Source organism: Pseudomonas sp. PD9R, from assembly GCF_019200975.1.
Lineage (GTDB): Bacteria > Pseudomonadota > Gammaproteobacteria > Pseudomonadales > Pseudomonadaceae > Aquipseudomonas.
This window is the reverse complement of sequence record NZ_JAHTMR010000009.1, coordinates 115,344-173,014: the sequence shown is the minus strand read 5'-3', so window position 1 is coordinate 173,014 and position 57,671 is coordinate 115,344. Positions and strand designations below refer to the sequence as shown.

The window sequence follows — 57,671 nt, the reverse complement described above, 5'->3', positions numbered from 1 at the left end:
GGGAAAATGTAGTAATAACCACAACATTTTCGCAAAATACAGATTCCAAGTGGTGGTCAGTCGGAGCCATCAGTAGGATAGGCCACCGTTACGGGCCGCATCAAAGGCCCTTTTTGCATTAGCCGCGCGCTTATCGGCGCCGGTGAATCAAGGAAACTCATATGGACCGCGTGCGAAATTTACTGGAACAGATCCAGAGTCGCCTTGAAGAGCTGAACAAGGCCGAACGCAAAGTCGCCGAAGTGATCCTGCTCAATCCACAGCAGGCCACTCGCTTCAGCATCGCCGCCCTCGCGCAGGCCGCTTCGGTCAGTGAACCGACGGTCAACCGTTTCTGCCGTTCATTCGGCGTCAGTGGCTACCCGGAACTCAAGTTGCAACTGGCGCAAAGCCTGGCCAGCGGCGCGGCGTATGTCAGCCGCGCGGTCGAAGCCGACGATAATCCGGAAGCCTATACCAAGAAGATTTTCGGCAGCGCCATCGCCTCGCTGGACAGTGCGTTGCAGGCACTGGACCCGAACCTGATCAGCCGCGCCGTCGACCTGTTGATCCAGGCCCGGCAGATCCACTTCTTCGGCCTCGGTGCCTCGGCCCCGGTGGCCCTGGATGCACAACACAAATTCTTCCGTTTCAACCTGGCCGTGACCGCCCATGCCGATGTGCTGATGCAGCGCATGATCGCTTCGGTAGCGCACACCGGCGAATTGTTCGTGATCATTTCCTACACCGGGCGCACCCGCGAACTGGTGGAAGTGGCGCGCATCGCTCGGGAAAATGGCGCATCGGTACTCGGTCTGACCGCCGAAAACTCACCGTTGGCCAAGGCCAGTACCCTGAGCCTGAATATTCCGCTGCCGGAAGACACCGACATCTACATGCCGATGACCTCGCGGATCATTCAATTGACCGTGCTGGACGTGCTCGCCACCGGCATGACCTTGCGCCGGGGCGTGGATTTCCAGCCGCATTTGCGCAAGATCAAAGAGAGCTTGAATGCCAGCCGGTATCCGGTTGGGGATGAGTTTAATTAAGTTGTTTTGCTGAAAAGATCGCAGCCTCGTTGCACTCGACAGCTCCTACAGGTGAACGCTATCCCGTGTAGGAGCTGTCGAGTGCAACGAGGCTGCGATCTCTTGATCTTCAATCAAACGCCAACCCGCGCCTGCAAACTCAAATGCGCCTTCTGCCCCGGCGCCAGGCTCAAACTGTCCGTGCCGCCACTCGCCGCTTCCACACAGACAAACTCGTTCACCTCATTCCAGGTTACGCCCAACAACGGCCGCGAACCGGGATGCCAGACCACCGTGTCCGCCGTGTCGCCGGTATCAATACACAACGCCCGCTGCCAGGCGTGGTCATTGAGCTGCAATTCGCCATCATGCTGGAACACCCGCTGACAGCCGCCATCCACACGCAACTCGCCCTCCTGCTGACAAATTTTCCGGTTCAACTGGTCGTAACCTTGCGCGCCTTCGAGCCCAGACAGCGCTACCTCAGCAACGTCACCAATACGCCAGTAAGCGTGCAACGCCTGGCTCAATTGGCAGGGCAGGCTGTCCTGATGCTCGGTGCTCAGGCGCAAATCCATACGTTCACCGAGGTGCGCATGCAGGTCCACTTGCCAGTCACACAGCTGCAGTTGCCAGTGCAACCGCACGCCGTCGTCATCGCTGCTGCTGTCGATCAGTTTCCAGTCGAGCAAACGTGCCCAGCCATGGGATGGCCAGGCATTTTCGCTCGGATGCCGGCCATACCACGGCCAGCACACCGGCACGCCGCCACGAATCGCCCCCACCTGCGGCCACTTCGCCGCGCACCATAGCCATGGTTTCTGGCCTTGGGGCTGGAAGTGCAGCAACTGCGCGCCTTGACGACTGAACACCGCCTGACACAGCGGATGATCGATCACCAACACGTCGCGCTTCTGATAGCGCTCCCATGCAAACACAGGTCGCTCGCGCAAGGATTTGAAGAAGCGTTGTAGCGGATGCTCAAGCATGTGCCACGGTCCTGAAAATCATGGGGGTACTCATCAATCCAAACAGTTTGCGCAGTCTTCATTTTGTGGCGATGGAGCTTGCTCCCTCGCCACAAAAGCGCCCGGCAATGATCCACTTCGCTCGCCCCAAAAAAAAGCGGACAGCCTTGGCTGTCCGCAAATATGCGCACATAGAGAGGAGCTTATCGCAGTCGCGTTAGAACACCGACTGAATTTTCAGGCCGGCCACCAGCGCGTTGTCGACTTCATCAACACCACCTGGGTGAGTGACGTATTGCAGGTTAGGACGCACGGTCAGCCAGTTGGTAACGTGGAAGCCGTAGTTGAGCTCGTAGTTGTATTCAGTGGTACGCAGCGGCGAGAACAATGGATCTTCGTACTCGGTAACACCATTGGCAGCGTTGACCGCCTCGGCGTTTTTCTTCACGTCATCGTTGACATGGATACGAGCAAAACCGATACCGACGTCATCTTTCGGACGCGCGTCGAACGGCCCTTTGTACACAAACATCAACGACTGGTAGTTGTCGACGACGTTGGTGTCCTTGTCGTGGAAAGTGGCGTTGGCAGCGATGTTCAGGCCGCGAGTAGCGTCACCGTTATGGCTGGTGAGTTGCTGTTGCGCGACGAACCAGTAGCCGTGCTTGCTGTTGTGGCTACGGTAGGCGTTGCCGGTGGTTGCCGCATCGTTGCCGTTGTCGTCTTTCAACACGTCATTGGCGTCGGCGGTGCTTTTGTAATAACCGACACGGTATTCGCCCGGCAGGTTGTTAGGGTTAGGCAACCAGACCAACTCGACCGGCAACACGGTGCCAGCCGTACCACTGCCGCTAAGCTTGAAGCCGTTGCCGTGTTCCAGTTGCGACGGGTTCTGGTTGTAAGCGCCGATCTGCGCATACCACTCAGGCGAGATGTTGTACTTCACGCGGATCGCGGCCTGGCTGATTGGCCAGTTGTACCAGATGTTGGTCGCCCAGTTACCCACTTGGGAACCGCAGAATGCCAGGTTCTGGAACTCGCAAGGGAAGGTGTTGAAGTCTTCGCCTTCGCCGAAGTAACCGGCCTTGACGTCGAGTTTATTGTCGAAGAACTGATGCTTGATCCACAGCTGGGTCAGACGGACCATGTGGCCACGACCGTAGACTTCCTGGGAAGAACTCAAGGTGCCGGCACGCGGGTCGCCGACGCGATCATTGGAGATGTTCTCACCGTTACGGTTGGTGAGCTGGATCTTGGCCTGGGTGTTATCCCAGCCGAGCAATTTTTGCAGGTCCAGCGCCGCCCCCAGGCCGAACTGGTCTGCGTAACGTGCAGTCTTGTCATCGTTGAAGCCGCCGTGGAGGTTGCCGCCCACTTCACCGACGTAGTCCATCTTGATGTCGATGCCTTGCTCGATCAGCTTGGTCCGCTCGCCGCCCCAATCCCCGGTCATCCACTCGGAATCGGCGCTGAACGCGTCAGCCGCGTGCACACTACCGGCCAGCATCATTGCCGCAATGGCTGATAGCTGGCAGATAAGCTGAGCGTTGTTGTTCTTCTTCATCCCTACATCCTCGTTTTATTGTTATTAACTTCTATGCCTAACGCGGTTACAGCGGTTGTGGCGGGCGACAGGCCGTCCGTCACGGATTCCCCCTTGCAGGAGCGAGCCTGCTCGCGATGGTGTATCAGCCACGTCGGTTTCAACTGACACTCCATCGCAAGCAGGCTCGCTCCTACAGTTTTTGATCTTTAGCGGCCCTTGAATTGCGCTACGTTGGCAGCGTGAGCTTCAGTTTGTGGTCGGCCGGCAGCCCCCAGGCGTTCACCGGTCTTGGCGTCGAACAACAGCACTTTTGACGGATCGAATTGCAGCGTCAGGGTCTCGCCCACGGCCGGTGCGACATCCGGTGCCAGGCGGCAGCAGACTTTGGTGTCGTTGAGATTGACGAATACCAAGGTGTCCGGCCCGGTCGGTTCCGTGACCTGGACTTCGGCGCGTATGCTCGGCAAACCGTTGGCTTCGCCGTTCGCCAGAACGATCTGCTCCGGACGCATGCCGAGGATCACTTCGCGGTCTTCCAGACCGGCGTCCTGCATGCCCAGCGGCAATTCGCAACGGGCCTGGCCGCTGTCGAGCAGCGCCAGCAGACGCCCCTCTTTGCGCTGTAGACGCAGCGGGATGAAGTTCATCGGCGGCGAGCCGATGAAGCTCGCCACGAACAGGTTGGCCGGGTCGTTGTAGATCTGTTTCGGCGTACCGAATTGTTGAATGATCCCGTCCTTCATCACCGCCACTTTGTCGCCCAGGGTCATCGCTTCGATCTGGTCGTGGGTCACGTAGACCGTGGTGGTTTTCAGGCGCTGGTGCATCAGTTTCATTTCGGTGCGCATCTCGACCCGCAGCTTGGCGTCGAGGTTGGACAGCGGTTCGTCGAACAGGTAAATCTTCGGCCGCCGCGCCAACGCACGGCCCATTGCCACGCGCTGTTGCTGACCGCCAGAAAGCTGGCCGGGTTTGCGGTTGAGCAGGTGTTCGATCTGCAACAGCTTGGCGACGCGAGCGACTTCTTCGTCGATTTCGGCAGCCGGCATTTTGCGAATCTTCAAGCCGAACGCGATGTTCTCGCGCACGCTCATGGTCGGGTACAGCGCGTAGGACTGGAACACCATGGCGATGTCGCGATCTTTCGGGCTCATGCCGCTGACGTCCTGGTCATCGATCATGATCGCGCCGCCAGTGATGGTTTCCAGGCCGGCGATGCAGTTCATCAGGGTCGATTTGCCGCAACCCGAAGGTCCGACAAGAATCAGGAACTCACCGTCTTTGATCGACAGATCGATGTCCTTGAGGGTGTCCGGCAGGCCTGGGCCGTAGGTCTTGTTTACGTTACGAATTTCGAGCGTTGCCATGATTACCCCTTGACTGCGCCGGCCGTCAGCCCGCGCACGAAATACTTGCCTGCGACCACATAGACCAGCAGGGTCGGCAGCCCGGCGATCATCGCCGCCGCCATATCAACGTTGTATTCCTTGGCCCCGGTACTGGTGTTGACCAAGTTGTTCAGCGCCACGGTGATGGGTTGCGAATCACCGCTGGAGAACACCACGCCGAACAGAAAGTCGTTCCAGATCTGGGTGAACTGCCAGATCAGGCAGACCATGATGATCGGGGTGGACATCGGCAGGATGATCAAGCGGAAGATGGTGAAGAAACCTGCGCCATCCAGCCGCGCCGCTTTCACCAGTGCATCGGGAAAGCTGACGTAGTAGTTGCGGAAAAACAGCGTGGTAAACGCCAGGCCGTAGACCACGTGCACGAATACCAAGCCCGTGGTGGTGCTGGCCAGGCCCATCTTGCCGAGCGTGAACGAGGCCGGCAGCAGGACGGTCTGGAACGGCAGGAAGCAACCGAACAGCAGCAGGCCGAAGAACAATTGCGACCCGCGAAAGCGCCACATCGACAGCACATAGCCGTTCAGTGCACCGATGGCAGTGGAAATCAGCACCGCCGGGACGGTGATCTTGATCGAGTTCCAGAAATACCCGTCGACCGTGGCCCAGGCCTTGATCCAGCCAATGCCGCTGACCACGGTTGGCCAACTCAGCAGGTTGCCGGTATTGATGTCTTCCGGCGTCTTGAAGCTGGTCAACAGCATGACCACCAGCGGTATCAGGTAAAGAAATACGGCGAGGATCAGTACGGCGTAGATCGCGATGCGACTCAGGCTGATGGAAGGTTTGGCAGCGAAACTAGTCATGGCGCTTGGTCCTCAGCTCGGAGTACAGGTAAGGCACGATGATTGCGAGAATCGCACCGAGCATCAGAATCGCACTGGCCGAGCCCATGCCCATCTGGCCGCGACTGAAGGTGAAGGAATACATGAACATCGCAGGCAGGTCGGAGGAATAACCCGGGCCACCGGCAGTCATTGCCGCCACCAGGTCGAAACTCTTGATCGCGATGTGGGCGAGGATCATTACCGCGCTGAAGAACACTGGGCGCAGGCTCGGCAACACCACTTTCAGATAGATCCGCGGCATGCTCGCGCCATCGATCTGCGCGGCACGGATGATCGATTGATCAACACCACGCAGGCCGGCGAGGAACATCGCCATGATGAAGCCCGAGGCTTGCCATACGGCAGCGATGACCAGGCAATACACCACGCGATCCGGGTCGATCAGCCAGTCCAGGCGAAAGCCTTCCCAACCCCAGTCACGCAGCAATTTGTCCAGGCCCATGCCTGGGTTGAGCAACCATTTCCAGGCGGTACCGGTGACGATCATCGAGAGCGCCATCGGGTACAGGTAAATGGTGCGAATGAAACCTTCGCGACGAATGCGCTGATCAAGAAACACTGCCAACAGCACACCGATCACCAGGGTGATACCGATAAACATGCCGCCGAAAACCGCCAGGTTCTTGCTCGCCACCCACCAACGGTCGTTGTCGAACAGCCGCTCGTATTGCGCCAGCCCCGCCCATTTGTAAGTCGGGAGAAAGGTCGACGTGGTGAACGACAGGACAAATGTCCAGAGGATATAGCCATAGAAGCCCACCAGAACGATGAACATGCTCGGCGCCAGCACCAGTTTTGGGAGCCAGCGTTGCAATGCATCGAACGGCGAGGCCTTGCTGAACACAGCAACAGAACTCATGGGGAAATCCAGTACGAGAGAAAAGGACTACTTTGGAAATGCTTCCCTTGTAGGAGTGAGCCTGCTCGCGATAGCGGTGTGTCGGTCACCAAATCATTAACTGACAGATTGCTATCGCGAGCAGGCTCGCTCCTACAGGGGCCAGGCATTACTTGGCCGACTTGACCGCTGCGCCGAGTTTCTTGGCGGCATCGGCAGGATCGGCTTTCGGGTCGTTGATGTAGTTGGTCACGACATCAAAGAACGCACCCTGTACCGCCAGCGTGGTCGCCATGTTGTGCGCCATGCTCGGCTGCAGGCCGCCGGACTTGGCGTCCGCCAGGAAGTCCTTGGCAGCGGTCTGGGCGCAGGAGTCGAAGCCGTATTTGCCCATGTCGCTCAGCATGTCGATTCGAACCGGAATCGAGCCTTTGTTGATGCTGAAGACTTTCTGGAAGTTCTCACCCAGCACGACCTTGGCAATGTCCTGCTGTGCGGCAGCAGTGCCCTTGTCTTTCTGCTTGAACACCGCCAGGGAGTCGATGTTGTAGGTGAAGGCCTTGTCGGTGCCCGGGAAGGCTACGCACTGGTAGTCCGTGCCCGCGACTTTCTTGGCCGCAGTCCACTCGCTCTTGGCCCAGTCACCCATGATCTGCATGCCGGCCTTGCCGTTGATGACCTTGGCCGCTTCCAGGTTCCAGTCCTGGCCTTTGCCGTCGACGTCCATGTAGGTCGCGACTTTCTTCAGCTCGGTCAGCGCCTTGACCATTTCAGGACCGGTCAGTGCAGCGTTGTCCAGATCAACCAGGGCTTTTTTGTAACCGTCGACGCCCATGACCGAAAGCACTACCGCTTCGAACACAGTGCTGTCCTGCCAAGGCTGGCCGCCGTGAGCAAGCGCAATGAAGCCCGCCGCCTTGAGTTTGTCACCGGCCGCGTAGAACTCTTCAAGGGTGGTTGGTGCTTTTTCGATGCCGGCTTTCTTGAAGACTTCCGGGTTGATCCACAGCCAGTTGACGCGGTGAATGTTCACCGGCACGGCCACGTAATCACCGTCGTACTTCACGGTATCGGAGACTTTCTTGTCGAGCAGGCTGTCCCACTTCTCTGATTTGGAAACGTCTTTCAAGACGTCGGTGTCGAGCAGGCCGGTAGACGCCCATTCCTGGATGTCCGGACCTTTGATCTGCGCAACGCCCGGCGGGTTACCCGCTACGGCGCGGCTTTTGAGTACGGTCATGGCCGTGGCACCGCCACCACCGGCGACTGCGCCGTCCTTCCAGGTGAAGCCGTCTTTTTCGACTTGAGCCTTGAGGACATCGACCGCTGCTTTTTCACCACCAGACGTCCACCAGTGAACGACTTCCACCGTACCTTTGGAATCGGCGGCAAGTGCACTTAGCGGGAACGCGGACAGAGGAACCAGGGAGGCGAGAGAAATGACAGTAGCGAGGCGAGAAATCGCATTCATCTAGTAGTACCTTTCTTGTTGTTATGCATGCAAGTCTGGTGCTTGCGCTGCATAGGATTTTAAACAGGAGTTATCCCTTCGCAGGTAACGAAGGGACGCTTGAATGTCACCACATGGTTACACAGGAGCGCTCTGGGACAACTGCGCGAGAGCCGTCGTCATGCTTGGCGCCAGTGGCAGGCGCGGGATCAGCAACGCTTGCCAGGCATGATAAAGGTCGGGTTTTCCGGCCCAGATATCGGCACTTGGACGGTTCAGCGGATCGAGTTCGTGGTGCCAGCTACCGTCACAGCGGTCGATAAAATGGCTGTCACAGAATTCCCAGAATAGTCGGTACCAACGCTCGTATTGCTCGTCGCCGGTACGTTTGAGCAGTGCGCTGGCGGCGGCACTGGCTTCGCAGTGGGTCCAGTGCAGGCGATGACGGACTACCGCGCGATTGTCCCAGTCGAGGGTGTAGACAATGCCCGGCGCACCATCGATGTCCCAGCCGTGACGGCAGTTGTGGTCGAAAAGTTTCTGCGCGTCGGTGGCCATCCAGCCCGGCGTAAGCATTCCGGCCTGGACCCGCGCAGCCTCAAGGTGCAACAACAACCGCGCCCATTCGAAACCATGGCCCGGCGTGGTGCCGTAAGGGCGAAAACCGTCGGCCGGGTTGTCGTGGTTGTACTCGCGAAGCGGCTGCCAGTCGCGATCGAAATGCTCGACCACCAGATAATCATTGGCCGCCGCATGACCATGGATCACCCGCTCGACAATACGTTGGGCGCGGCACAGCCAGCGGTTGTCATCGGTGACATCGGCCAGGGCGAGGAAGGCTTCGGTGGCGTGCATGTTGCTGTTGGCACCGCGATAGGCCTCCTCTTCACTCCAGTCGCGGTTGAAGGATTCGCGCATGGCGCCCTCCTCCTCGCTCCAGAAATAGCTGTCGATGATGTCGATGGCATCATCGAGCAAGGCTTGCGCGCCGGGACGTTGTGCAACCACGGCGGAACTGGCGGCCAACGACACGAAAGCATGCAGGTAGGCGTTCTTGCCGGTGTTACCGTCGCGATGCTCGGCGGTGGCGAACCAGCCACCATGAACCGCATCACGCAACGGCCCGCGAAGCGCGGCGATGCCGTGATCCACCAGCTCGGCAAAACCCGGCAGGCCCTGAATGTGGGCCATGGCAAAACTGTGGGTCATGCGTGCGGTGTTCATGGTTTCGGCTTGGGCGTTGGCCGGGAGGCGGCCTTTTTCGTCGAGATTGCCGAAGCCCTCGGGAAGCCTGGACGCCTTGGCGAATGCCAGCAAACGCAGGCCTTCAGTGGCGAGCCATTGCTGATGGACAGGTGCGTTCAGCCAACTGCTGAAGGCAGGTTGGAAGCTGTGCATGGGGGACCTTTTTTGTTGTTATGACTGTTAAGCAGTCTAAACAACGGGCGGGGGCGGGCTTGTAACGAAGGGGGCGCGTTATGTCACCGAGTTGTGACATTTGCCAAGAGGTGCGGTGAATCGACTGGCGCCATCGCGAGCAAGCCCGCTCCCACATTGGATTTGTGTACGACGAAAAACCCTGTGGGAGCGAGCTTGCTCGCGAAGAACGATAACGCGGTCTAACTAATCAACGCTGCGCGGCAACTGCAAGGTCACCCGCAACCCGCCCTCGCGCAAGTTCTGCAAACTCACTTCACCGCCATGACTGTGCGCAATGTTGCGCGCAATCCCCAACCCCAACCCGTAACCCTGCTGCTGTCCGGCCAGGCGGAAGTGCGGCTCGAACACTTGCTCCAGCCGCTGCTCGGGAACCCCAGGCCCCTCGTCATCAACATGCAGGACAAACGCACTGTCGTCGTCATCAATGTGCAAGTGCGCGTTCTGTCCGTATTTCAAAGCGTTGTCGATCAGGTTGCCAATGCAGCGCTTGAGCGCCAGCGGTTTACCCGGATACGCAGCCAGTGCCCGCCCCTGTTGGGTCACACGACCATTTCCGATCGGTGCCAGGTACGGTTCCACCAGACAGTCGAGTACGTGATTGAGATCCACCGGCTCGATGTTTTCGTGGATGTCGGTGTCTTTCACGCATTGCAGCGCGCCCTTGACCAGCAGCTCCAGCTCGTCCAGATCGCGGCCGAATTTGGCTTGCAGCTTCTCGTCTTCGAGCAGCTCGACCCGCAGCCGCAAGCGGGTAATCGGTGTGCGCAGGTCATGGGAAATCGCGCTGAATAATTGGCTGCGCTCGGTCAGATAACGGCTGATGCGCTCGCGCATGGTGTTGAAGGCGCGACCGACTTCGACCACTTCACTGCCGCCACCTTCGGCCACCGGCTCGACATCGGCACCCAGCGACAAATCCCGCGCCGCTCGCGCCAGACGCTTGAGCGGCCGGCTCTGCCAGTGCACCAAAAGACCGATGAACAACAACAAAAATCCGCTGGTGAGCACGATAAACCATACCTGCTGCGCCGGCAGGCCTTGTTCTTCAAGACTGGTGTAGGGCTCGGGCAACAGCGAGGCGATGTACAGCCATTCGCCCGGCGCCATCTGAATTTGCGTGACCAGCACTGGCGGATTCACCGGTTCCAGGGTCAACGCATAATGCGCCCAGGAGCGTGGCAGCTCATCGAGTTTCAACCCGCTATTGAAGATTCGGAGGTCCTCGGGGCTGACAAACGTCACCGAGATATCGGTGTCATGCCCTAGGGATTGACGCAGCACTTCGTCCACCGCTTTGAGCACCGCCGCCTTACGCGGGGTGACCGGCAAAACTTCCATGCCCAGGGGTTTGTCGTTGAGCGTCACCACGAACCGCGTGCCGCCCATGCTGCGCAACTGGTCGAGCACCAGCGGCCGAAACGCCACCGGCAACGAGCGGAAGTAACTGACACTGGCAGTCATCGAATGCGCAAGGCTGCGGGCGCTGGTGACCAGGCCTTCAAGCTGAGTGGCGCGCAGTTGCGACACCCAGATTACGCTCGACAACGTCTGCGCGAATAACACCGCCAGCAGAGTCAGCAGCAACATGCGCCCCAGCAACGAACGCGGCATAGGCGCCTGCGCCGCCAGCTTGCGCAAAAACTCAGTGGCCATTGCTGGCAATCACACTGGCGGCCAATTGATAACCGCTTCCGCGTACGGTTCGGATCAGACGCGGCGGCTTTTCCGTGTCGCGCAGACGCTGACGCAAACGGCTGACCGCCATGTCGACGATACGATCGAGCGGCATCAGATCACGTCCACGCGTGGCATTACCGATGGTGTCGCGGTCGAGGATTTGCTGAGGGTGATCAAGGAACAGTTTCAGCAAAGCGAAATCGGCGCCCGAGAGAATCACTTCTTCGCCGTCGGTGTGGAACAGCCGGTGGCTGACCATGTCCAGACGCCAGTCGTCGAAGGCCAGCACTTCACCGCCGTTACGCTCCTGACCGAACTGCGCGCGGCGCAACAGGGCTTTGATGCGCGCCTGCAATTCACGGGGACTGAAGGGCTTGCCAAGGTAGTCGTCTGCACCCAACTCCAGGCCAATGACCCGGTCGGCTTCGTCGGAGCTGGCGGTGAGCATGATGATTGGCACCTGGGCCCGCTTCGGGTGCTGCCGAATCCAGCGGCACAAACTGAAACCGTCTTCGTCCGGCAGCATCACATCGAGGATCACCAGATCGCTCGGCTCATCGTTGAGGGCTTGGCGAAATCCCGCACCGTCGGGCGTGGTACGCACCTGAAACCCGGCACGGGTCAGGTAGGTGTCCAGCAACTCGCGTATCTCTTGATCGTCATCGACCAACAAAATCGACTTGTTGACTGAGCTCACGGGGCGGCGTCCTTGTTGTTTGAATTGGGCGGATTATGCCTTAAGCACCGATTTTACAAACACCACAAAACCACTGTAGGAGCGAGCCTGCTCGCGATTGCGGTTTCAAATTCAACATTTCTGTCGACTGACACACCGTCATCGCGAGCAGGCTCACTCCTACATTTTGATCGCATTTCAAACGGGGATGGATTGCTCCAGCGCCACCCCTGCACCCATCAACCCGGAATACGGTGCCGTCACCAACCACACCGGAATCCCCTTGAAGTAATCGCTCATGCAACCCTTGTCGGCAAAGCAACGGGCGAATCCGCTTTCAAGGAAGAAATCGGCAAACCGCGGAATCACCCCGCCAACGATGTACACGCCACCGCGTCCACCGGTGGTCAGCACGTTGTTGCCGGCCACGCGGCCGAGCCAGCAGCAAAATTGTTCAAGCACTTCCAGGGCAATCGGGTCGCCAGCCAGGCCGGCAGCGGTAATCGCTTCCGGCGTGTCGAGCACTGGCGCGTGGCCGTCCACCGCACAAATCGCCCGATAGACCCGCGGCAAGCCGCCGCCACTCAACGCCGTTTCCGCGCTGACATGGCCGATCTCGTTGAAGATGTGTTGCCACAACTGAGTTTCTCGCGGGCTGCTCAGCGGCAAATCGACGTGACCGCCCTCACCCGGCAATGCGGCGAAACGCCCTTCGCCCAGATCCAGCAAAGTGCCGACGCCAAGACCAGTGCCCGGACCGATCACTACGGCCGGGCGCAACGGTTCCGGCGTGCCTTCGCAGACCACGCGAAATTCGCCCGGCTGCAAACGGGTCATGCCCAACGCCATCGCCGAGAAGTCGTTGACCAGCAATAGCTGATCCACTTGCAAGGTCTGACAGAAACCCTTGCGGCTCAGGCGCCAGTGATTATTGGTGAATTTGAATTCGTCACCGCTCACGGGGCCTGCCACCGACAGGCACACCGAACCGATCGAACCTGGGGCCAGACCCAACCCGCTCAGATAAAGGCTGATCGCCTCTTCCGGGCTGGCGTGGTCTGCCGTCGCCAGCACCTGGACCGATTCCAGTTGCTGGTTTTTCCACAACGCGAAACGTGCGTTGGTCCCACCGATGTCACCGACCAAAGCCAGTTTCAATTAAGCGTCTCCAGGGCAGAAGTAAAGGCGCTGGCGCCCTGCTCTGCGGAGCTGAAGGCCATGCGCATGAAACCAAACAGTTCGCGACCGGTGCCGATGTTGTTGCCCAACAGGCCTTTGGCCGGCGTGCGCGCTGCGAATTCTTCGGCGTCCACCTTAAGCTCCAGGGTGCCTTTGACGCCATCGACGCGGATGATATCGCCCTCTTGCACCCGCGCCAAAGCGCCGCCCACATACGCTTCGGGGCTGACGTGAATGGCCGCCGGGATTTTCCCCGATGCGCCGGACATGCGCCCGTCAGTCACCAGGGCGACTTTGAAGCCGCGATCCTGCAGCACACCGAGAAACGGCGTCATCTTGTGCAGCTCCGGCATGCCGTTGGAGCGAGGGCCCTGGAAGCGCATGACCGCGACGAAATCCTTCTCCAGCAAACCGGCCTTGAAGGCATCGGCCAGGTCCTGCTGATCCTGGAACACCATGGCCGGCGCTTCGACGATCTGGTTTTCCAGGGCCACGGCCGAGACTTTCATCACGCCGCGTCCGAGGTTGCCTTCCATCACCCGCAAGCCGCCCTCTGGCGAGAACGCGCGAGCGACCGGGCGCAGGATGGTTTCGTCGAGGCTTTCGGTCACGCCTTCGCGCCAGACCAGTTCGCCGTTGTCGAGGAACGGTTCCATGGTGTAGCGACTCAAGCCGTGGCCCAGCACGGTGTTGACGTTTTCGTGGAGCAACCCGGCGTCCAGCAGTTCGCGGATCAGGAACGACATACCGCCCGCCGCCTGGAAGTGGTTGATGTCGGCTTTGCCGTTCGGGTAGACGTGGCTCAGGGTCGGCACCACCTCGGAGAGGTCGGCCATGTCCTGCCAGGTCAACTGAATACCCGCTGCCATGGCAATGGCCGGCATGTGCAACGTGTGGTTGGTCGAGCCGCCCGTGGCGTTCAGCGCGACGATGGAGTTGACCAGCGAACGCTCGTCGACGATTTCGCCGATCGGCATGTAGTCGCCATTTTGCTTGGTCAGGCGCGTCACCTGATGCGCCGCTTCGCGGGTCAGGGCGTCACGCAACGGCGTGTTCGGATTGACGAAGGACGCGCCCGGCAAGTGCAGGCCCATGACTTCCATCAGCAACTGGTTGGTATTGGCGGTGCCGTAGAAGGTGCAGGTGCCAGGGCTGTGGTAGGAATTCATTTCCGATTCCAGCAGCTCTTCGCGACTGGCCTTGCCTTCGGCATAACGCTGGCGCACGTCGGCTTTCTGCTTGTTGGAAATACCCGACACCATCGGCCCACCCGGCACGAAAATCATCGGCAGATGACCGAAACGCAACGCGCCCATCATCAAGCCCGGGACGATTTTGTCGCAGATGCCAAGCATCAGGGCGCCATCGAACATGTTGTGGGACAACGCCACGGCGGTGGACAGCGCGATCACCTCGCGGCTCGGCAGGCTCAGCTCCATGCCTGGCTCGCCTTGGGTCACGCCATCGCACATGGCTGGGGTGCCACCGGCGAACTGGCCGACGGAGCCGATTTCACGCAGGGCTTTTTTGATCTGTTCAGGAAAGACTTCATACGGCTGGTGCGCCGAGAGCATGTCGTTATAGGACGAAACAATCGCGATGTTGGCGGAGTTCATCATCCGCAAGCTGTTCTTGTCGTCGCTGCCGCACCCGGCCACGCCGTGGGCGAAGTTGGCGCATTGCAGCTTGCCGCGCATCGGACCGTCGCTGGCGGCACCGCGAATCAGTGCAAGGTAAGCCTCACGCGTGGCGCGGCTGCGGGCAATAAGCCGTTCGGTGACCTCAAGGACGCGGGGATGCATGTGTAGAACTCCAGGCTAACGGATGTGGCGACCTGATTGTCTATGCTGAACAAGAGCCGTTGTTGCCGGGATGACAAACGGTTTTCTTGATCAATCGGACCAGTTGATTCAGGTCACTCGTTGTAGATTGAACAAAATATTGCCACTAAAAAGGCTTGTTTTCTATTTTTTTGCGAATAATCTTGTAATTCCAACAACAAAACGACGGCGGCGCTGATAAATGACTCTTCGAATCGCGATCAATGGTTTTGGCCGTATTGGCCGTAATGTACTGCGCGCACTCTATACCCAAGGCTATCGCCAGGATTTGCAGATCGTCGCCATCAACGACCTGGGTGACAGCTCGATCAACGCGCATTTGCTCAAATACGACACCGTTCACGGCACGTTCGATGCCGATGTCCAACACGATCAAGAAAGTCTGACGGTCAACGGCGACCGAATTTCGGTCAGCGCCATTCGCAACCCGGCCGACCTGCCCTGGGCCGCAGAAAAAATTGATGTGGTGTTCGAATGCACCGGCCTGTTCACCGACCGCGCCAAAGCCGCCGCGCATATTACGGCCGGTGCCCGCAAAGTGATTATCTCGGCTCCGGCCAAAGGTGCCGATGCCACCGTGGTTTACGGGGTTAACCACGACATTCTGCGTCAGTCGCACCAGATTATTTCCAACGCTTCGTGCACCACCAACTGCCTGGCCCCGGTGGCTCAGGTGCTGCATCGCGAACTGGGCATCGAAAGCGGCTTGATGACCACCATCCACGCCTACACCAATGACCAGAACCTGACTGACGTCTACCACACCGATCCATACCGCGCCCGTTCGGCGACGCAGAACATGATCCCAAGCAAAACCGGCGCCGCTGAAGCGGTCGGCCTGGTGCTGCCGGAACTGGCAGGCAAACTGACCGGCATGGCGGTGCGTGTACCGGTGATCAACGTTTCCCTGGTGGACCTGACCGTACAGCTCAAACGCGAAGCGTCGGCCGACGAGGTCAATGCGCTGCTCAAAGAAGCGAGCCAGCATTCGAAAATCCTCGGCTACAACACGCTGCCGCTGGTCTCCAGCGATTTCAACCACAACCCGCTGTCGTCGATCTTCGACGCCAACCACACCAAGTCCAGCGGCAAGCTGCTCAAGGTGCTGGCCTGGTACGACAACGAATGGGGCTTCTCCAACCGCATGCTCGATAACTGCCTGGCGCTGTGTAACGCCGAATAAACCGCATCCACCTGTAGGAGCTGCCGAAGGCTGCGATCTTTGATCTTGATTTTCAGCGATTCAGAGAGGATCAAGCTCAAAAGATCGCAGCCTTCGGCAGCGCCTACATGGGGGCGCGTCAAATGTTGCGTCGCTGGCGCAATCACGTTTGGAGCAGCATTGCATGATCGGTATCAGCTTCACGCAAAAAACCATGGCCGCGCGCAAGCGTATCGCCCTGGTCGCCCATGACCACTGCAAAGTGTTTTTGCTGGACTGGGCCGAGCGACACAAAGACAAGCTCGCCCAGCATGAACTCGTCGCTACCGGCACCACAGGGTTGTTGTTGCAACAACGCCTCGATTTGCCGGTGGAAAGCATGATCAGCGGCCCACTGGGTGGCGACCAACAACTTGGCGCTCGAATCGCCGAGCAGCGGGTCGATATGCTGGTGTTCTTCTGGGACCCGTTCGAACCGCAGCCACACGATCCGGATATCAAGGCGTTGCTGCGGGTCGCCGCCGTCTGGAACATCCCGGTGGCGACCAACGAATGCAGCGCCGATTACCTGCTCAGCAGCCCGTTGATGGATCAGGCGCATGAGCACCGGATTCCGGATTACGCAATGTATTTGAAAGGTCGTGCGTAACCTTAACAAATCTGTACTTGACCATCCGAGCGGATGATAAGCATTATCATTCGCTCAAAATGGATCAGGTCCTCCCGTGAGTCAATCGCGCTTCAACGACGTCTTCATCACCCAGCGAATATCTCTGCTGCGTACGCTGGAGCGGATGGTCAACAATCACAGTACCGCCGAAGATCTCCTGCAGGAGACCTACCTGCGAGTGACCCGAGCGCTCAGTGAGCGGGCCATCGACCACCTTGAACCCTTTGTTTTCCAGACCGCCCGCAACCTGGCGCTGGACCATTTGCGCGCGCGGCGCATCCACTCACGCACCATGGTCGACGACGTGCCGCTGGAAGTGGTGCAAAGCGTCGCCGCCCCTGCCAGCAGTGCCGAGGATGCCGCCCATGCCGAACAATTGCTTGAGCGTTTGAACGTGCGCCTCAGTGAACTCAGCTCCCGCCAGCAACAGATTTTTATCCTCAGTCGCCTGCACGGGCACAGCTATCTGGAGATCGCCGAGAAGCTTGGCGTGTCGCAGAGTACCGTGCAAAAGGAGTTGAAGCTGATCATGACGATCTGTATGGGTGTGGCAGAGACGCAGCCTCAAGTTCCAAGCTACAAGTCGCAAGCCAAAGACGGCAAGTCAAACGCCTAACTGAACTTGCAGCTTGCAGCTCGTAGCTTGAAACTGCTCCTCAAACGCCCCTGCCGAGGAAACACCGTGACGGACACCCACCGCTCTCCTTCGCCCTCGCCGGCGCAGGCCTCCGCAGACGCGATGGACCAGGCCCTGGACTGGTTGATCGTGCTGGACAGCCCGAGCGAAGAACAGACTCGCCAGTTTCACCAATGGCTGGCGGCGGACCCGGCGCATGCCGATGCGTTCGCCAAGGCCCAGGCGATCTGGAACGGCCCGCAAATTACTCTGTGCGCACAAAGCCTGGCGTCGCGGCCTGCGAAGGTCACGGTCCTGTCGCGCCTGCGTCCGCACTGGAAACCCCTGGCCACTGCCGCCGTGCTAATCCTCGGCCTGTTCAGTTTCAGCAATCTGCCGATGCGCTTGCAGGCTGATCATCTGACCGTGGTCGGTGAACGCCAGCGCTTGCAACTGGAAGACGGTTCGAAGGTTTTGCTCAATACCAACTCGGCGTTTTCCAGCACGATCAACGATCAACAGCGCGTTGCCCGGTTGTACCAGGGTGAAGCGTTTTTCGAAGTCCAGCCCCATCGCGGCCAGCCTCTGGAACTCGACGCAGGGCTAGTCACGGCAAGTGTTCGGGATACGGCGTTTGCGGTGCGTTATCTGGATGGCGTGACGCAGGTCCAGGTGCAACGCGGGGATGTCGATTTGCGTGCCACCCGTGACGACGCGCGGGTTCGTCTGACTGCCGGGGAAAGCATCCGCATCGGCCCCAACGGTTTCGACCGCCCTGCCAAACTGGATGCGGCTACCGATCTGGCCTGGGTCCAGGGTCGACTGGTGTTCGAAAACTGCCCGCTGAACCAGGTGCTGGCAGAACTGCGTCGTTACTACCCGGGCTGGATCATCAACAACAACGAGCAACTGGCCGATGTCGCGGTGACGGGCAATTACCGCCTCGATCAGCCGCTGGACGTGGTCCGCTCCCTCGCCCACATCACCTCTGCCAAGCTCCAGGAATTCCCGGCGCTGGTGATTTTGAACTGAATGAGAATTATTTTTACTCGATAGCCAATCCTCGTACGTCTCGTTATAGCCAATGCAATTGATTCGCATCTCTAAAATGCCAATCAGCACCTATAAAGATTCGTGCGACACGGAGCGCTATCGATGTCCTCTCGCCTTACCCGCCAGTCCTCTTCACCTTCCCGCGTGCTGTCGCTACTGACCGCTGCCATCCTGATGGCCGGCGCTGCGCCGCTGATGGCGGCCACGCCAGCCGAGCAGCCGAGCCGCAACATGGCCGACTACTCGTTCGCCATTCCCCAGCAATCGCTGGTGTCGGCACTCAATGCATTCACCACCGTGACAGGCTGGCAGGTCGGCTTCGCGGCCGAACTGGCGCAAGGTATGAACTCACCGGGCGTACGCGGTTCGTTGTCGCCAGAAAAAGCCCTGGAGCGCCTGTTGGTGGGGACCAACCTGAGCTATCGCAAACTGGGCACCAACAACATCATTCTGGAGCCACGCAATAATTCCGGCACACTCAACCTGCAGCAAGTGACCATCAGCGCCACCCGCCAGGAACAAGACATCAGCAGCGTGCCGAGTACCGTCACTGTTCACACTCGCGAAGACCTTGATCGCAACAACGTCAATAGCATCAAGGATCTGGTGCGGTATGAACCGAACGTTTCGGTAGGCGGAACCGGCACCCGTGCGGGCCTTTCCGGCTACAACATTCGCGGCATCGATGGTGACCGCGTATTGACCCAGGTCGACGGCGTGCAAGTGCCCGACGGCTTCTTCAATGGCCCGTATGCCCAGACCAACCGCAACTATGTCGATCCGGAAATCGTCAAGCGCGTGGAGATTCTGCGCGGCCCGGCATCAGTGTTGTACGGCAGCAACGCCATTGGTGGCGCCGTCAGCTACTACACGCTGGACCCGGATGACATCATCAAGCCAGGCCAGGACGTCGGCGCACGCCTGAAGACTGGCTATAGCTCGGCCGATGAAAGCTGGCTGACTTCCGGTACTGTCGCCGGGCGCACCGGCGACTTCGACGGCCTGTTGCACCTGAGCCAGCGCAATGGCCACGAAACGGAATCCTACGGCGAGACCGGAGGCACCGGCCTGAACCGCACCGAAGCGAACCCTGAGGATGTGCGCACCACCAACGTCCTCGCCAAATTGGGCTGGGACTACGCCGACGACGCGCGCTTCGGATTGACCTACGAGCACTACAAAGACGACCGCGACACCCATCAGCTGAGCGCGGTGGGCGGTCCGTTCAACGCAGGACGCGGTTTCGGCTTCTACAAATCGCGTACCGGCAATGACACCATCACCCGCGAACGCTTCGGTCTCGATCACCGCTTTGCCCTGGACAGCCCCCTGGCTGACAACATCAAGTGGACGCTGAACTACCAGATCGCCAAGACCGACCAGAGCACCGAAGAAATCTACGCGCCGTCGCGCACAGTACTGCGCGATCGCAATACCAACTACAAGGACCGCCAATGGGTATTCGATGCCCAGGCTGACAAGGCGTTTGCCATCGCCGACACCGACCACGTCGTCACCTATGGCACCACCATCAAGCAGGATAAAGTCACCGGCCTGCGCACCGGTACCGGCACCTGCCTGACCGTGGCTGGCGCTTGCCGCGTCATCGGCGCTGCCAGCCCTGCCGACACGCTTGTCCCGGCCAGCGACTTCCCGGATCCGACGATCAATACCTACAGCCTGTTCGCGCAGGATCAGATCGCCTGGAACAACTGGACCTTTGTGCCCGGCCTGCGCTACGACTACACCCAGCTCAAACCGCACGTGACGGATGAGTTCCTGGCCACTGCGGACCAAAGCCGCAACGGCGTGGTGAACGATGACGAAAAGACCTGGCATCGACTGTCGCCAAAGTTCGGCACTACTTACAGCTTTAATGATAATTACACCTGGTATGGCCAGTACGCCGAAGGCTTCCGTACGCCGACCGCCAAGGCCCTTTATGGTCGCTTCGAAAACCTCGCTGGCGGTTATCGGGTCGCGCCGAACCCCGACCTCGAACCGGAAAAGAGCAAGAGCTATGAAACCGGCCTTCGCGGCCAGTTCGAAGCCGGCACCTTCGATGTCGCATTGTTCTACAACAAATATCGCGATTTCATCGACGAGAATGCCATCACCCCCGGCTATACCGAGACCACGTTCCAGAGCAACAACATCCAGCACGCCACCATCAAAGGCCTCGAACTCAAGGGTCGCTTGAACCTGGATTCGTTCGGTGCACCAAGTGGCCTCTACACCCAAGGCTCGGTGGCCTACCTGTATGGTCGCAACGATGACAGCGGCGAGCCGCTGAACAGCATCAACCCACTGACCGGCGTGTTCGGCCTGGGTTATGACCAGGACAAATACGGCACCTTGCTGAGCTGGACCCTGGTCAAACGCAAGACCCGCGTCGACAGCACCAACTTCAACACCCCGGACGGCACCAGCACCCAGTTCAAGACACCGGGTTATGGCGTGCTCGACCTGGCGGGCTTCTACAAGGTGACCGACGACGTGACCGTCAATGCCGGCTTGTACAACCTGACCAATAAAAAGTACTGGCAGTGGGATGACGTACGCGGCTACGACAGCGTCGGCGAAGCCTCGGTGACGCAACCGGCGAACCTCGACCGCCTGACTCAGCCCGGACGCAATTTCGCGATCAATCTGGTCTGGGATATCTGACCCTGCCCCCTTCGTTGCGCGGTGGCCCAAAAGTCGCGCAATGAAGTTTTTTTACTGTACGGCGCTTTCCTATTCGTCTCGTTAGCAAGCGCCTCTTTTCCTTAAGGACATCTCATGACTTCTCAGGACACCGCACAACGCCAGGCTTTACGTTCGCAACGCTTGAACCAGGTCACCCACGAACCCCACACCAAACTCGACGCTTTGGTCAAAGCCCACGCACCGTTCGAAACCCAGGCCAACTTTGCCCGTTTTGTGGTGGCGCAGTACCTGTTCCAGTCGGAGCTGATGTCGCTGTACAACGATGCAGAACTGACCGCCATCGTCCCTGACCTGCCAGTCCGTTGCCGTGCCGAAGCCGCCAAGGCTGACCTGGCAGATCTGGAAACCGAAGTGCCTGCTGCAGTCGCTGGTGCCATACACAACCCGAGTAAAGCGCAAGCGCTGGGCTGGCTCTTTGTCTCCGAAGGCTCGAAGCTCGGCGCGGCGTTTCTGATCAAACGCGCCGTAGGCCTTGGCCTGAGCGAAACCTTCGGTGCCCGTCACCTCGGCGAACCGGCCGGTGGCCGCGCAGAAGGCTGGAAAAGCTTCGTCCGAACCCTTGATGGGCTAGAGCTCAGCGTCCAGGAAGAAGCCGAACTGGACAAAGGCGCCATCGACGCGTTCAACCGCTTTACCGTATTGCTCGAACAGGCATACTCCAGCACCCCGGAATTCGCCTGACACGATCGAAATCCCCTTGTAGGAGCCGCCGCAGGCTGCGATCTTTTGATCTTGTTTTTACGAATTCAAGACGATCAGGATCAAAAGATCGCAGCCTGCGGCAGCTCCTACATTGATCTGAACAAGCCAGCAGACTATGCCAACCTCTTCCAAAATCACCCGCCTCCTCTTCGGCCTGCTCGCTTATATCAGCCTGGGCATCGGCCTGATCGCCATCGTCATACCCGGCCTGCCCACCACCGAGTTCATCCTGCTGGCCGCCTGGGCCGCAACCAAAAGCTCACCACGCTTGAGTGCCTGGCTGGAAAATCATCGGCTGTTCGGCCCCATTCTCAATAACTGGCGCAACGGCAAAATCATCGCGCGCCGGGCCAAGGTCAGTGCCACCGTCAGCATGTTGCTGTGTGCCACGTTGATGCTGGTAATGCTTGATCATGGATGGCCGATTTATCTGGCTATTGGCGGCATGAGCCTGGGCAACTTATGGATCTGGTCTCGCCCCGAATCATTGGCGCAAGTTTCCTGAAACCTCTCTGCAACAGCCTGTAAGGGCACACTTGAAAATACCTACTTCCTGTTCGGATTTCTCCTACGTGTTTATCAGGTCATCCATTACCGGGCCTGGCCGTTAAGCAACATGGAACCTCCACGATGAGAAGCTGATATGAATATAAGTGCCGCTGCATCTTTTCAAATTCCGTATTCGCAAATGGTGAAGCCGAACACGGAAAAAACTCAAACAGAGGAAATCAAAAGCCCAGTGATGGATGAAAGGGTGAAGTTGACCATCGAGAAACTCCGGGCTCCTGAAGTGACAGGTATCACCAGCGATGACCTGGATGAGTTGGAAGCGTTTTTTAGAACGAGCAATCAAGGTCCTGGGTTTACTGACCTGTGTCCTCTGATAGCGGTGAGTAGATATGCAATCCTTTGGGTTAAAGAAAATCGCGCAGCAGATACGCTCCGCACAATGGAAGGCATTTACTCCGATTTCAAAAAAGACCTGAGCAGCAAATGGTCTGGCTTGGCCGATAAAGCATTCGGCTTCACGGTGGCCGAAGACGGTCAGTTGCAAGTCACTGCGCCACCGAACACTCTGACTGCCTGGGAAAAGGAAACATTGAATACCCTGCTGAACGAGAGCAAAGACTTGCAATCCTTGACTCTCAAACACGCCAATGCCGTGATTGACTTGGTACAGCTGGATACGCAACAGTTTGGTGGCAAAGCGAAGGTGGACCTGAGCAACTTCCATAAGTTAATTGACTATGGATTACTGCTGAACAAAGGCGCGTTGGAGTTGGGGGAAACAGACTCCTGGCTAGATCAATTGCATAAAAATGCCGAAAAGGGCCAAAACGAGAAAAAGCAGGGACTGCACATCGAAGTCTGACCCCTTGATAAAACCCGGCAATGCGAGTGCGCATAACCGCTTTGCCGGGTGCGTGACAGACCTAGTTACGCAACAACCGTTGATAACAGACATGAGCGAATGAAACGTTCGGCACGTTGTGGCCTCCCACTCCCGAAGCCTCTTTGCCTTGGACCTGAATCAACCAATACCCCACGTTGTATTCAACTTCCCACTGATAGCGATACTTACCACTGCTGGTCCAGAACGGGTCAGACTTCAGACTGCCATGACACCCGCCCAACTGAATGACACCCGCCGCATTACCAGTGCTGTCCGTCGTAAGGGAGAAAAAGCTGGAATCCCCCAAACCTTTGTCCAATATCAAAGTAGCCGTAGCGCCTTCGAGCGCATGCCCTGTCGAATCCCTCTTGGCTCTAACGGCCTGAACCAAACCACGATTTTTTCCCGTTTTTACCTGCTTTTCGGCACATTTTTCCGCGCAAACGTTCAACCGTGACCGTTCGTCGGCATCGCTCTCATGCACCTCGTCCTCACGCCGATGTGCAATGAATGGCGCTGAAAGGATTTGGCGTATCGAGTCGACGCTGACTCATTGCCAACAGCTCATCCATTCGCGAGTTCGCCCTATGTTCGACTCACTGTCCATCCGCCTGAAAATCGTCCTGCTCTCCGGTCTGTGCCTGCTTGGTGTGGTCGCGCTGATCGTGGGCATGAACTTCTACCAGACCAATGAGAACGATGACCTGGTCAGCGCCTCCAGCAGCAAAATGCTCACCGGCAGCGTGCAGGATCTGCTGCAGGCCAAGGCCGCCGAGCAGGCGGTGCGGGTGCAGAAAACATTTGGTGAAACCCTGACGGTGGTGACCGCGCTGGCGGATCAGATCAAGGACATGCGCAACATGGCGGCCAAACGCTCTCTCGAGCCTGGCGCACTGCGTGAGGAGTTGAATCAGAGCCTGAAAACCGCGTTCGAGCGCAACAGCAAGGTGCTGGGGATCTGGCTGGCATTCGAACCTAATGGCCTGGACGGCAAGGACAGCGAGTTCGTCAATGATGCGCCCCGCCAGTCCAACGAGGCGGGTCGTTTTGCCACGTACTGGAGCCGTGCCGGCGGCGAAGCGCTGAACACGATCATGGTCGAAGACGACATGACCAAAACCACCCTGAACCTCAGCGGCACGCCGTATAACGTCTGGTACACCTGCCCTCGGGACAGCAAGCGCACCTGCCTGCTCGACCCGTATGCCGATACGGTTGGCGGCAAAGAAGTGTTGATGACCACCATTTCCGTACCGCTGCTGGTGGATGGCAAGTCCATCGGCGTGGTCGGCGTCGACATCGCCCTCGACGCTTTGCAAGCCGCTTCGGTTGATTCCCAGCGCGATCTGTTCAACAGCGCCGGCCACATGCTGATCGTCTCCGGCACTGGTGTGATGGCTGCCTACAGCATCGACGCCACTAAAGTGGGTAAAAGCATCGGCGATACCCTCGGCGCAGACGGCAAGGACATCCTGCAATTGCTCAGCGCCGGCGCACCGAAGATTCTTCAGCAAGGCGATCTGATTCGCGCCGTTTACCCGGTCAGCCCGATTGCCGACGCCAAACCTTGGGGTGTGGTGATCGACCTGCCGAAACAAGTGCTGCTGGCCGACTCGGTGAAACTGCAAGCTGTGCTCGACGACGCTCAGCAAACCGGCACCATCCAGGCAGTTGGCGTAGCGATCATTGCCGGCCTGATTGGCTTGCTGCTGATCTGGCTCACCGCCTCGGGCGTCACCAAGCCAATCAACAGTGTGGCCGAAATGCTCAAGGCGATTGCCAGCGGCGATGGCGACCTGACCCAACGCCTGCACTACAGCAAGAAAGATGAACTGGGCGAACTGGTCAGCTGGTTCAACCGTTTCCTCGACAAGCTGCAACCGACCATCGCGCAGATCAAGCAAAGCATCACCGACGCCCGCGGCACTGCCGACCAGTCTTCGGAAATCGCCCGCCAGACCAGCGAAGGCATGCAGGTGCAGTTCCGCGAAATCGACCAGGTCGCCACCGCGTCCAACGAAATGAGCGCCACCGCCCACGACGTCGCCAACAGCGCGTCGAACGCGGCGAATGCGGCCAAGGGCGCCGATCAATCGGCCCGCGACGGCATGCAGATCATCGAGCGCAGCACCCGCGACATCAATCAACTGGCCGACGAAGTCAGCAAGGCTGTAACTGAAGTAGAAGCGCTGGCGGTGAACAGCGAGCAGATCGGCTCAGTGCTGGAAGTGATCCGCAGCATCGCTGAACAAACCAACCTGCTGGCACTCAACGCAGCGATTGAAGCGGCCCGTGCTGGCGAAAGCGGTCGCGGTTTCGCAGTGGTCGCTGACGAAGTACGCAACCTGGCCAAACGCACCCAGGATTCGGTGGAAGAAATTCGCCTGGTGATCGAACGCATCCAGAGCGGCACTCGCGGCGTGGTCGCCACCATGCATTCGAGCCAGACCCAGGCCCACAGCAACGCCGGGCAGATTCAGCAAGCGGTCCAGGCACTGAGCAAGATCAGCGACGCAGTCACCGTCATCAGCGACATGAACCTGCAGATCGCCAGCGCCGCCGAACAGCAAAGCGCCGTGGCCGAAGAGGTCAATCGCAACGTCTCGGCAATCCGTACCGTCACGGAGACCTTGACCGGGCAGGCCACAGAATCGGCGCAGATCAGCAGCCAATTGAACAACCTGACCACCCACCAGATGAAACTGATGGATCAGTTCCGGGTGTAACCCTTAAAAGATCGCAGCCTGCGGCAGGCTCCTACACAGATTTTTGTAGGAGCTGCCGCAGGCTGCGATCTTTTGATCTTTTGCTCTATGCTGCCCTCTCGTTCCGGAGGGCCTTCGATGACTGATTTACTCACGTCCATTCAAGCCGCACTCGGCTTGCCTCATACCCCGATTCCGTTCACGGGTAGCGGCACCCTGCCCTCGGCGTTTGCCGTGACGGATCTGGCCTGCGCCAGCATCGCCGCGGCCGGCCAAGCCATGAGTGCGCTGCTGCATCAGCAAACCGGCCGCTTGCCTTACCTTGAAGTCGATCGCCGATTAGCCTCGTTCTGGTTCTCCTCCTCGATCCGCCCGGTGGGCTGGAGCGTTCCGCCGCTGTGGGACCCGATTGCTGGTGACTACGCCGCGAAAGATGGCTGGATTCGCCTGCACACCAATGCCCCCCATCACCGCGCTGCCGCCGAGAAAGTGCTCGGCGCTTGTGTGGACCGCGCTGCAATGGCGCGCAACGTGGCGCATTGGAACAAGCATGATCTGGAGCAAGCCGTGGTCGATGCCGGAGGATGCGCTGCTGAAATGCGCAGTTGGCAACAATGGCAAAAGCATCCCCAAGGCCTCACGGTGAACGCTGAGCCGCTGATTCATTTCGCCAGCCACAGCAGCCAGAACACCAAAGCCTGGCAGGGTTCGGTGGCGCAACCCTTGGCCGGTATCAAGGTGCTGGACTTGACGCGTGTGCTCGCAGGTCCCGTCGCCAGCCGTTTTCTCGCGGGCCTCGGCGCTGATGTTTTACGCATCGACCCACCGACCTGGAACGAGCCAGGCGTGGTGCCGGAAATGACCCTGGGCAAACGCTGCGCGCGTCTGGATTTGCATGACAACGCCGATCGCAACGTATTTGAAAGCCTGCTCAAAGACGCAGACATCGTGTTGCACGGCTACCGCGCCGATGCACTGCAACGCTTGGGCTACGGCGTGGCCGAACGACAGAAACTGGCCCCCGGCCTGATTGATGTTTGCCTGAACGCCTACGGCTGTAGCGGCCCGTGGCAGAACCGTCGCGGCTTCGACAGCCTGGTGCAAATGAGCAGCGGAATCGCCGAAGCCGGGATGCACTGGCGGCACACAGACAAACCGACTCCGTTGCCGCTACAGGCTCTCGATCACGCCACCGGGTATTTGATGGCCGCCAGTGCGATCAAGTTGTTGGCCGATCGTTTGAGCAACGGACAAGGAGGATCGGCGCGACTGTCATTGGCGCGCACCGCGAAATTGCTGATCGAAAATGGACGTGGCACCGAAGAGGCGTTGCGGGCCGAAGATGAAAGCGATCAAGGCATGCTGGTAGAGCAAACGCCCTGGGGCCCGGCCCATCGGTTGCACGTTCCGCTGAAGATCACCGGCACGCCGTTGCAGTGGGCGATTCCAGCTTCTGAATTGGGCTCCCATCGCGCACGGTGGTGTTGACTGTCAGGAAGCTTTCCAGAGCAGACTCGCCCCACAAGTTCCACACCGTACTTGTAGGAGCGAGCCTGCTCGCGATGATGCCCGAACAGACGACACAAAAACCGGATCAAACTCAGTCCGACCGACTCAACGAAGTCCAAAGCAACTGCGCCGCATACCCTCGATAAGGTCGCCATTCTTCGGCCCGCATCAACAATTGCCTCGCCGTTAATCTTTCACCCTCAAGCGCCGCTAACGCATTGATCAACCCCACATCCCCTGACGGAAACCCATCCATTTCCCGCAACTGCCGTAAAGCAATGTATTGCGCCGTCCAGTCGCCGACCCCATGCAACGCCAGCAACCGCACCACGCCACCCTCCCGGTCGGGCTCAAACAATAGCGAATCATCGAGCGACGCCTGAGCCACCCCCGACAGCGTCCGGCCCCGGCTCTTCGGCATCCCCAACGTTGCAAGCTCCGCCACCGCCAACACAGAAGCCTCAGGGAAAACGTGGGTCAGCCCAATCCGTGGCGAGGCTAACGGCGCGCCATATTGTGCGACCAGTTTGCCCGCCAGCTTGATCGCCGCACCCACCGTAATTTGTTGGCCCAATACTGCACGTATCGCCAACTCCAACCCATCCCATGCGCCAGGAACGCGCAGCCCCGGACGCTCGGCAATCAATCGCGCCAGCGACGGGTCAGCCGCCAGATGCCGATGAATCGTGGCCAGATCTGCGTCCAGATCGAACATCCGCCGCAATCGCGCGACGATCTCGGGCACCGCTGTCGGGTCGGGATAATCCAGGGCCAATTCCAGTGAATCCGCTGTCGCAGGCTTGATCGACAGAGTGCCGTGAACACCGTGCAAACCGATGCTGCGCGAGTACACGCCGTCGGCCACCGCTTCCATGCCGACAATTGCCCGCGCCGACAAGAAAGCGAGCATCGCCGGCCAGTCGTAGGGGGGTTGAAACTTCAGCAGCAACCTCATAGGCACTCTTACCTCTCATTCCCGGTGCAATCTTAAAGCGACAACGTAAGGTTTATCCGATAACGCTGTGAATGCTTAACCTGTAGGAGTGAGCCTGCTCGCGAAGGCGGCGTGACATTCAACATGGATGCTGTCTGACACACCGTTTTCGCGAGCAGGCTCGCTCCTACAGGATCCATCTTTACCCGCAAATCCCGCGCAGAATTTCACCAATCGCCCGCCCCAAGGCATACTTGCCACCCTCCGCACTCCAGAACCCGAAATCGCCCCATGCGTATCCACGTCAGCTTCATCGACCGCGTCGGCATTACCCAGGAAGTCCTGGCCCTGCTCGGTGGACGTAATCTCAACCTGGATGCCGTGGAAATGGTTCCACCCAACGTCTACATCGACGCCCCGACCTTGAGCCCGGAAGTCCTCGAAGAGCTGCGTGATGCGCTGTTCAGCGTGCGTGGTGTGCAGGCGGTGACAGTGGTCGACATTCTTCCTGGCCAGCGTCGGCACTTGCAACTTGATGCATTGCTCGCGGCCATGACCGACCCGGTACTGGCGCTGGACAGTGACGGCAAGGTGCTGTTGGCCAACCCGGCGTTGATCGCCCTATACGGTCGTGAACCGGCCGGCGAGAGCGTCGCCGACCTGTTCGCCGACCCGGCCCTGCTCGACGCCTTGCTCGAACACGGCTTTCGCTTGCCGCTGCGGGAAATCACCGTCAACGGTCAGACGTTGCTGCTGGACGCGACGCCGATCACCGATGCCGGCGCCCTGCTGACGTTGTATCAACCGAACCGCATCGGCGAACGCCTGTCGGCGCTGCACCACGACCATGCCGAAGGTTTCGACGCATTGCTCGGCGAGTCGCCAGTGATTCGTACACTCAAGGTCCGCGCCCAGCGCGTAGCGGCCCTTGATGCGCCGCTGCTGATCCAGGGCGAAACCGGCACCGGAAAGGAGCTGGTGGCCCGGGCTTGCCACGCCATCAGTGCGCGGCACAATTCACCGTTTCTGGCATTGAACTGCGCGGCATTGCCGGAGAACCTCGCCGAAAGCGAACTGTTTGGCTACGCCCCCGGGGCCTTCACCGGCGCTCAACGCGGCGGCAAACCGGGGCTGATGGAACTGGCGAACCAGGGCACGGTGTTTCTCGATGAAATCGGCGAGATGTCGCCGTACTTGCAGGCCAAGTTGCTGCGTTTTCTCAACGACGGCAGTTTCCGTCGAGTCGGCGGTGACCGCGAGGTGAAGGTCAACGTACGCATCCTTAGCGCCACCCACCGCGACCTGGAAAAAATGGTCAGCGAAGGATTGTTCCGAGAAGACCTGTTCTATCGACTCAACGTCCTCAACGTCGAAGTGCCGCCGTTGCGCGAACGCGGTCAGGACATTCTGTTGCTGGCCCGCTATTTCATGCAGCAGGCCTGCGCGCAGATCCAGCGTCCGGCCTGCCGGCTAGCGCCGGGCACCTATCCGGCCCTGCTGGGCAACCGATGGCCGGGCAATGTGCGCCAGCTGCAAAACGTGATCTTCCGCGCCGCGGCCATTTGCGAAAGCAGCCTGGTGGACATCGGCGATCTCGACATCGCCGGCACCTCCGTGGCAAGGCAAAGCGATCACGACGTCGACAGCCTGGAACAAGCGATGGAAGCGTTCGAGAAAACCCTGCTGGAAAAACTCTACGTCAGCTACCCCTCGACCCGCCAACTGGCCAGCCGCCTGCAAACCTCCCACACCGCCATCGCCCACCGGTTGCGCAAGTACGGCATTCCCAACAAGCCCCTGTAGGAGCTGCCGCAGGCTGCGATCTTTTGATCTTGCCCTTCGGCGGCTTTATATCGCCAAGATCAAAGATCGCAGCCTGCGGCAGCTTCTACAGGGCGTTGCGTGCATCCAAAAACGACCTCCACCTGTACTGAAAGCGCTACAGCGGAACGATATCGCTACAACCCCCTACAGTCACGGCTGTGCAAGGCTTTGATCCACCTCGGCTTTTATCCTCGACATATGCCGTAGCGATTTCGCTACAGCGAGTACATTTCAACGTTCCTCAAAACAAACTAACTTATTGATAAATAACAATAAAATAACATTGGCCGCGTTCTTGCTTTGTAGTTCTCCATATCCAGGGCATTGCCCTAGCATTCAATTGCGTCCACCAGACGAGTCTGGCCCCCTTAGGAGTTTCCATGAGCGAGTTGCGTTTTACTGAAGATCACGAATGGCTGCGCACCGAAGCTGACGGCACTGTCACTGTCGGCATCACCGCTTTCGCGCAGAACGCATTGGGCGACGTGGTTTTCGTACAACTGCCTGAGCTGCAGTCCTACGACAAAGGCGCTGAAGCGGCCACCGTGGAATCGGTAAAAGCCGCCAGCGGTGTGTACATGCCTCTGGACGGTGAAGTGCTGGAAGTGAACCCGGCGCTGGACAGCGCCCCGGAGCTGGTCAACGAAGATCCGCTGGGCGAAGGCTGGTTCTTCCGCTTTCAGCCAACCGATGCCGCCGCTGTCGGCCAACTGCTGGATCAGGACGCCTACGACCGTCTGATCAAAGCCAACGCCGAAGCCTGAGGAGCGCTGACATGACTCAAATCAATCTGACGACCGCCAACGAATTCATCGCCCGCCACATCGGCCCACGCGCCGGTGACGAGCAAGCGATGCTCAACAGCCTCGGCTTCGATTCGCTGGAAGCCCTGAGCGCCAGCGTGATTCCGGACAGCATCAAGGGCACCAGCGTGCTCGGCCTGGAAGATGGCCTGAGCGAAGCCGATGCCCTGGCCCTGATCAAATCCATCGCCGGAAAAAACCAGCTGTTCAAGACCTTCATCGGCCAGGGTTACTACGGCACCCACACGCCGTCGCCGATCCTGCGCAACCTGCTGGAAAACCCGGCCTGGTACACCGCCTACACGCCGTATCAACCGGAAATTTCCCAGGGTCGTCTCGAAGCGCTGCTGAACTTCCAGACCCTGATCAGCGACCTCACCGGTCTGCCGATCGCCAACGCCTCGCTGCTGGATGAAGCCACCGCCGCCGCCGAAGCCATGACCTTCTGCAAGCGCCTGAGCAAGAACAAAGGCAGCCACGCCTTCTTCGCTTCCGTGCATTGCCACCCRCAGACCCTCGACGTGTTGCGCACCCGTGCCGAGCCGCTGGGCATTGACGTGGTGGTSGGCGACGAGCRTGAACTGASCGACGTGACGCCGTTYTTCGGTGCCCTGCTGCAATACCCGGCGAGCAACGGTGATGTGTTTGATTACCGCGAACTGACCGAGCGCTTCCACGCTGCCAACGCCTTGGTCGCCGTCGCCGCYGACCTGCTGGCCCTGACCCTGCTGACCCCGCCGGGCGAGTTCGGCGCCGACGTGGCCATCGGCAGCGCSCAACGYTTCGGCGTGCCGCTGGGTTTCGGTGGTCCGCACGCGGCGTAYTTCTCGACGAAAGATGCGTTCAAACGCGACATGCCRGGSCGTCTGGTCGGTGTTTCCGTCGACCGCTTCGGCAAGCCGGCCCTGCGCCTGGCGATGCAGACCCGCGAGCAACACATCCGYCGCGAGAAGGCCACSWSSAACATCTGCACCGCRCARGTSYTRYTGGCCAACATCGCCAGCATGTACGCCGTGTACCACGGCCCGAAAGGCCTGACSCAGATTGCCAACCGCGTGCATCACCTGACGGCGATTCTGGCCMAGGGTTTGAGTGCGCTCGGCCTGCAAGTTGAACAAGCCAATTTCTTCGACACCGTGACACTGAACACCGGCGCCAATACCGCCGCGCTGCACGATCAAGCACGTGCACAGCAGATCAACCTGCGCGTGGTTGACGCTGAGCGTCTGGGCCTGTCCCTCGACGAAACCAGCACCCAGGCCGACGTCGAAACCCTGTGGGGCATCTTTGCTGACGGAAAAAACCTACCGGATTTCGCCGCCCTCGCCGCTTCGGTGACCGCTACGATTCCGTCCGCCCTGGTGCGYCARTCRCCAATCCTCAGCCAYCCRGTATTCAACCGCTACCACTCGGAAACCGAGCTGATGCGCTACCTGCGCAAGCTCGCCGACAAGGACCTGGCGCTGGACCGCACCATGATCCCGCTGGGTTCGTGCACCATGAAACTCAACGCCGCCAGCGAAATGATCCCGGTGACCTGGGCCGAATTCGGCGCCCTGCACCCGTTCGCCCCGGCCGCGCAAAGCGCCGGTTACCAGCAACTGACCGAYGAACTGGAAGCGATGCTCTGCGCCGCCACCGGTTACGATTCGATTTCGCTGCAACCGAACGCCGGTTCGCAAGGTGAGTACGCCGGTCTGCTGGCGATCCGCGCCTATCACCAGAGCCGTGGCGACGACCGTCGCGACATCTGCCTGATCCCRTCGTCGGCCCACGGCACCAACCCGGCCACCGCCAACATGGCCGGCATGCGTGTGGTCGTSACCGCKTGCGATGCCCGCGGCAACGTCGACATCGAAGACCTGCGCGCCAAAGCCATCGAGCACCGCGAACACCTCGCSGCGCTGATGATCACCTACCCGTCGACCCACGGCGTGTTCGAAGAAGGCATCCGCGAAATCTGCGGCATCATTCACGACCACGGCGGCCAGGTGTACATCGACGGCGCCAACATGAACGCGATGGTCGGCCTCTGCGCGCCGGGCAAGTTCGGCGGCGACGTGWSSCACCTGAACCTGCACAAAACCTTCTGCATCCCGCACGGCGGTGGCGGYCCGGGYGTCGGCCCGATTGGCGTGAAATCGCACCTGACGCCGTTCCTGCCGGGCCATGCCCACATGGACCGCAAGGAAGGCGCGGTGTGTGCCGCACCGTTCGGCAGCGCGAGCATTTTGCCGATCACCTGGATGTACATYCGGATGATGGGCGGCGCSGGTYTGAAGCGCGCTTCGCAGCTGGCGATTCTCAACGCCAACTACATTTCCCGCCGCCTCGAAGARCACTACCCGGTGCTCTACACCGGCAGCAACGGCCTGGTCGCSCACGAATGCATCCTCGACCTGCGCCCGTTGAAAGACAGCAGCGGCATCAGCGTCGATGACGTCGCCAAGCGCCTGATCGACTTCGGCTTCCACGCCCCGACCATGTCGTTCCCGGTGGCCGGCACGCTGATGATCGAGCCGACCGAAAGCGAATCCAAGGAAGAACTGGACCGCTTCTGCGACGCCATGATCCGCATCCGCGAAGAAATCCGCGCGGTGGAAAACGGCACCCTGGACAAGGACGACAACCCACTGAAAAACGCCCCGCACACCGCGGCGGAACTGGTCGGTGAGTGGAGCCATCCGTACAGCCGCGAGCAGGCGGTGTACCCAATGGAGACCTTGTTCGACGCCAAATACTGGCCGCCCGTGGGCCGGGTCGACAACGTCTTTGGTGACCGCAACTTGATCTGCGCCTGCCCATCAATCGCCGATTACCAGGACGCATAACCCTGTAGGAGCTGCCGCAGGCTGCGATCTTTTGATCTTGGCATTTAAAAATCAAAAGCTCGCAGCCTCGTTTCACTCGACAGCTCCTACAGGTGAACCTCATTCAAGAACAACGAGAGGAATTCAACATGTTCACCAAACACGACCAAATCAAAGGCTACGACGACGAACTGCTGGCGGCGATGAAGGCCGAAGACGCACGTCAGGAACACCACATCGAATTGATCGCCTCGGAAAACTACACCAGCCAACGGGTGATGGAAGCGCAAGGCAGCGGCCTGACCAACAAGTACGCCGAAGGCTATCCGGGCAAGCGCTACTACGGCGGCTGCGAACACGTGGATGTGGTCGAACAACTGGCTATCGACCGCGCCAGGCAATTGTTCGGCGCCGATTACGCCAACGTCCAGCCACACTCCGGCAGCCAAGCCAACGCTGCGGTTTATCTGGCGTTGTTGCAGGCCGGCGACACCGTGCTGGGCATGAGCCTGGCCCACGGCGGGCATCTGACTCACGGTGCCAAGGTGAGTTTTTCCGGCAAGCTCTACAACGCCGTGCAGTACGGCATCGACACCGCCACCGGGTTGATCGACTACGACGAGGTCGAACGTCTGGCGGTGGAGCACCAGCCGAAAATGATCATCGCCGGGTTCTCGGCCTATTCGAAGACTCTGGACTTCCCGCGCTTCCGCCAGATCGCGGACAAGGTCGGCGCGTACTTTTTCGTCGACATGGCCCACGTCGCCGGGCTGGTGGCGACCGGGCTGTACCCGAATCCGCTGCCCTATGCCGACGTGGTTACCACCACGACTCACAAGACCCTGCGCGGGCCACGCGGTGGTTTGATCCTGGCCAAGGCCAATGCAGAACTGGAGAAAAAGCTCAACGCTGCGGTGTTCCCCGGTGGTCAGGGCGGCCCGCTGATGCATGTGATCGCTGCCAAGGCTGTGTGCTTCAAGGAAGCGTTGGAGCCGGCGTTCAAGACCTATCAGGCACAAGTGATCCGCAACGCCCAGGCGATGGCAACAGTGTTTATCGAGCGTGGTTATGACGTGGTGTCAGGCGGAACCGACAACCATCTGTTCCTGGTCAGCCTGATTCGCCAGGGCCTGACCGGCAAGGACGCCGACGCCGCGCTGGGCCGTGCCGGCATCACCGTGAACAAGAACGCCGTGCCCGACGATCCGCAATCGCCGTTCGTGACGTCTGGCCTGCGCATCGGCACGCCGGCGATCACCAGCCGTGGTTTCAAGGAAGCCCAGAGCATCGAGTTGGCCGGCTGGATCTGCGACATCCTCGACCACCTCGGCGATGCCGATGTCGAGGCACAAGTCGCGCGGCAGGCGGCGGCGATGTGCAGTGATTTCCCGGTTTACCGCGACTGATTGCACAGCACAATCCCTGTAGGAGCGAGCCTGCTCGCGATGGCGGAGTATCAGTCAACATCAATGTTGAATGATCTATCGCTATCGCGAGCAGGCTCGCTCCTACGGGGTCCGATGCTGGACTCATCTCTCCCGCTCGCGCACAAGGAAAAGCACATGCAATCAATCGAAAAAATCCCGGTAAAAGTAGAAATCGGCACCAAACTGCGCGGCGCGGAAAAAGTCGCGCGGATTCCGGTGAAAATCATCCCGACCGATGAGTTCCCACGCAAACCCGACTGGATTCGCGTGCGCATGCCGATCTCCCCCGAGGTCGACCGCATCAAGCAACTGCTGCGCAAACACAAGCTGCACAGTGTCTGCGAAGAAGCCTCGTGCCCGAACCTCGGCGAGTGTTTTTCCGGGGGCACAGCGACCTTCATGATCATGGGCGACATTTGCACCCGTCGCTGCCCGTTCTGCGATGTCGGCCACGGTCGCCCGAAACCGCTGGACGTCGACGAACCGACCAACCTGGCCGTGGCGATCGCTGAACTGCGCCTGAAGTACGTGGTGATCACCTCGGTGGACCGAGACGACTTGCGCGATGGCGGTGCCCAGCATTTCGTCGATTGCCTGCGCGAAATCCGCAAATTGTCGCCGGGCATTCAGCTGGAAACGTTAGTGCCGGACTATCGCGGGCGAATGGACGTCGCCCTCGCGATCACCGCCAGCGAGCCGCCGGACGTGTTCAACCACAACCTGGAAACCGTGCCGCGCCTGTACAAAGCCGCGCGGCCGGGCTCGGATTTCGAGTGGTCGCTGGACCTGCTGCAGAACTTCAAGCACCGGGTGCCGCAGGTGCCGACCAAGTCCGGCCTGATGCTGGGGCTGGGCGAGACTGACGAGGAAGTCATCGAGGTCATGCAGCGCATGCGCGAGCACGATATCGACATGCTCACCCTCGGCCAGTACCTGCAACCGTCGCGCAGCCATTTGCCGGTGCAGCGTTTTGTGCACCCGGACACCTTCGCCTGGTTCGCCGACGAAGGCGCGAGGATGGGCTTCAAAAACGTCGCGTCCGGGCCGCTGGTGCGCTCGTCCTATCATGCCGATCAACAACTTCATGGAGGTGCAAAGGGTTTCAAGCCATCATGAAGTGACTGCTCATGCCTGGAGGCCTGTCTCGATGTCTGTTGCCGTTCGCGAACGTCCGCTGTTGATGCTCTGCCTGAGCCTTGCCCTGCCGTGCATGGCGGATGAATCAAGGCCCGAACACATGGTGTATTTGCGCACGATTGATCCGGCCATCCAGCAGGACATCCGCTACGCCAGCGCCCATAACTTCACCGGGCACCCGCTCGATGGTTATCAAGCGCCGGAATGCCTGCTGTCCCTGGACGCCGCCAAGGCGCTGGCCCGGGTACAAACAGCATTGCAGTCCCAAGGCTACGGTTTGAAGGTGTTCGATTGCTATCGCCCCACTCGGGCAGTCGCTGACATGGGGCGCTTCGCCACAGAACCGGGCGACCCGCGCAAAACCGAGTTCTATCCGCGGGTCGACAAACAGGACTTTTGGCGCTTGGGCTACGTGGCCCGGGTGTCCAATCACTCCAAGGGCGGGACCGTCGACCTGACCATGACCGGCCCGGGTGCCCTGCCCGCCGACACCTGGACGCCCAGCGTCACAGCCGTTGATTGCACGGCGCCCTACGGCCAGCGCTGGCACGACGGCGCGGTCGATATGGGCACCGGTTTTGATTGCTTCGATGAGCGCGCGCATACCGACTCCACGCACATCAGCGTGGCGGCCAAAGCTAATCGCCAGCGGCTCAACAGTGCCATGGAGAAAGAGGGATTCAGCGGTTACTCGGCCGAGTGGTGGCACTTCACCTACACCCGCGATCCAGCATTGAAGAACGTCATGAATTTCCCCATCACGCCGCTGGTGCCATGAGCCCACTTCTCAAAATATGCTCGCTGCTGGCCCTGCTGTTGCCCTGTGCGGCGATGGCGCAGGGACTCGACGACAGTGACCAGTTGATCGTCGTCACCAGCAAAAACTGGGATGACATCCAGGGCACAGCCCAGCGCTATGAACGCAATGGCAGCCACTTCGAAAAATTCGAAGCGCCGTTTGCGGTTGTGCTGGGCAAACACGGCATGGGCTGGGGCAAGGGACTGCTCGACGCAGGTCAACTTGAAGGCCCGATTAAACAGGAAGGCGATGGCAAAGCTCCGGCCGGTGTTTTCAAACTCGGCACCGCGTTTGGCTACGACACTTCAGCTCAAACACGCCTGCCCTACCTCGCGCTGGCTTCGACCATCGAATGCGTGGATGACAGCGACTCGAAACGCTACAACCAACTGGTCGACAATTCGACGCTGACCAACGACTGGACCAGCGCCGAACACATGCATCGTACGGATGACCTGTACCGACAAGGGATTTTCATCGAACACAACACACCGGCATCCCCCGCCGCTGGCTCCTGCATCTTCTTCCACATCTGGCGCGGCCCGGCAGCACCGACCCGTGGCTGCACCGCCATGACGCCGGCGGATATCGCTCGTTTGTTCAGCTGGCTCGACCCGCGCCAGTCCCCGCTGCTGGTGCAACTGCCCGAGGCGCAATACCAACAGTTGCGCGAGCGCTGGCACCTTCCGGAACGTTGACCTACCTGTGGCGAGGGAGCTTGCTCCCGCCGGGCTGCGCAGCAGTCCTGTTTTGAGGGGCCGCTTCGCGCCCCAGCGGGAGCAAGCTCCCTCGCCACAGGTTCAATGTCACGCTTTTCAGGCGTTTCGCCTCGCGGATCTTGCGAGCCGTTTCCACAAACGGCGTAACGATCAGGCTATACAACGTCAGGTAACGCTCATCGTCCGCTTCCCCAGTGCCAAAACGAATGGCCTCGGGTCTGGCTTGGGTGACGTAGAGCGTGCCGAACATCCAGTCCCAGAGCGACAGGTTCACCCCAAAGTTCTTGTCATGATGCCGGGGTGCGTCGCTGTGGTGAATCTGATGCTGGGCCGGGCTGTTGATCACATGCTCGACCACAGGTCCAAATGACAGCCAGACATGGCTGTGCCGCAGGTTGGATGCCAGGGCATTGAGGATGAACACCATGTAGGCCACGCCGAACAGCGTATAGCGGCTGATCTCCCCGCCACAGGCGTACCAGAAGATGCCGGCGAAGGCACCGACGCACACGATGTCGATCAGCCGCTCGACGATCTTCTCGATAAAGTGCAGCCGGCTCGCGGTTACTGGCACCAGCACCGGCGCCGAATGATGGACCTTGTGGAATTCCCACAGAAAGCGGGAATGGTAGGCGCGATGGGCCCAGTAATGGATGAAGTCTTGCAACACAAACACACCCAGCCCGTAGAGCAACGACAACGCCAGGTGTTCCTGCACTTGCACCCGCGCGCCCCAGAGATGAGTGAAAAAACTCACGTAGTCGCCGGAGCGCAGAACGTACGGGTCAACCAGCCCAACGACCGGCACCACCAGCACCACGCGCAGAATCGCCCGGACGAAGTAGTAGCGGTAATCCAGCAACGCCGAGGGATGAAAATAGACGCGGTTGCCGCCGATGAACTGCCAGAACGTTGGCGCATCGGTCAGCCCACGGGATTTGCGCCAGCGGAACAGGCAATACGCGACGGAATAGGAGGTAAAGAGGAAGGCGAAACAGAGACGGCCATTGAGGTCGAACAGGCCAACGAATTGCTCGCTGACAGGCGCGATCACCCACCTGAACAGGTCATGGTAGAGAAGTGCGAGAACATCCATAACTACGTGCCTGGTAACTGTAGGAGCGAGCTTGCTCGCGATGGTCGTTAGCGATTACGCGTAAAACCAGATGCCCAGCGGCGCCTTTGAGTTTTTCGCGAGCAAGCTCGCTCCTACAGGGGGTCTGACGAGTTACCGAGTGTAGACGTTACTGCGGTTGAATCCTATTCACGCCTGCGAACTTTGATCAATCGGCACCTCCAAAACCGACGTCCTGGCCAGCAGGAAATACAGAATCCCCGGTACCAACAGCCCTACGATCCAGGAAATGTCGACGCCGCCGAGCTGCGCGACCATCGGTCCGGAATAAAAATGGGTGTCGACGAAAGGCAACTGGATCAGCACGCCAATGACGTAAACGCCGATTCCGCGCAGGTTCCAGCGACCGTAGCGACCCGCCGGGTCAGACAAGGCCGGGATGTCATAACGCTCCTTGTTGATGAAGTAGTAATCGACCAGGTTGATCGCGCTCCATGGCGTGAAGAACGTCAGCAGGAACAGGATGAAGTACTTGAAGCTGTTCAAGAACGAGTACTGCCCCACCAGCGCCAGCGTGGTCGACGCCGCGATAATCAGCAGCACAAACAACATGCGCTGGCGGGCGGTGATTTCCAGACGGCGACGAAAGCCGCTGATGATGGTCGCCACGCACATGAAGCTGCCATAAGCGTTGAGGGTCGACACCGTGACCTTGCCGAACACCACGCTCAGGTACAGCAACGAGGCGATTACCCCGGTACTGCCCAGACCGACAATCGTCGCCACTTCATGACCACGAAAATTGGCGCCTGCCAGCGCCGCTGCAAACACACCCAGCACCATCGACGCCTGGGCACCGAGCACCGTGCCGAGGCCGACGGCGGTAAAGGTTTTCCACGATGAGGTCTTGCTCGGCAGATAACGCGAGTAATCCGCCACATACGGGCCGAAGGCGATCTGCCAGGAGGCGGAAAGTGACACCGCCAGCAGGAAGGTGCTCCAGCCGAAATGGCGGTTTTCCAGCAACAGACCGATGTCGTTGAGGGTCATCAACCGGGTGAACAGATAGACGAACGCGATGACGCCGAGCACGCTGGCCACCCGCCCGACCAGATGAATCACCCGATAACCGAACATCGTCAACAATGCGATGCACGCGGCGAAAATCAGAATGCCGGCGCTGTCGCTGACGCTGATCAACTGAGCAATCGCCTGCCCCGACAGCACAGCGCCGGTGGCGCTGAAACCGAGGTACATCAGGCACACCAGCACAATCGGGATCGCCGCGCCGTAGACCCCGAACTGCACGCGGCTGGAGATCATCTGCGGCAGCCCCAGCTTCGGCCCTTGCGCCGCGTGCAGCGCCACCACGGCACCGCCCAGCAGCTGGCCGATCAGCAAGCCGATCAGTGACCAGAACACATCGCCGCCCAACACCACGGCCAATGCTCCGGTGACGATCGCGGTGATCTGCAGGTTGGCCCCGAGCCATAGAGTGAACTGGCTGTAGAGGCTGCCATGGCGTTCGACCTCGGGGATGTAATCGATCGAACGGGTCTCGATTAGGGGACTTCGTTGTGGGCTATCCATTGGTTGGCTCTCTTCAAAAATAGAGGCATCACTCACCCCCTGTAGGAGCGAGCTTGCTCGCGATGGACTTGAGGGCGACGCGTTTATCCAGCAAACACGCGTTGTCGTTACGTCCATCGCGAGCAGGCTCGCTCCTACAGGGGATTACGGCTGTTTTTATTGTTTGGTTATGGCCACTTGCGCCGGCCGCGGTTCAAGCCCGGCAAACGCTGCCTTGGCCCACACCACCTTGCCGCCCACCATCGTCAGCAACACTTCATTGCGCCCCAGCGCTTCCTCGGGCACCTGCATGAAATTTTTATCCAGAACGATCAAATCAGCGAACTTGCCGACCTCGACCGAACCCACCACTTGCTCCAGCTTCAGTTGCTCGGCGGCATTGACGGTGATGGTGCGCAGGACTTCGGCGCGGGACAGCACCGGGTCGGCATTCACTTTGCCCGCATAGTCGGGGCCGTAGCTGTGCGGGTTCTGTGGATCACCCGAGCGGGTGACGCCGATCTTCAACGCCAGCAGTTCATCGAGCGGGTCCACCGGCCAGTCACTGCCATAGGCTATCCGCCCACCTGCGCGGGCGATGCTGCCCGACGGCTCCATGCGCCCAAAGCGCTCGGCACCGAGGTGATCACTGGTGCCATCGACGGTGGACGGCGCCTGCTGTGCCCACTGGAATGACATGTTGGCCGTCACATCCAGCGCCTTGAAGCGCCCGTAGTCGGCGGGGTCCACCGATTCGGCGTGGGTGATGGTCGGGCGGAACGGAGTGCCGGGCAATTGCTGACGCACATAAGCGATGCCGTCGAGGGAGTCACGCACTGCACGGTCGCCGGTGGCATGCAGGTGCGGATCGAAACCGGCCTGCACGGCTTTCAGCAGTAGCGGATCAAGCACTTGCGCCGGGAAATACAGCTCGCCACGGTTTTTCCCCGGCGTCCATTTCGGCGCCTTTTCGGTCCCCGCATTGTGCAAGTACGGCGTCAACATCGCCCCGGTGTCGGCCGGCGCGTTGATGATGCCATCCATGAACAATTTGACGTGACGCATGCTCACACCCGGCGCGACCTTGGTTTCACCCTGATCGTAGAGGCTGGCCAACGCCTTGGCCTCGGCGATGGTTTTGTCCGGGTCCGCAGCGGCGGCAGCCGGGTCGAGTTTGATCGCCAGCAAGGCCCGGGCGGTCAGCTCGCCAGACTGCTGCAGCGTGGTGAAGGCCTTGCCATTTTCCGGACCCGACAAGGCGTCGAAGAAACTGGTGATGCCTTGCTGGCGCATGGCGTCGAGCGCGGCGCGGATCTGGATCAGCTTCTCGGCATCGGTGGCGGGCGGTACTACGGCGGCCATGGTATCGGCGGCGCCGTCCTCGCAAATGCCGGTCGGGTTACCCGCCTTGTCGCGGGCGTACTTGCCATCGCTGGGGTTGGCGGTGTGCTTGTCGATGCCGGCCACCGCGAGGCCGCGAGAGTTGACCAGCACGGTGTGGAAGTCGGTGGAGCGCACCTGTATCGGACGTTTGGTTTTCAGCGCATCGAGGGTCGATTTGTCGGGATCGCCGTCGAGCCCGTCCATGCCCATGCGATCCCAGCTGCCGACTTCGAGCCAGACGTCGGGCCCCTTGTCCTTCTCTGCATCGAGACAGGCCTGAATGGTTTCCTGGAACACTTTGCGGGTCATGGTCTGGTATTTCAGATCACACAAGGTCATCGCGCGCCCGCCGTCCCCGGGGTGCATGTGCGCATCGATGAAACCCGGCATCAGCATGCGCCCCGCCAGGTCGATCTGCTGCGTCTGCTTGCCGATGTACGAAGCAACGCCCTCATCGCTGCCGACATACACGATCTTGCCGCCCGTGACCGCAACCGCCTGCTGCACCGAGTCCTTGCCATCGACGGTGTACACGTAGCCGTTACGCATGACCATGTCGGCCGAAGTCGACGCCTGAGTCTGGCACCCCACGAGCCCCACGCAGGAAACAGCCGTTGCACCGGCAACGGCGATAAATAGCCTGGACAATTTCAATGGCCTCACCTCTGTTTTTATAGTTTTTGAAGGGCTCGGCCAGACGGCCGCGCATGCCCTTTATTTGCAGGGCATACCCTATAGAGCCAGACGCCCGGATGGACCTCTACAAATGAGGAGGGGGCCGACAATTCGTGGGGGGGCAGGATTCAATCAGACAGCCATCGGCGCAAGGTCCTGCAGCGTTCATCAGGTCATTCCGACGGCGGCTAAACATACACTGGCGAAGAATGTTTAACCGGCAGTGGTTCAGCCGTTGAACATGATGAAAACCTGCTGAAAAACGAGGAAACATCCGACGTGATTTTAGGGTTGGCCGTCGGAAGCGCGACGGTTAGCGTGGCAGCTCAAAACTTCCTACGGAGATTCACCATGAGCAAGGTCACCGACATACCCGCCGGATCAGAAGTCGAAAGCACTGCCCCTTACGTCTCCACGCCGTCCAAAAAGCTGCACCATGCGGTCAATCGCGCCCTGGACCATTACCTGAAACCCTCCGTATCAGACGTCCCCCACGCGCCCAGCTCTATCTTCGTTGTCGCACCGGACATCAACAACGAAACCTTATTGGCCTACGCCTGTGAATCGCTGGCGTCGGCCAGCGTGTTGGCCAATGAGTTTTCCGGCACGCTTGACGGCGCGCACCGCAACACCATGCTGGCTCTTCAGCAGGTGATCATGCTGGGTGAACTGGCAGTGAGCCGAGTACTGGACAACATCGGCACGCCGCAACGGGTGTAAGCCTGGCCGCACTCAATCGCGGCGTGTGATCTCTGCCAGCGTGTTCGGCGAACGCAGCACGGAACCGAGTTCAACCTTGCTCTTCACCCCCAGTTGCAGGTAACAGTTGCGCAGGTAGGTGCGCACCGTTGCCGGGCTGAGGGCCAGGAGTTTGGCGATTTCCTTGTAGGAATGCCCGGCGGCGAACAGCATCGCGGCCGTTCGTTCCCGTGGAGCCAGCACCGCACCGCGCGGCTGTGTTTCCAGCGACAGGATAACGTGCTCGGCGTTGGGCGTGAGGGTCAATGCGGCGCGTCCCAGGCGCATGACACAGGGCGCCTTGGGCAATTGCGCGATGACTTCGGTGGGCAGCGTCGAACCGTTCCAGCCGGGCAGTTGCCGTTGAATGACCGCGCATAATCCGGCACCGACATAGAGCAGATCGCCGTCCAGCCGGGCAATGCCGAAATCGCTGGCACCGTTGCCGGTGTCGACGCGGATCATGTCTTGCACCTGAAATCGCCACAGCTGCAACAGGTGATCGCAGAACGCCGAAAACAAAGCGGCCTCATTGTCGTTGAAGCCCGAGGCGTCAACACCTCGATAGAGACAGACGAAAAACATCAAGCCGCTTTCCGGCAACTCGAACGTGATGCACATCGGGTGGTAGAGATCATGGCGACGAGCGAAGTCGTTCACAGCGTCACTCGGGTCGGTGAAGCCGCTGTCGCGGATGACCTCGCCGGGATGGCTCAGGGTCGCATGGGAGAACTTGTCGATGCCCGCCGATTGATGCCATTGAGCGGCAAAGGAGTCGGGCAGATTGATCCGCCCGTGCATCCAGCTCTGCGGCGGTGCGCTGTCGACCGAGTTGGACATCTCACCCCACCAGGCCGAGGCGAAGGGCACCAGTTGGCGGAAAACCTGCAGACCATCGGCGATGAATTCAGCGGTGCCGCACTCTCGCGCCAAACGTCCCAGGTGCAGCACACAGCGGTTGAACGCTTGCAGCGCGGCCATCGAGGTATCGATGCCGACCTTGTTACCCTCCTCCATCACTCTGATCCTGTTTGCTACATGGCGTATTAATTCGACCATGCCACAGGGCCCACTAAGACGTCCACAAGGCTAAGCGGTTGAAGCGGCTCTTTGTAGGAGCCAGGCTTGCCGGCGAAGGCGTCCGTGAGATCGCCATCGCCGGCAAGCCGTGCTCCTACAGGTCTGGTTTGCCTGCGAGCAATAATGAAGCTTCGATTTCCTCGGCAACCAGGCTGGCGATGCGGTTCATGTTGCGGTCACGGATGCCTTGTTCCTTGAGCATGGTCACCGTGCGAAACAGGTACTGTGCTGCCGAACCCCAATGCCCCGCCGCACGGGCCAGGACCTGGGCGACCTTGTCCATCGGCAGCTTGCCCGCATAAGCCTTGCCGTCTCGCGTTGCGACAAAGGCCAAGGCGCGCAGTGGCCCGGATTCGGTTTTCACCGTTATCCAGCGCGCCACATTGGTCGGCGGGTTGGCGTCGATTTCCCGGGCCAACAACAGCCCGATTTGTTTGAAGTGGTCTTGCGCGGGTAGCCGATAGGCCAAGCCCTGGCAACTGCCGCCACGGTCGAGGGCCAGCATCAGCGCGGGTAGCTCGCGGGTGCCGCGCCAGCGGGTCAGGGTCAGGCAGAAGGAGCGATGCCAGCCATAAGCGATGGCACCGCGACGCTCCTCGAATTCGAACTCCGGGTTCCAGATCAGCGAGCCATAGGCAAACACCCACAGGTCTTGCGGCGTGTATTCGCGCAGAAGGGTTTCGACCATCGCATCGACCTCTGCCGGCGTGTGCTCGGTGGTGCCCGGTTCGGGCCCTGGGTCGGGCTCGTACCGTTCGACGTGAGCGACCAGTTCTGCGGTCAAGTCGCGTCGGGGGGATTGTCTGGTTTTGGCTACGTCCATATGCGCCTCTCGATATGGATCCAAACAGTTGATCAACAGGAAAGACTAGCAGCGCGCATCCAATTGTCTCTGCGTGGCGCTGACCGTCAGTCGACCGGACTGTCCATCCCATACAATCGTGGCCGTCGATCCCGGTGCAGGTCGTTGCGCTCGCTGATGCGCTTGTTGCGCGCCTCGGCGAGGTTCAGGGTGGCCAGTAAAATCTGTTCGCCGCCCTGCTCCGCCGGCCCGGCCAACGGATAGCCGTCGGCATCGACAATCACCGAACCTTGCACCCACCCTACCCCGCGCTCATGGCCATAGCGGTCGCAGGCGGCGATGAACATACGGTTCACCGAAGCGTTGGCCTGCACCCGCAAAACTTCCGCCGGACGCTCGGTTTGCGGTCGCGGGCCATCCGGCCAGTTGACCGGCGCACAGAGCAAATCGGCACCGGCCAGCGCCGGCAGGCGCACCCACTCGGGGAACTCCAGGTCGTAGCAGATCAGCATGCTGATGCGCCCGTGCACCGTTTCGATCACCGGCGGCGCGGCACTGCCGGCGCTGAAAATTTCCTTTTCGGCGTCCCACAGGTGCGCCTTGCGGTACACCGCACGCACGCCCTGGGCATCGATCAGCGCCGCGCTGTTGGCCAGTTGATCACCGGCCAGGTGCTCGCAAAACCCGCCAACCACGACGATGTTCAGTTCCCGGGCTAGCGCCTGCCACAAGCGCAAAGCCGGACCATCGCACGTTTCCGCCAAGGCCAAGGCTTCGTTGCGGCTGGCGAACAGATAACCGCTCTGTACCAGTTCCGGCAGCACCACGACGTGGGCACCTTGCAACGCCGCCGAGCGAATCGCGCGCTCGGTGAGGGTGCGGTTGTAAGCGAGGTCGCCGATTTTCGGTGCCAGTTGGCAGCAGGCGACCACGGTATTTTTTGCAGTGTTCAATGCACCGTCTCCGCAGATTGATGGGCCATGGCGACAATGTCCTTTTCGGTGATCGAATCAATGACCCGGCGTTCGGCAGCGAGGTCCAGCGACCGACTGAGGATGTAGTACGTCAGCCCCGACACCACCAGACCGACCAGCCACGCGATATCGACGCCTTCGAGCATGCGCGCCAGTGGACCGACGAACACCTCTTTGTTGGCGGCGGCATCGAAGATGTAGAAGAACGGCACCATCGCGGCGAAACCGATCAGGTACGAGACGATGCCGCGAAATTGCCAGGCACCGTAGATGCCCTTCGGCGTGAAGAAGTGCGGGATCGCGTAGCGGCCCTTGCGCACGAAGAAGTAGTCCACGAGGTTGACCGCCGTCCACGGCACGAGGAAATACAACAGCAGCACGAGGAAGGTGTTCAACAGGGCAATGCCGTCACCTTTGATCGACAGCACGCAGGTCAGCAGGATCAGGCTGATGACGCTGATCGACAGCACCCGTGCACGGGGGGTCGGGGTGATTTTCCTGACCGAGTCGACACCGGTCAGCAATGTCAGCATGGCGCTGTAAGTGTTGAGCGCAATGATCGGCAGGAAGCCCGCCACCGATACGATCACCAACAGATTGCCCAGCCCCGGAACCATCGAAGAACCGACCTGATTCAGCGCCACCAACGCATCCGCCGCTTTCAGCTCCTGGGCCAGCCAGGCACCGAGGCCGATCATCCAGCTGCCCGACAACGAGGCACCGATGAACACCGCTGCGATCAGTTTCGGGCGGCTGGTGTTCTTCGGCAGGTAACGCGAATAGTCGGAAACGTAAGGCGCATAGGAAATGTTGTAGCTGGCGCCGATGGCAAACAGCGTGGCGAAGGCGACCCAGTTGAAACCCAGGTCGGTCGCCGGGGTGACGCCTTCAGAACCTGCGCCGAACATTAGGGCGATGGTCACCAGCGCATACAACGGCAATGTCGCCAGCAACGCCCATTTGAAGGCCTTGTGCATCAGGTCGTGGCCGTAGATCGACAACAGCGCGCCGGCCAACACCACGGCCACGGCGACGATCGTCGGGTTGATGCCGAACACATGTTCGAGGCCGTTCATGATCAACGAGATGTTCACCACGTTGAAACCGACGAACACAAACATCGTCGCCATCAACGCCAGGATGACGCCGCGATAGCCAAACTGCGCGCGGGACTGGATCATCTGCGGCAAGCCCATCTCCGGCCCTTGCGAACCGTGGAACGCCATGAAAATGGTGCCGAACATGATGCCCAAAGCGCCGGCCAGCAGGGTCCACAGCGCCGACAAGCCGAGGCTTGGGCCGACAAAACCGATGGAGATGGTGAAGAAGTGGAAGTTGCCGAGAAACCAGAACGGCCCTTGGCTGCTGAGTTTGGCGTGACGCTCGTTTTCCGGGATGTAATCGATCGAGTGGCCTTCGATGGCCAACCCGCTGCTGGCCTCGGCGGCGTGCGCGGAAAGTGGGGACCCTGACATACGATGGTACCTATGCAGTTGATTGTTTTTGTTGTGGGTGCAGCGGCCGGTTCGACGTCCAGATCCGGTGAAACTCCAGAAAAAGCTGACGATGACCCTGGTTTCCCTGCAATGTATGGCGAAGGTCCGGGCGGTAAAATATCGCAGGCACACTGTTTACATAGATCCGGGTCTATGTGAGTAAACATCGGGAGCCCCGCATGCTGGGAACTGTATCGGAACTGGATCTGCGCTTGATCCGGGTATTTCTCACTGTCGTCGAGGCCGGCGGGATCTCGGCGGCGCAAACCGCCCTCAACACCACGCAACCGACCATCAGCGCACAACTGGCGACACTGGAGGCACGGGTCGGGTTTCGCCTGTGCGAACGCGGGCGCGGCGGCTTTTCGGTGACGCCCAAGGGCGGCCAGTTTGTCGAAGCGGCACGGCGTTTGCTCGCGGCGGCTGAGGGCTTTCGGGTTGAGGTGCAGCACATCAACCGTAAGGTCTCGGGCAACATCAACATTGGCCTGCTGGGGCAAATCGACCCTGTGGCGAACAAGAAAATCGGCTTGGCGATTGCACGGCTGCGGGCCAAACACGAGGGGCTGTACTTTCATTTCACCGAGCTGTCGTCGTCGTTGCTGGAAGAGAAAATCATCAACAGCCATATCGACCTGGCGATCGGTTACTTCTGGCACCGCTTGCCCAACATCGACTACTTCCTGCTGTTCCAGGAAACCCAGATTGCCTACTGCGCGCCGTCGCACCCGCTGGCCGAGCAAGTCGGCGCGCTGACCCGTGAAGATGTCAGCCACTACGACTGGGTGTGGCCCAGCCATCCCCTGCCGGAAATGCCGGCACCCACCTCCATCGAACGCCTGACCGTACTGACCGACAGCATGGACGGTGCCGCCCTGCTGATTCTGTCCGGCCAACACTTGGGTTTTCTTCCGCAGCACTATGCGGCCCGGTATGAACAGCTCGGGCAATTGCTTCCTTTGAATCCCGATTTGCTGCGCTATGAAGTCGGTTTTCATGCAGCGGTGCGGCATTCGGCGCGGCAGCGGGATTTGGTGAGTGCGTTCCTCAACGAGTTGATTGAAATCTTCAGTTCACCCTGAGTCGGATTTTTCCTTTGCACCGCTCATCTTCATGACTGGCTCAACCGCTATATAGTTTTGTATATTGCGCATCTCAAATCGCCAAGACATGCCCATGAGCCGTATTCGCCAACACAACCAACAGCTGATTCTGGAGGCCGCCAGCGCCGAATTCGCCGCCAAGGGGTTCGACGCCACCCAGACCCGCGACATCGCGGCGCGAGCCGGGGTGCCGAAGGCGAATTTGTATTACTACTTCCAGAGTAAAGAGAACCTCTACGCCAAGGTGCTGCTGGGGTTCGTCGAGCCGCTGCTGGCGGCATCCGCGGTGTTGCGTGAAAGCGACGACCCGCTGGTGGGTTTGCCGGCGTACATCGCGGCGCGGATTCGAATCGCGCGCGAGCATCCACACATTGCGAAGGTGTTCAGCGACGAGTTGTTGCTGGGGGCTAAACATCTACCTGTGGAGTGCCGCGACCTGCTGTACGCCGAGGCCCGGCGTAACGTCGAATGCTTGCGCAGCTGGATCGAACGGGGTTTGCTGGCACCGGTTGATCCGGAGCATTTGATGTTGTTCATCTGGTCGGCAACGCGCACGTATACCAACCTGGGGTGGCAGATGGCGCACATCACCGGGCGGGAAACCCCGGAAGATGCGGATTATCAGCAGGCAGCGGCGACCATTACCCGGTTGGTGTTGGGGGGCGTGGTGCCTGAGGTCAGGCAGCCACAAAAAGTGAGGATGTTTGCAACTTGAACACCCTCCTGATCCGATGGCTGGGTCTGTAGGAGCGAACGCGCTCGCGATGGTCGTTAACGATAACGCGTGTTTACTGGATAAACGCGTCGCCCTCAGGTCCGCTCGGCGCCATATTTGAATTCCGTGAGCAGCGGAGCTTGTGTCGGAGCTGCCGAAGGCTGCGATCTTTTGATCTTGCTTTTAAAAAAATCAACATCAAAAGATCGCAGCCTGCGGCAGCTCCTACAGGGGCATGGTGGTTTCAGATCTGGATATCTTTGGCCGGGATGACGTCGATTCTTGCAACGGAACCAGTCAGGTGCGCCAGATCCTTGTTGTGCTCGGTAATGATGTCTTCGGCAGTGAGGTTGCCATTGTCGACGGTTGAATGCGCGTCCGCCGCCAGCACCACGTCATAACCCAGCTTCAACGCCTGACGCACGGTGGCATTGACGCAGTAATCGGTTTGCAGGCCGCAGATGATCAGGCGTTCAGAATCCTGCTCCGACAACAGTTTTTTCAGGTTGTTCTGGTAGAACGAATCCGGGGTGGTCTTGCGTACGCGCAGATCCTTGGGCGAGGTTTGCAGCCCTTCGGCCAGTTGCCAGCCAGCGGCGTTGTGCGCCAGCGGGCTACCCGTTTCTTCGTGTTGAATGAGCACCACCGGCACCCCGGCATTGCGGGCTCTGGCACTGAGGCCGTTGATGGTGTCGATGACGCGGTTGATCTGGAAGCACTCATATTCGCCTGAGCACAAGGCCTGCTGGACGTCGATGACTAACAATGCAGTGGTCATGATTCCTTCCTTGAAAAGTCAGAGGATCAGGGGACGAACATAAGTCCGTCCCCTTTCAAACACAACCCTCAATAACCCAGCGACAACCCGGTATTACGCCGTGGATCGTTGGCACCGTAGAAGCGGTTCTTGCCCACCGGTTTACCGTCCAGCGACGGCGCACCCACGATAATTGCCGCCAGGTGGTTGGCATCCTGGGGACCGGCAAACTTGTGACCCCAGCTTTCGAGAATCTTCACCGTGTCCGGGCTGGTGGTGAACGTCTCCAGGTTGGTTTCCTCCGGCAGCCATTGCTGGTGGAATCGCGGTGCATCGACCGCTTCCTGGATGTTCATGCCGTAGTCGATCACGTTGAGCATGGTCAGCAACGTCGCGGTGATGATGCGGCTGCCCCCGGGAGTCCCGAGGACCATGACCACTTTGCCGTCCTTGGTGACGATGGTCGGGCTCATCGATGACAGCGGTGCCTTGCCGGGGGCGATGGCGTTGGCTTCGCCTTGCACCAGGCCATACATGTTCGGCACGCCGATTTTCGAGGTGAAGTCGTCCATTTCGTCGTTGAGGATGACCCCGGTCTTGCTGGCCATGACCCCGGCACCGAACCAGTCGTTGAGGGTGTAAGTCACCGACACCGCATTGCCCCATTTGTCGACGATGGAGTAATGGGTGGTGTTATTGCCTTCATGGGGCGCTACGCCGGGTTTGAGGTCGCGGGATATGGCGGCTTTCTGCGGGTTGATGGCATCGCGCAGTTTGGTCGCGTAGTTTTTATCCAGCAGGTGGGCGATCGGGTTTTTCACGAAATCCGGGTCGCCGAGGTAGCTGTTGCGGTCCACATAAGCGTGGCGCATCGCTTCGATCTGGTAGTGCATGCCCTGGGCCGAGTGATAGCCCAGATCCTTCATCGGGTAGCCTTCGAGGATGTTCATGATCTCGCAGATCACCACCCCGCCAGAGCTCGGTGGCGGCGCCGAGACGACGTGGTAGCCACGGTAATCGCACTCGATCGGCGCCAGTTCACGGGTCTTGTATTTGTCGAGGTCGGCCTGGGTGATGATGCCCTTGTTGGCCTGGCTGGAAGTAACGATGGCATCCGCCACCCACCCCTTATAGAAGCCGTCTGCGCCCTTCTCGGAAATGGTCCGCAGAGTTTTGCCGAGGTCTTTCTGTACCAGCTTCTGCCCGACCTGCATCGGTTCGCCGTTACTCAGGAAGATCGCGCCGGAGTCCTTGATGTCCTTCTTGAACACGTCGGTGGCGTAGTCCAGCAAATCGACATCGCCCTGCTCCAGCACGAAGCCGTCTTCGGCCAGTTTGATTGCCGGGGCGATGACTTCCTTGCGCGGCTTGGTCCCGTATTTACTTAGCGCCATTTCCATGCCGGACACGGTGCCCGGCACGCCGACGGCCAGGTGGCCACGGGTGCTGAGGTCCGGGACCACGTTGCCCTCTTTGTCGAGGTACATATCGGCAGTTGCGGCCAGCGGGGCTTTTTCGCGGAAATCGAGGAAGGTCTTGCGACCATCGGCCAGTTGAATGGTCATGAATCCGCCGCCCCCCAGGTTGCCGGCGGCGGGATACACCACCGCCAGCGCATACCCCACTGCAACAGCGGCATCGACGGCGTTGCCGCCACTTTTGAGTACATCCACGCCCACATGGCTGGCCAGATGCTGGGCGGTGACCACCATGCCGTTTTCCGCAGCAACCGGGGCCACGGAAGCAGCATGGGCAGTCAGGCAGCTGAGCGCCAATGAGGTCGCAATCAGCGATTTGGCAAAAGGTTCGTACTTCATGATTCGGTCTCTTTTTGTTTTTTGGCTCTGCACATGGACAGAGAGAACGCTTCAAAAGCAGTACGAAGTATGGTCGCAATTGCGCATTGCGCCTCCCCGTCGAGGCAGTATCCTTAACGCTTGTTCAACAATTCGCGGCGGCCCCCGGCATGACTTACACCTGCATCACCCTGGCGTCGCCGGTCGGCGAATTGAAGCTGGTCGCGAACGGTTCACGACTGGCAGCCATCCTCTGGGAAAACGACAAACCGGGCCGGGTACGGCTCGGGCCAATGAGCGAAGCGCGGGACAATCCAGTCCTGATACGCACCGCCGATCAACTGCGCGAATATTTCGCCGGCACACGCAACCGATTCGATCTGGAGCTGGATTTTGCCGGCACCGAGTTCCAGAAAAAAGTCTGGGCTGCCCTGCTGACCATTCCATTCGGCGAGACCCGCAGCTACAGCCAGATCGCCGTGCAGATCGGCAACCCGAGCGCAGTGCGGGCGGTGGGTGCGGCGAATGGCAAGAACCCGATATCGATTGTCGCGCCGTGTCATCGGGTGATTGGCGCGTCGGGGAAATTGACGGGGTTTGCGGGGGGACTCGAGGCCAAGGAAATGTTGCTCACCCTTGAAGGCGGGCAATGGCCCGGAACAGCGCGCCTGCCGGGCTTTTAATCATTTATTTGAAATCAAAAGATCGCAGCCTTCGGCAGCTCCTACATTAGATGTGAAATAGGTAGGAGCTGCCGAAGGCTGCGATCTTTTGATCCTGTTTTTAGTTGAAGAGGTTTTTCATGGCGGCAAACTGCAACAGCATGATGGTTTTGGCGTCGCAGATTTCGCCGCGATAGAACGCATCGAGCGCCTCGTCGAACGCCCACTCCAGCACGTCCAGTTCTTCGGTTTCTTCTTCCAGCCCGCCGCCGTCACTGACCTTCGAAGTTGCATCGTACTCAGCGATGAAGAAATGCAGTTTTTCCGTCACCGATCCCGGACTCATGTAAGCCTCAAACACCTTCTGCACGTGATGCACGCGGTAACCGGTTTCTTCTTCGGCTTCGGCGCGGATGCGCTCCTCGGGCGCCGCGCCTTCGAGCAACCCCGCCGCCACTTCAATCAGCAAACCATCGTGACCGTTGACGAATACCGGCAAACGAAATTGCCGGGTCAGCACCACGGTTTTCTTTTCGCGGTTGAACAGGAGAATCGCCGCGCCATTGCCACGGTCATAGACCTCACGCGTCTGGCGCTGCCATTCGCCGTTATTGCGTTGGTAATCGAAGGTGATTTTCTTGAGCAGATACCAGTCGTGGGACAACACCTGGGACTCAAGGATGTTGACCCGTTCGGCTGTGTTCGACATGACAACGCATCCTGTTTTTTCAGAAGACCCACATCTTAGGTGAAAACGCCGGACGCTTGATTCCTCAAGCAAGCTGCGCTTTGAATTCTTTCAGATATTGACCCGCCAGCGACTCTTTCTGTTTGTCGTCCAGCAGCTTGCCGGCCATCTGGAAAAACTTCTGCTCTTCCTCCTCCAGGTGGTGATGGACCTTCTCCGACAGCTTCTTGGCAGTGGCCAGCCAGGCTGGGCTGGACATCTCGGTCTCGTCGAGCTCCTCCATCATTTCATCCATTTCGTGATGCTCGGAGATCGCGTGGCGGCTGAGGTCGACGCCGTTGTCGAACTCCATCAACGGGATGTAGAAATGCCGTTCTTCAGCGGTTTCGTGAGCCTGGAGTTCGGACTTGAGCTGTTTGTAGGCATCGACGCGTTCAGGGGTGTCGCCGCTGGTGCGGATCAAGGCTTTGGCATAAGTGCGTTGGCGCTCATGGCTTTCGCGCAGGGCTTCGAAAATATTCACGGAATGTCCTCACAGGCAGCGTTCTGGAATGACGCGTCTTTTGGCTAGACATCTGCGTACAGGTGACGGTTCCACGTTGCCGGGATGGATCAATCGCCACGCGCGGGATAGGCTGGCGCTTCACTGCCATAAGGACATAGCCATGCCCCTGCGAGTCGAGCTGTCGCAAAACCCCACGGAAGAACAACGCCAGGCCATTCTGCAACCCTTGCGCGCCTATAACGCCTCGAAGGTCGAGGGGGCCGTGCCCGAGCATGTCGCCTTGCTGGTACGCGACGATAACGACGAGATCGTCGGTGGGCTCTATGCCCGGCTGTTTTATCGGTGGTTGTTCATCGATCTGCTGTCGGTGCCGGAACAGGCGCGGGGCAAGGGCATGGGGTCGAAGTTGATGCAGATGGCCGAAGACCTGGCGCGGGAGAAAGAATGCATCGGCCTGTGGCTGGATACTTTCGACTTCCAGGCACCCGAGTTCTACAAGAAGCACGGCTATAGCGAAATCGGGCATATCGCCGACTACCCGCCGGGGCATAAGCATTACTTTTTTCAGAAGCGCCTGAATAATTCATAACCGTTAAAAGATCGTCCGGCCGCGTTCGGACGATCTTTTGATCTTGATCTGCCTACAGGCAAGTCGCCAACGCCGCCAACCGGCGCTTGGCGACAAAATCATCCTGCTGCGCGTAGTAACTCAACACGGTGCCCGACGCATCGGTGGTCACGTCGACAAAAGACTCCGCCGAACGGGTATAGACGGTCGTGCCGGTCTTCTCGCCTGGCTGCAGATAAGCGGCGGCATCGACACCAAACACCGCTTCGTCCTGCCAGGAAAACTGCACGCACTGGGCCACGACTTTTTCCGGCTTGTCCGACTTCAGGGTCTTGTACGGGGGTTTGGTGCGGGCGTCGCTCATCACCGAGCCCGCGCATCCGGCCAGCAACGTCGCGGCCAGCGCCACCATCAGAATTCGCATTGCATTCGCTCATCAAGAAAAAGCGGACTGTACCACTCTGCCAGCACGTATCGTTCTGCTTTACTGCATTTATAACGCGACACCGCGTAACGATTCGCGCACCCTGTCGCGCCATCGCGCTCCCACTTTTTCTGGAAATCCAATGACACCCAATGCCGAGTTTTACAAGCCGACGACCGAATATGCCGACAAGCTGATCAGTCAGATCGGTCAGACGCCGTCCTGGATCGCCAAGCGAATCGGCGTCACCGACAAGCGGATCCGTTACATCCTCGACGGCGAAAGAACCGTCAAAGGCGAAACCACGCTGATCCAGATGACTTACACCGAGCAGTTCGCCCTCGAATGTCTGGCGGCAGCGGCCAAGGCGGCCAAGAAGCAAGCTTCGCAACCCATTTCCAAGGAGTGACCATGGCGGCATCTGAACAGCAACACGAACAGGCACTGAAAAAATTTCTCGATGAACGCCCCGAATTGCGAGTCGAACTCGATAACCTGAACCCGCTGCTTGCCCAGGCCAAGGGCGAAACCCCGGCCCAGTATCGCGACGAACGTTTGCACGAAGCCTTCGAAGCCGAAGCCGAGCGCCTCGACCTGTTCGCCTGGGAACTGACGTTGCAACTCACCGCCGCAACCCCCGAGGACTACCAGGCGCAGCGCCTGGAAGTGCATCGGGAAGTGGCAGAGATGGCCGGTATGGACTGGCTGGAATATTGCGAGTTATATGGACTGCGCCCGTAACACCGCCGCTCAAGGATGCCGCCACCGATGCTGCCCACGCCATCAAGTCACCGCGCCAGTCCCGGTCATCTGCACACGCAGAAATGGCGTGGACGCATCGGCCTGACGCTGGTGGCCATGCTCTCGGTGCTGGCCGGCATGACGGATGCAATCGGCTTCATGGCCAGCGGCGATTTCGTTTCGTTCATGAGCGGCAACACTACCCGAATGGCCGTCGCCATCAGCGCTGGCGACCTGGGGTTGACCCTGCGCCTGGTGCTCCTCGTCGCCACGTTCATCTTGGGCAATGCGCTGGGCATTATCGTCAGTCGCCTCGGTGGCCGCCGGGCGCTGCCCTTGCTGCTCAGCATCGCCGCCCTGCTGTGCGGCGCGGCAGCCTGGCCATATGACTCGCAGCTGCCGGCCTTGTTGGCGGCGATCATTGCGATGGGCATGCTCAATGCTGCGGTGGAAGAAGTGAACGGGCTGCCAGTCGGCCTGACCTACGTGACTGGTGCCCTGTCGCGCTTCGGTCGCGGACTGGGGCGCTGGATACTTGGCGAACGGCGCAACGGTTGGCGCGTGCAATTGATCCCCTGGACGGGCATGTTTGCGGGCGCGGTGCTGGGTGCCGTGCTCGAACATCATTTGGGCCTCAAGGCGCTGTTTGCCAGCGGCCTGCTGGCTGCGTTGTTGGGGTTACTGTCGCTGAAAATTCCCAGACGGTGGCAGCTAGGCTATATGCCCCGTTAACACCCCAATCCCTGTAGGAGCTGCCGAACCTTCGGCAGCTCCACAGTGGGATCGGTAAACGCCCTTCGCCGCCCCGCCGATAAAGCTTTATCATGGCCGCAGTTTCGCTGATCGAGTCCGCCATGAAGTTCGCCATTGCTGTGTTTTCCGCCGCCCATGCGCCCTCCTCGCGCCGCGCCTTGTTGTTCGCCCAGGCCGTGCTGGCCGGCGGGCATGAGATTGTCCGGCTGTTTTTTTACCAGGACGGCGTCTACAACGCGTCCAGCAGTGTGGTGACACCGCAAGACGAATTCGACTTGCCCAAGCAATGGCGCGCCTTTGTCAGTGAACAGCAACTCGATGGCGTGGTGTGCATCGCCGCTGCACTGCGCCGTGGCGTTCTGAACGAAGAGGAAGCCAAGCGCTACGCACGCGATGCCGTTGCGGTAGAAACGCCTTGGGAATTGTCCGGCCTCGGCCAGTTGCACGACGCGGTGCAGGATGCTGACCGCCTGATCTGTTTCGGAGGCGCGTGATATGCCTAAATCCTTGTTGATCATCAGCCGTCAGGCGCCATGGTCCGGGCCGGGCGCGCGGGAAGCGCTGGACATCGTGCTCGCGGGTGGCGCCTTCGACTTGCCCATTGGCCTGCTGTTTCTCGACGACGGCGTGTTCCAGCTCGCCGCAAAACAGGACGCCAAGGCTCTGCAACAAAAAGACCTGAGTGCCAACCTGCAAGCCCTGCCGATGTTCGGTGTCGAAGAGTTGTTCTTCTGCGCCAAGAGCGCCAAAGAACGCGGCCTGGACCCCAGCGCACTGTCGCTGGAAGAAGCCGAAATGCTGGCCGCCCACGAAATCACTGCACTCATTGACCGTTACCACCAGGTGATCACCCTCTGATGTCGACTTTGCATGTGTTGTCTCATTCCCCGTTTGGCGACTCCCGCCTGACCAGTTGCCTGCGCGTGATCGGCCCTCACGACGCGTTGCTGCTGTCTGGCGACGCGGCTTATGCCCTGCAACCTGGCACTGCACCGTTCAGCGCGCTGAACGCTCGCGGCCTGAAACTCTACGTCCTGACCGAAGATGCCCAGGCCCGCGCTATTCATATTCCTGACTGGGCCATGGCCATCGATTACCCCGACTTCGTCGAACTGTCGATTCACCACGACAAGGTCAACAGTTGGCTATGAATGTATTGACCGTCGGCGCTCGCGCCATCGAGTTGGACAAGGACGGTTTTCTGGTCGAACTGAGTGACTGGTCTGCCGACGTCGCCAGCGCCCTGGCAGCCGCTGAAGACATCGACCTGAGCCCGGAGCATTGGGAAATCCTCGAACTGCTGCGCTGTTTCT

55 protein-coding genes and 1 pseudogene (1 of these 56 only partly in view) are annotated in these 57,671 nt (G+C 59.7%); 31 read left to right on the top strand and 25 right to left on the bottom strand.

The annotated features are described in order from the left end of the window. The first annotated feature begins 170 nt into the window (after positions 1-170). Positions 171-1,031 (top strand): MurR/RpiR family transcriptional regulator, encoded by an 861-nt coding sequence (locus KUF73_RS18630; protein WP_173668879.1) that lies wholly within the window; start codon positions 171-173, stop codon positions 1,029-1,031. A gap of 113 nt (positions 1,032-1,144) precedes the next feature. On the opposite strand, the gene KUF73_RS18625 is transcribed toward KUF73_RS18630, so the two are convergent. The 11 genes from KUF73_RS18625 to edd all read right to left on the bottom strand — a co-directional run bounded on the left by KUF73_RS18625 (position 1,145) and on the right by edd (position 14,843). Continuing rightward, a complete protein-coding gene (locus KUF73_RS18625) occupies positions 1,145-1,999 on the bottom strand; it encodes a D-hexose-6-phosphate mutarotase (protein WP_218439521.1) in 855 nt (284 codons plus the stop codon). 196 nt (positions 2,000-2,195) lie between these two features. Beyond that, positions 2,196-3,542: a carbohydrate porin gene (locus tag KUF73_RS18620; protein ID WP_218439520.1), complete on the bottom strand. Its 1,347-nt coding sequence runs from the start codon at positions 3,540-3,542 to the stop codon at positions 2,196-2,198. 188 nt (positions 3,543-3,730) lie between these two features. Beyond that, positions 3,731-4,891: an ABC transporter ATP-binding protein gene (locus tag KUF73_RS18615; protein WP_218439519.1), complete on the bottom strand. Its 1,161-nt coding sequence runs from the start codon at positions 4,889-4,891 to the stop codon at positions 3,731-3,733. Positions 4,892-4,893: 2 nt separating this feature from the next. Next, the gene (locus tag KUF73_RS18610) at positions 4,894-5,739 is read right to left on the bottom strand and encodes a carbohydrate ABC transporter permease (RefSeq protein WP_218439518.1); all 846 of its coding nucleotides are present in this window, start codon (positions 5,737-5,739) and stop codon (positions 4,894-4,896) included. Then, positions 5,732-6,640, bottom strand: a complete 909-nt coding sequence (locus KUF73_RS18605; RefSeq protein ID WP_046056150.1) for a carbohydrate ABC transporter permease — start codon at positions 6,638-6,640, stop codon at positions 5,732-5,734. The genes KUF73_RS18610 and KUF73_RS18605 overlap by 8 nt, the downstream gene beginning before the upstream one ends. Before the next feature lie 148 nt (positions 6,641-6,788). Further along, complete coding sequence (locus tag KUF73_RS18600; RefSeq protein WP_218439517.1) at positions 6,789-8,090, bottom strand: ABC transporter substrate-binding protein; 1,302 nt, start codon at positions 8,088-8,090, stop codon at positions 6,789-6,791. 117 nt (positions 8,091-8,207) lie between these two features. After that, a complete protein-coding gene (locus tag KUF73_RS18595; protein WP_218439516.1) occupies positions 8,208-9,467 on the bottom strand; it encodes an AGE family epimerase/isomerase in 1,260 nt (419 codons plus the stop codon). A 225-nt stretch (positions 9,468-9,692) separates the two neighbouring features. Further along, positions 9,693-11,120, bottom strand: a complete 1,428-nt coding sequence (locus tag KUF73_RS18590; RefSeq protein ID WP_218439615.1) for an ATP-binding protein — start codon at positions 11,118-11,120, stop codon at positions 9,693-9,695. A 31-nt stretch (positions 11,121-11,151) separates the two neighbouring features. Beyond that, a complete protein-coding gene (locus KUF73_RS18585; protein WP_218439515.1) occupies positions 11,152-11,883 on the bottom strand; it encodes a response regulator in 732 nt (243 codons plus the stop codon). A 177-nt stretch (positions 11,884-12,060) separates the two neighbouring features. Continuing rightward, a complete protein-coding gene (locus KUF73_RS18580) occupies positions 12,061-13,020 on the bottom strand; it encodes a glucokinase (RefSeq protein WP_218439514.1) in 960 nt (319 codons plus the stop codon). Beyond that, positions 13,017-14,843 carry a phosphogluconate dehydratase gene (gene edd / locus KUF73_RS18575; protein ID WP_218439513.1) on the bottom strand — a complete coding sequence of 609 codons (1,827 nt, stop codon included), beginning with the start codon at positions 14,841-14,843 and terminating at the stop codon, positions 13,017-13,019. Before edd ends, KUF73_RS18580 begins: the two co-directional genes overlap by 4 nt. A 220-nt stretch (positions 14,844-15,063) precedes the next feature. Between edd and gap the strand changes: the two genes are divergently transcribed. From gap to KUF73_RS18535, 8 genes are all read left to right on the top strand, one after another. Continuing rightward, on the top strand, positions 15,064-16,065 hold the full coding sequence (gene gap, locus KUF73_RS18570; protein ID WP_059402992.1) for a type I glyceraldehyde-3-phosphate dehydrogenase: 1,002 nt from the start codon (positions 15,064-15,066) through the stop codon (positions 16,063-16,065). Between the two features lie 163 nt (positions 16,066-16,228). Beyond that, positions 16,229-16,693 carry a methylglyoxal synthase gene (locus tag KUF73_RS18565; protein WP_218439512.1) on the top strand — a complete coding sequence of 155 codons (465 nt, stop codon included), beginning with the start codon at positions 16,229-16,231 and terminating at the stop codon, positions 16,691-16,693. Positions 16,694-16,769: 76 nt separating this feature from the next. Then, positions 16,770-17,330 carry an RNA polymerase sigma factor gene (locus KUF73_RS18560; RefSeq protein ID WP_218439511.1) on the top strand — a complete coding sequence of 187 codons (561 nt, stop codon included), beginning with the start codon at positions 16,770-16,772 and terminating at the stop codon, positions 17,328-17,330. A 66-nt stretch (positions 17,331-17,396) separates the two neighbouring features. Then, positions 17,397-18,362: a FecR domain-containing protein gene (locus tag KUF73_RS18555; protein WP_218439510.1), complete on the top strand. Its 966-nt coding sequence runs from the start codon at positions 17,397-17,399 to the stop codon at positions 18,360-18,362. A 123-nt stretch (positions 18,363-18,485) separates the two neighbouring features. Next, complete coding sequence (locus KUF73_RS18550; RefSeq protein WP_218439509.1) at positions 18,486-21,050, top strand: TonB-dependent receptor; 2,565 nt, start codon at positions 18,486-18,488, stop codon at positions 21,048-21,050. Between the two features lie 114 nt (positions 21,051-21,164). Then, positions 21,165-21,773: a biliverdin-producing heme oxygenase gene (locus KUF73_RS18545; RefSeq protein ID WP_218439508.1), complete on the top strand. Its 609-nt coding sequence runs from the start codon at positions 21,165-21,167 to the stop codon at positions 21,771-21,773. Between the two features lie 136 nt (positions 21,774-21,909). Then, on the top strand, positions 21,910-22,299 hold the full coding sequence (locus KUF73_RS18540) for a YbaN family protein (protein ID WP_218439507.1): 390 nt from the start codon (positions 21,910-21,912) through the stop codon (positions 22,297-22,299). A gap of 138 nt (positions 22,300-22,437) precedes the next feature. After that, positions 22,438-23,166, top strand: coding sequence for a hypothetical protein (locus KUF73_RS18535; RefSeq protein ID WP_218439506.1), 729 nt, complete (start codon positions 22,438-22,440; stop codon positions 23,164-23,166). Between the two features lie 61 nt (positions 23,167-23,227). Here the strand turns inward: KUF73_RS18535 and KUF73_RS18530 are convergent, their stop codons facing one another. Next, positions 23,228-23,671, bottom strand: coding sequence for a hypothetical protein (locus tag KUF73_RS18530; RefSeq protein ID WP_218439505.1), 444 nt, complete (start codon positions 23,669-23,671; stop codon positions 23,228-23,230). Between the two features lie 22 nt (positions 23,672-23,693). Here KUF73_RS18530 and KUF73_RS31820 point away from each other — a divergent pair. From KUF73_RS31820 to KUF73_RS18520, 3 genes and pseudogenes are all read left to right on the top strand, one after another. Further along, positions 23,694-25,007: pseudogene (locus KUF73_RS31820) on the top strand (chemotaxis protein); the annotation flags it as partial. 150 nt (positions 25,008-25,157) lie between these two features. Beyond that, positions 25,158-25,913, top strand: coding sequence for a methyl-accepting chemotaxis protein (locus tag KUF73_RS31815; protein WP_371135515.1), 756 nt, complete (start codon positions 25,158-25,160; stop codon positions 25,911-25,913). Positions 25,914-26,030: 117 nt separating this feature from the next. Beyond that, complete coding sequence (locus KUF73_RS18520; protein ID WP_218439503.1) at positions 26,031-27,380, top strand: CoA transferase; 1,350 nt, start codon at positions 26,031-26,033, stop codon at positions 27,378-27,380. Positions 27,381-27,492: 112 nt separating this feature from the next. On the opposite strand, the gene KUF73_RS18515 is transcribed toward KUF73_RS18520, so the two are convergent. Further along, positions 27,493-28,356: a DNA-3-methyladenine glycosylase gene (locus KUF73_RS18515; RefSeq protein WP_218439502.1), complete on the bottom strand. Its 864-nt coding sequence runs from the start codon at positions 28,354-28,356 to the stop codon at positions 27,493-27,495. Positions 28,357-28,626: 270 nt separating this feature from the next. On the opposite strand from KUF73_RS18515, the gene KUF73_RS18510 reads away from it, so the two are divergent. From KUF73_RS18510 to KUF73_RS18480, 7 genes are all read left to right on the top strand, one after another. Then, positions 28,627-30,138, top strand: coding sequence for a sigma-54-dependent transcriptional regulator (locus KUF73_RS18510; RefSeq protein WP_218439501.1), 1,512 nt, complete (start codon positions 28,627-28,629; stop codon positions 30,136-30,138). Between the two features lie 401 nt (positions 30,139-30,539). Further along, positions 30,540-30,923, top strand: a complete 384-nt coding sequence (gene gcvH, locus KUF73_RS18505) for a glycine cleavage system protein GcvH (protein ID WP_218439500.1) — start codon at positions 30,540-30,542, stop codon at positions 30,921-30,923. Between the two features lie 11 nt (positions 30,924-30,934). After that, positions 30,935-33,793, top strand: a complete 2,859-nt coding sequence (gene gcvP, locus KUF73_RS18500; protein ID WP_218439499.1) for an aminomethyl-transferring glycine dehydrogenase — start codon at positions 30,935-30,937, stop codon at positions 33,791-33,793. A 128-nt stretch (positions 33,794-33,921) separates the two neighbouring features. Next, a complete protein-coding gene (gene glyA, locus KUF73_RS18495; RefSeq protein WP_218439498.1) occupies positions 33,922-35,178 on the top strand; it encodes a serine hydroxymethyltransferase in 1,257 nt (418 codons plus the stop codon). Positions 35,179-35,334: 156 nt separating this feature from the next. Continuing rightward, the gene (lipA, locus tag KUF73_RS18490; RefSeq protein WP_218439497.1) at positions 35,335-36,315 is read left to right on the top strand and encodes a lipoyl synthase; all 981 of its coding nucleotides are present in this window, start codon (positions 35,335-35,337) and stop codon (positions 36,313-36,315) included. A gap of 31 nt (positions 36,316-36,346) precedes the next feature. Further along, on the top strand, positions 36,347-37,114 hold the full coding sequence (locus KUF73_RS18485) for a M15 family metallopeptidase (RefSeq protein ID WP_218439496.1): 768 nt from the start codon (positions 36,347-36,349) through the stop codon (positions 37,112-37,114). Further along, positions 37,111-37,833 (top strand): L,D-transpeptidase, encoded by a 723-nt coding sequence (locus tag KUF73_RS18480; protein ID WP_218439495.1) that lies wholly within the window; start codon positions 37,111-37,113, stop codon positions 37,831-37,833. Before KUF73_RS18485 ends, KUF73_RS18480 begins: the two co-directional genes overlap by 4 nt. 1 nt (position 37,834) lies before the next feature. On the opposite strand, the gene KUF73_RS18475 is transcribed toward KUF73_RS18480, so the two are convergent. The 3 genes from KUF73_RS18475 to KUF73_RS18465 all read right to left on the bottom strand — a co-directional run bounded on the left by KUF73_RS18475 (position 37,835) and on the right by KUF73_RS18465 (position 42,535). Then, positions 37,835-38,950 (bottom strand): sterol desaturase family protein, encoded by a 1,116-nt coding sequence (locus tag KUF73_RS18475; RefSeq protein WP_218439494.1) that lies wholly within the window; start codon positions 38,948-38,950, stop codon positions 37,835-37,837. Positions 38,951-39,118: 168 nt separating this feature from the next. Continuing rightward, positions 39,119-40,519, bottom strand: a complete 1,401-nt coding sequence (locus KUF73_RS18470) for a cytosine permease (RefSeq protein WP_218439493.1) — start codon at positions 40,517-40,519, stop codon at positions 39,119-39,121. A gap of 156 nt (positions 40,520-40,675) precedes the next feature. After that, positions 40,676-42,535 (bottom strand): amidohydrolase, encoded by a 1,860-nt coding sequence (locus tag KUF73_RS18465; RefSeq protein ID WP_218439492.1) that lies wholly within the window; start codon positions 42,533-42,535, stop codon positions 40,676-40,678. 372 nt (positions 42,536-42,907) lie between these two features. Here KUF73_RS18465 and KUF73_RS18460 point away from each other — a divergent pair, with 372 nt between their 5' ends. Then, the gene (locus KUF73_RS18460) at positions 42,908-43,276 is read left to right on the top strand and encodes a DUF6124 family protein (protein WP_218439491.1); all 369 of its coding nucleotides are present in this window, start codon (positions 42,908-42,910) and stop codon (positions 43,274-43,276) included. Positions 43,277-43,288: 12 nt separating this feature from the next. Here KUF73_RS18460 and KUF73_RS18455 read toward each other — a convergent pair whose 3' ends face one another. From KUF73_RS18455 to KUF73_RS18440, 4 genes are all read right to left on the bottom strand, one after another. Next, positions 43,289-44,311 (bottom strand): helix-turn-helix transcriptional regulator, encoded by a 1,023-nt coding sequence (locus KUF73_RS18455; protein ID WP_218439490.1) that lies wholly within the window; start codon positions 44,309-44,311, stop codon positions 43,289-43,291. A 157-nt stretch (positions 44,312-44,468) separates the two neighbouring features. After that, positions 44,469-45,197: a gamma-glutamylcyclotransferase gene (locus KUF73_RS18450; protein ID WP_218439489.1), complete on the bottom strand. Its 729-nt coding sequence runs from the start codon at positions 45,195-45,197 to the stop codon at positions 44,469-44,471. Positions 45,198-45,283: 86 nt separating this feature from the next. Continuing rightward, positions 45,284-46,129 carry a nitrilase family protein gene (locus KUF73_RS18445; RefSeq protein ID WP_218439488.1) on the bottom strand — a complete coding sequence of 282 codons (846 nt, stop codon included), beginning with the start codon at positions 46,127-46,129 and terminating at the stop codon, positions 45,284-45,286. Beyond that, positions 46,126-47,625: a cytosine permease gene (locus KUF73_RS18440; RefSeq protein ID WP_218439487.1), complete on the bottom strand. Its 1,500-nt coding sequence runs from the start codon at positions 47,623-47,625 to the stop codon at positions 46,126-46,128. The genes KUF73_RS18445 and KUF73_RS18440 overlap by 4 nt, the downstream gene beginning before the upstream one ends. Before the next feature lie 200 nt (positions 47,626-47,825). Between KUF73_RS18440 and KUF73_RS18435 the strand changes: the two genes are divergently transcribed. Together KUF73_RS18435 and KUF73_RS18430 are read left to right on the top strand one after the other, a co-directional pair. Next, positions 47,826-48,728, top strand: coding sequence for a LysR family transcriptional regulator (locus KUF73_RS18435; protein WP_218439486.1), 903 nt, complete (start codon positions 47,826-47,828; stop codon positions 48,726-48,728). Between the two features lie 94 nt (positions 48,729-48,822). Next, positions 48,823-49,464 carry a TetR/AcrR family transcriptional regulator gene (locus KUF73_RS18430; protein ID WP_218439485.1) on the top strand — a complete coding sequence of 214 codons (642 nt, stop codon included), beginning with the start codon at positions 48,823-48,825 and terminating at the stop codon, positions 49,462-49,464. Positions 49,465-49,708: 244 nt separating this feature from the next. On the opposite strand, the gene KUF73_RS18425 is transcribed toward KUF73_RS18430, so the two are convergent. Beyond that, positions 49,709-50,242, bottom strand: coding sequence for a cysteine hydrolase family protein (locus tag KUF73_RS18425; RefSeq protein WP_218439484.1), 534 nt, complete (start codon positions 50,240-50,242; stop codon positions 49,709-49,711). Between the two features lie 68 nt (positions 50,243-50,310). Further along, positions 50,311-52,038, bottom strand: coding sequence for a gamma-glutamyltransferase (gene ggt / locus KUF73_RS18420; RefSeq protein WP_218439483.1), 1,728 nt, complete (start codon positions 52,036-52,038; stop codon positions 50,311-50,313). A gap of 149 nt (positions 52,039-52,187) precedes the next feature. Here ggt and KUF73_RS18415 point away from each other — a divergent pair, with 149 nt between their 5' ends. Continuing rightward, positions 52,188-52,700, top strand: coding sequence for a methylated-DNA--[protein]-cysteine S-methyltransferase (locus tag KUF73_RS18415; protein ID WP_218439482.1), 513 nt, complete (start codon positions 52,188-52,190; stop codon positions 52,698-52,700). A gap of 100 nt (positions 52,701-52,800) precedes the next feature. Here KUF73_RS18415 and KUF73_RS18410 read toward each other — a convergent pair whose 3' ends face one another. Both KUF73_RS18410 and KUF73_RS18405 read right to left on the bottom strand, forming a co-directional pair. Continuing rightward, entirely contained in the window at positions 52,801-53,388 is a 588-nt protein-coding gene (locus KUF73_RS18410) for an NUDIX domain-containing protein (RefSeq protein ID WP_218439481.1), read from the bottom strand. A 64-nt stretch (positions 53,389-53,452) separates the two neighbouring features. Further along, complete coding sequence (locus KUF73_RS18405) at positions 53,453-53,890, bottom strand: hemerythrin domain-containing protein (RefSeq protein WP_218439480.1); 438 nt, start codon at positions 53,888-53,890, stop codon at positions 53,453-53,455. Between the two features lie 142 nt (positions 53,891-54,032). Between KUF73_RS18405 and KUF73_RS18400 the strand changes: the two genes are divergently transcribed. Further along, on the top strand, positions 54,033-54,461 hold the full coding sequence (locus KUF73_RS18400) for a GNAT family N-acetyltransferase (RefSeq protein WP_218439479.1): 429 nt from the start codon (positions 54,033-54,035) through the stop codon (positions 54,459-54,461). Between the two features lie 52 nt (positions 54,462-54,513). On the opposite strand, the gene KUF73_RS18395 is transcribed toward KUF73_RS18400, so the two are convergent. Further along, positions 54,514-54,864, bottom strand: coding sequence for a hypothetical protein (locus tag KUF73_RS18395; protein WP_218439478.1), 351 nt, complete (start codon positions 54,862-54,864; stop codon positions 54,514-54,516). A gap of 142 nt (positions 54,865-55,006) precedes the next feature. On the opposite strand from KUF73_RS18395, the gene KUF73_RS18390 reads away from it, so the two are divergent. The 7 genes from KUF73_RS18390 to KUF73_RS18360 all read left to right on the top strand — a co-directional run. Next, entirely contained in the window at positions 55,007-55,273 is a 267-nt protein-coding gene (locus KUF73_RS18390) for a hypothetical protein (protein WP_218439477.1), read from the top strand. A 2-nt stretch (positions 55,274-55,275) separates the two neighbouring features. Beyond that, on the top strand, positions 55,276-55,605 hold the full coding sequence (locus KUF73_RS18385; protein ID WP_218439476.1) for a DUF6388 family protein: 330 nt from the start codon (positions 55,276-55,278) through the stop codon (positions 55,603-55,605). Positions 55,606-55,632: 27 nt separating this feature from the next. Beyond that, the gene (locus tag KUF73_RS18380; protein WP_218439475.1) at positions 55,633-56,337 is read left to right on the top strand and encodes a YoaK family protein; all 705 of its coding nucleotides are present in this window, start codon (positions 55,633-55,635) and stop codon (positions 56,335-56,337) included. Positions 56,338-56,459: 122 nt separating this feature from the next. Then, the gene (gene tusD, locus KUF73_RS18375) at positions 56,460-56,852 is read left to right on the top strand and encodes a sulfurtransferase complex subunit TusD (protein ID WP_218439614.1); all 393 of its coding nucleotides are present in this window, start codon (positions 56,460-56,462) and stop codon (positions 56,850-56,852) included. Position 56,853: 1 nt separating this feature from the next. Then, complete coding sequence (gene tusC, locus KUF73_RS18370) at positions 56,854-57,216, top strand: sulfurtransferase complex subunit TusC (RefSeq protein ID WP_218439474.1); 363 nt, start codon at positions 56,854-56,856, stop codon at positions 57,214-57,216. After that, positions 57,216-57,509 (top strand): sulfurtransferase complex subunit TusB, encoded by a 294-nt coding sequence (gene tusB, locus KUF73_RS18365; protein ID WP_218439473.1) that lies wholly within the window; start codon positions 57,216-57,218, stop codon positions 57,507-57,509. Before tusC ends, tusB begins: the two co-directional genes overlap by 1 nt. Beyond that, positions 57,506-57,671, top strand: the beginning of a protein-coding gene (locus tag KUF73_RS18360) for a TusE/DsrC/DsvC family sulfur relay protein (RefSeq protein ID WP_218439472.1). 170 nt of this gene lie beyond the right edge of the window; 166 of the gene's 336 nt are visible here — the first part of the coding sequence; its start codon is at positions 57,506-57,508; the stop codon falls past the right edge of the window. The genes tusB and KUF73_RS18360 overlap by 4 nt, the downstream gene beginning before the upstream one ends.

Bases quoted from the DNA above. Each gene is read 5' to 3' on its own strand.
- KUF73_RS18625 (WP_218439521.1), bottom strand. From the start codon at position 1,999: ATGCTTGAGCATCCGCTACAACGCTTCTTCAAATCCTTGCGCGAGCGA.
- KUF73_RS18620 (WP_218439520.1), bottom strand. From the start codon at position 3,542: ATGAAGAAGAACAACAACGCTCAGCTTATCTGCCAGCTATCAGCCATT.
- KUF73_RS18615 (WP_218439519.1), bottom strand. From the start codon at position 4,891: ATGGCAACGCTCGAAATTCGTAACGTAAACAAGACCTACGGCCCAGGC.
- KUF73_RS18610 (WP_218439518.1), bottom strand. From the start codon at position 5,739: ATGACTAGTTTCGCTGCCAAACCTTCCATCAGCCTGAGTCGCATCGCG.
- KUF73_RS18605 (WP_046056150.1), bottom strand. From the start codon at position 6,640: ATGAGTTCTGTTGCTGTGTTCAGCAAGGCCTCGCCGTTCGATGCATTG.
- KUF73_RS18600 (WP_218439517.1), bottom strand. From the start codon at position 8,090: ATGAATGCGATTTCTCGCCTCGCTACTGTCATTTCTCTCGCCTCCCTG.
- KUF73_RS18595 (WP_218439516.1), bottom strand. From the start codon at position 9,467: ATGCACAGCTTCCAACCTGCCTTCAGCAGTTGGCTGAACGCACCTGTC.
- KUF73_RS18590 (WP_218439615.1), bottom strand. From the start codon at position 11,120: ATGCCGCGTTCGTTGCTGGGGCGCATGTTGCTGCTGACTCTGCTGGCG.
- edd (WP_218439513.1), bottom strand. From the start codon at position 14,843: ATGCATCCCCGCGTCCTTGAGGTCACCGAACGGCTTATTGCCCGCAGC.
- gap (WP_059402992.1), top strand. From the start codon at position 15,064: ATGACTCTTCGAATCGCGATCAATGGTTTTGGCCGTATTGGCCGTAAT.
- KUF73_RS18565 (WP_218439512.1), top strand. From the start codon at position 16,229: ATGATCGGTATCAGCTTCACGCAAAAAACCATGGCCGCGCGCAAGCGT.
- KUF73_RS18550 (WP_218439509.1), top strand. From the start codon at position 18,486: ATGTCCTCTCGCCTTACCCGCCAGTCCTCTTCACCTTCCCGCGTGCTG.
- KUF73_RS18545 (WP_218439508.1), top strand. From the start codon at position 21,165: ATGACTTCTCAGGACACCGCACAACGCCAGGCTTTACGTTCGCAACGC.
- KUF73_RS18540 (WP_218439507.1), top strand. From the start codon at position 21,910: ATGCCAACCTCTTCCAAAATCACCCGCCTCCTCTTCGGCCTGCTCGCT.
- KUF73_RS18535 (WP_218439506.1), top strand. From the start codon at position 22,438: ATGAATATAAGTGCCGCTGCATCTTTTCAAATTCCGTATTCGCAAATG.
- KUF73_RS31815 (WP_371135515.1), top strand. From the start codon at position 25,158: ATGCAGGTGCAGTTCCGCGAAATCGACCAGGTCGCCACCGCGTCCAAC.
- KUF73_RS18520 (WP_218439503.1), top strand. From the start codon at position 26,031: ATGACTGATTTACTCACGTCCATTCAAGCCGCACTCGGCTTGCCTCAT.
- KUF73_RS18515 (WP_218439502.1), bottom strand. From the start codon at position 28,356: ATGAGGTTGCTGCTGAAGTTTCAACCCCCCTACGACTGGCCGGCGATG.
- KUF73_RS18510 (WP_218439501.1), top strand. From the start codon at position 28,627: ATGCGTATCCACGTCAGCTTCATCGACCGCGTCGGCATTACCCAGGAA.
- gcvH (WP_218439500.1), top strand. From the start codon at position 30,540: ATGAGCGAGTTGCGTTTTACTGAAGATCACGAATGGCTGCGCACCGAA.
- glyA (WP_218439498.1), top strand. From the start codon at position 33,922: ATGTTCACCAAACACGACCAAATCAAAGGCTACGACGACGAACTGCTG.
- lipA (WP_218439497.1), top strand. From the start codon at position 35,335: ATGCAATCAATCGAAAAAATCCCGGTAAAAGTAGAAATCGGCACCAAA.
- KUF73_RS18485 (WP_218439496.1), top strand. From the start codon at position 36,347: ATGTCTGTTGCCGTTCGCGAACGTCCGCTGTTGATGCTCTGCCTGAGC.
- KUF73_RS18480 (WP_218439495.1), top strand. From the start codon at position 37,111: ATGAGCCCACTTCTCAAAATATGCTCGCTGCTGGCCCTGCTGTTGCCC.
- KUF73_RS18475 (WP_218439494.1), bottom strand. From the start codon at position 38,950: ATGGATGTTCTCGCACTTCTCTACCATGACCTGTTCAGGTGGGTGATC.
- KUF73_RS18470 (WP_218439493.1), bottom strand. From the start codon at position 40,519: ATGGATAGCCCACAACGAAGTCCCCTAATCGAGACCCGTTCGATCGAT.
- KUF73_RS18460 (WP_218439491.1), top strand. From the start codon at position 42,908: ATGAGCAAGGTCACCGACATACCCGCCGGATCAGAAGTCGAAAGCACT.
- KUF73_RS18455 (WP_218439490.1), bottom strand. From the start codon at position 44,311: ATGGAGGAGGGTAACAAGGTCGGCATCGATACCTCGATGGCCGCGCTG.
- KUF73_RS18450 (WP_218439489.1), bottom strand. From the start codon at position 45,197: ATGGACGTAGCCAAAACCAGACAATCCCCCCGACGCGACTTGACCGCA.
- KUF73_RS18440 (WP_218439487.1), bottom strand. From the start codon at position 47,625: ATGTCAGGGTCCCCACTTTCCGCGCACGCCGCCGAGGCCAGCAGCGGG.
- KUF73_RS18435 (WP_218439486.1), top strand. From the start codon at position 47,826: ATGCTGGGAACTGTATCGGAACTGGATCTGCGCTTGATCCGGGTATTT.
- KUF73_RS18430 (WP_218439485.1), top strand. From the start codon at position 48,823: ATGAGCCGTATTCGCCAACACAACCAACAGCTGATTCTGGAGGCCGCC.
- KUF73_RS18425 (WP_218439484.1), bottom strand. From the start codon at position 50,242: ATGACCACTGCATTGTTAGTCATCGACGTCCAGCAGGCCTTGTGCTCA.
- ggt (WP_218439483.1), bottom strand. From the start codon at position 52,038: ATGAAGTACGAACCTTTTGCCAAATCGCTGATTGCGACCTCATTGGCG.
- KUF73_RS18415 (WP_218439482.1), top strand. From the start codon at position 52,188: ATGACTTACACCTGCATCACCCTGGCGTCGCCGGTCGGCGAATTGAAG.
- KUF73_RS18410 (WP_218439481.1), bottom strand. From the start codon at position 53,388: ATGTCGAACACAGCCGAACGGGTCAACATCCTTGAGTCCCAGGTGTTG.
- KUF73_RS18400 (WP_218439479.1), top strand. From the start codon at position 54,033: ATGCCCCTGCGAGTCGAGCTGTCGCAAAACCCCACGGAAGAACAACGC.
- KUF73_RS18395 (WP_218439478.1), bottom strand. From the start codon at position 54,864: ATGCGAATTCTGATGGTGGCGCTGGCCGCGACGTTGCTGGCCGGATGC.
- KUF73_RS18390 (WP_218439477.1), top strand. From the start codon at position 55,007: ATGACACCCAATGCCGAGTTTTACAAGCCGACGACCGAATATGCCGAC.
- KUF73_RS18385 (WP_218439476.1), top strand. From the start codon at position 55,276: ATGGCGGCATCTGAACAGCAACACGAACAGGCACTGAAAAAATTTCTC.
- KUF73_RS18380 (WP_218439475.1), top strand. From the start codon at position 55,633: ATGCTGCCCACGCCATCAAGTCACCGCGCCAGTCCCGGTCATCTGCAC.
- tusD (WP_218439614.1), top strand. From the start codon at position 56,460: ATGAAGTTCGCCATTGCTGTGTTTTCCGCCGCCCATGCGCCCTCCTCG.
- tusC (WP_218439474.1), top strand. From the start codon at position 56,854: ATGCCTAAATCCTTGTTGATCATCAGCCGTCAGGCGCCATGGTCCGGG.
- tusB (WP_218439473.1), top strand. From the start codon at position 57,216: ATGTCGACTTTGCATGTGTTGTCTCATTCCCCGTTTGGCGACTCCCGC.